The sequence below is a fragment of the Streptomyces sp. DSM 40868 genome (genome assembly GCF_011820545.1).
In the GTDB taxonomy this organism is placed as follows: domain Bacteria; phylum Actinomycetota; class Actinomycetes; order Streptomycetales; family Streptomycetaceae; genus Streptomyces; species Streptomyces eurythermus.
Map to the genome: position 1 here is coordinate 1 of NZ_CP050504.1, position 57,671 is coordinate 57,671.

47 protein-coding genes, 4 pseudogenes and 1 CRISPR repeat array (1 of these 52 running past the window's edge) are annotated in these 57,671 nt (G+C 69.3%); of the genes and pseudogenes, 23 read left to right on the forward strand and 28 right to left on the reverse strand.

The window, feature by feature from the left end:
• Positions 1 to 767 precede the first annotated feature (767 nt).
• The 3 genes from HB370_RS00005 to HB370_RS00015 all read left to right on the forward strand — a co-directional run bounded on the left by HB370_RS00005 (position 768) and on the right by HB370_RS00015 (position 4,248).
• Positions 768 to 3,299 carry a DEAD/DEAH box helicase gene (locus tag HB370_RS00005; RefSeq protein WP_078637798.1) on the forward strand — a complete coding sequence of 844 codons (2,532 nt, stop codon included), beginning with the start codon at positions 768 to 770 and terminating at the stop codon, positions 3,297 to 3,299.
• Complete coding sequence (locus tag HB370_RS00010) at positions 3,299 to 3,595, forward strand: hypothetical protein (protein WP_030793422.1); 297 nt, start codon at positions 3,299 to 3,301, stop codon at positions 3,593 to 3,595. The genes HB370_RS00005 and HB370_RS00010 overlap by 1 nt, the downstream gene beginning before the upstream one ends.
• A gap of 461 nt (positions 3,596 to 4,056) precedes the next feature.
• Positions 4,057 to 4,248: a hypothetical protein gene (locus tag HB370_RS00015; RefSeq protein WP_030793424.1), complete on the forward strand. Its 192-nt coding sequence runs from the start codon at positions 4,057 to 4,059 to the stop codon at positions 4,246 to 4,248.
• Between the two features lie 108 nt (positions 4,249 to 4,356).
• On the opposite strand, the gene HB370_RS00020 is transcribed toward HB370_RS00015, so the two are convergent.
• From HB370_RS00020 to HB370_RS00030, 3 genes are all read right to left on the reverse strand, one after another.
• Positions 4,357 to 5,424 (reverse strand): hypothetical protein, encoded by a 1,068-nt coding sequence (locus tag HB370_RS00020; RefSeq protein ID WP_063766464.1) that lies wholly within the window; start codon positions 5,422 to 5,424, stop codon positions 4,357 to 4,359.
• Between the two features lie 119 nt (positions 5,425 to 5,543).
• A complete protein-coding gene (locus HB370_RS00025; protein ID WP_030793427.1) occupies positions 5,544 to 5,792 on the reverse strand; it encodes a hypothetical protein in 249 nt (82 codons plus the stop codon).
• Positions 5,793 to 5,820: 28 nt separating this feature from the next.
• Positions 5,821 to 6,780 (reverse strand): hypothetical protein, encoded by a 960-nt coding sequence (locus HB370_RS00030; RefSeq protein WP_030793429.1) that lies wholly within the window; start codon positions 6,778 to 6,780, stop codon positions 5,821 to 5,823.
• A 51-nt stretch (positions 6,781 to 6,831) separates the two neighbouring features.
• Between HB370_RS00030 and HB370_RS00035 the strand changes: the two genes are divergently transcribed.
• Positions 6,832 to 6,999: a hypothetical protein gene (locus HB370_RS00035; protein WP_167512922.1), complete on the forward strand. Its 168-nt coding sequence runs from the start codon at positions 6,832 to 6,834 to the stop codon at positions 6,997 to 6,999.
• 180 nt (positions 7,000 to 7,179) lie between these two features.
• Here the strand turns inward: HB370_RS00035 and HB370_RS00040 are convergent, their stop codons facing one another.
• Positions 7,180 to 7,410 carry a hypothetical protein gene (locus HB370_RS00040; protein ID WP_051816165.1) on the reverse strand — a complete coding sequence of 77 codons (231 nt, stop codon included), beginning with the start codon at positions 7,408 to 7,410 and terminating at the stop codon, positions 7,180 to 7,182.
• 251 nt (positions 7,411 to 7,661) lie between these two features.
• Here HB370_RS00040 and HB370_RS00045 point away from each other — a divergent pair, with 251 nt between their 5' ends.
• Positions 7,662 to 8,057 carry a hypothetical protein gene (locus HB370_RS00045; RefSeq protein WP_157855660.1) on the forward strand — a complete coding sequence of 132 codons (396 nt, stop codon included), beginning with the start codon at positions 7,662 to 7,664 and terminating at the stop codon, positions 8,055 to 8,057.
• A 498-nt stretch (positions 8,058 to 8,555) separates the two neighbouring features.
• On the opposite strand, the gene HB370_RS00050 is transcribed toward HB370_RS00045, so the two are convergent.
• The 5 genes from HB370_RS00050 to HB370_RS00070 all read right to left on the reverse strand — a co-directional run bounded on the left by HB370_RS00050 (position 8,556) and on the right by HB370_RS00070 (position 13,646).
• A complete protein-coding gene (locus tag HB370_RS00050) occupies positions 8,556 to 9,776 on the reverse strand; it encodes a hypothetical protein (RefSeq protein ID WP_051816167.1) in 1,221 nt (406 codons plus the stop codon).
• Entirely contained in the window at positions 9,776 to 10,558 is a 783-nt protein-coding gene (locus HB370_RS00055; protein WP_051816168.1) for an ATP-binding protein, read from the reverse strand. The genes HB370_RS00050 and HB370_RS00055 overlap by 1 nt, the downstream gene beginning before the upstream one ends.
• Positions 10,559 to 10,563: 5 nt before the next feature.
• Positions 10,564 to 11,940, reverse strand: coding sequence for a transposase family protein (locus HB370_RS00060; RefSeq protein ID WP_244405288.1), 1,377 nt, complete (start codon positions 11,938 to 11,940; stop codon positions 10,564 to 10,566).
• 423 nt (positions 11,941 to 12,363) lie between these two features.
• Positions 12,364 to 13,206, reverse strand: a complete 843-nt coding sequence (locus HB370_RS00065) for a nucleotidyltransferase domain-containing protein (protein WP_030793437.1) — start codon at positions 13,204 to 13,206, stop codon at positions 12,364 to 12,366.
• A complete protein-coding gene (locus HB370_RS00070) occupies positions 13,203 to 13,646 on the reverse strand; it encodes a hypothetical protein (protein ID WP_030793440.1) in 444 nt (147 codons plus the stop codon). Before HB370_RS00070 ends, HB370_RS00065 begins: the two co-directional genes overlap by 4 nt.
• Positions 13,647 to 13,897: 251 nt before the next feature.
• Between HB370_RS00070 and HB370_RS00075 the strand changes: the two genes are divergently transcribed.
• The 5 genes from HB370_RS00075 (at position 13,898) to HB370_RS00095 (ending at position 20,389) form a co-directional block, all read left to right on the forward strand.
• Positions 13,898 to 14,524, forward strand: a complete 627-nt coding sequence (locus HB370_RS00075) for a hypothetical protein (RefSeq protein ID WP_063766465.1) — start codon at positions 13,898 to 13,900, stop codon at positions 14,522 to 14,524.
• A 38-nt stretch (positions 14,525 to 14,562) separates the two neighbouring features.
• The gene (locus tag HB370_RS00080) at positions 14,563 to 17,217 is read left to right on the forward strand and encodes a DEAD/DEAH box helicase (RefSeq protein ID WP_030793446.1); all 2,655 of its coding nucleotides are present in this window, start codon (positions 14,563 to 14,565) and stop codon (positions 17,215 to 17,217) included.
• 152 nt (positions 17,218 to 17,369) lie between these two features.
• A complete protein-coding gene (locus HB370_RS00085; RefSeq protein ID WP_157855661.1) occupies positions 17,370 to 18,656 on the forward strand; it encodes an AAA family ATPase in 1,287 nt (428 codons plus the stop codon).
• Positions 18,595 to 19,539, forward strand: coding sequence for an ATP-dependent endonuclease (locus tag HB370_RS41295; RefSeq protein WP_208974362.1), 945 nt, complete (start codon positions 18,595 to 18,597; stop codon positions 19,537 to 19,539). The genes HB370_RS00085 and HB370_RS41295 overlap by 62 nt, the downstream gene beginning before the upstream one ends.
• Before the next feature lie 340 nt (positions 19,540 to 19,879).
• Positions 19,880 to 20,389, forward strand: a complete 510-nt coding sequence (locus HB370_RS00095; protein ID WP_063766466.1) for a hypothetical protein — start codon at positions 19,880 to 19,882, stop codon at positions 20,387 to 20,389.
• A 245-nt stretch (positions 20,390 to 20,634) separates the two neighbouring features.
• Here the strand turns inward: HB370_RS00095 and HB370_RS00100 are convergent, their stop codons facing one another.
• From HB370_RS00100 to HB370_RS00160, 11 genes and pseudogenes are all read right to left on the reverse strand, one after another.
• Positions 20,635 to 21,150, reverse strand: a complete 516-nt coding sequence (locus HB370_RS00100) for a hypothetical protein (protein WP_051816171.1) — start codon at positions 21,148 to 21,150, stop codon at positions 20,635 to 20,637.
• An 11-nt stretch (positions 21,151 to 21,161) separates the two neighbouring features.
• Entirely contained in the window at positions 21,162 to 21,764 is a 603-nt protein-coding gene (locus HB370_RS00105; protein ID WP_157855662.1) for a peptidase inhibitor family I36 protein, read from the reverse strand.
• Positions 21,765 to 21,847: 83 nt separating this feature from the next.
• Positions 21,848 to 22,258 carry a hypothetical protein gene (locus HB370_RS00110; protein WP_157855663.1) on the reverse strand — a complete coding sequence of 137 codons (411 nt, stop codon included), beginning with the start codon at positions 22,256 to 22,258 and terminating at the stop codon, positions 21,848 to 21,850.
• A 456-nt stretch (positions 22,259 to 22,714) separates the two neighbouring features.
• Positions 22,715 to 23,440: a hypothetical protein gene (locus HB370_RS00115; RefSeq protein WP_030793465.1), complete on the reverse strand. Its 726-nt coding sequence runs from the start codon at positions 23,438 to 23,440 to the stop codon at positions 22,715 to 22,717.
• A 20-nt stretch (positions 23,441 to 23,460) separates the two neighbouring features.
• Positions 23,461 to 23,799, reverse strand: coding sequence for a hypothetical protein (locus tag HB370_RS00120; protein ID WP_030793469.1), 339 nt, complete (start codon positions 23,797 to 23,799; stop codon positions 23,461 to 23,463).
• An 8-nt stretch (positions 23,800 to 23,807) separates the two neighbouring features.
• A complete protein-coding gene (locus HB370_RS00125) occupies positions 23,808 to 26,063 on the reverse strand; it encodes a glycoside hydrolase domain-containing protein (protein WP_030793472.1) in 2,256 nt (751 codons plus the stop codon).
• A 502-nt stretch (positions 26,064 to 26,565) separates the two neighbouring features.
• Entirely contained in the window at positions 26,566 to 27,060 is a 495-nt protein-coding gene (locus tag HB370_RS41480) for a transposase family protein (RefSeq protein WP_244405290.1), read from the reverse strand.
• Positions 27,057 to 27,278, reverse strand: a complete 222-nt coding sequence (locus HB370_RS41485; RefSeq protein WP_106980808.1) for a hypothetical protein — start codon at positions 27,276 to 27,278, stop codon at positions 27,057 to 27,059. Before HB370_RS41485 ends, HB370_RS41480 begins: the two co-directional genes overlap by 4 nt.
• A gap of 198 nt (positions 27,279 to 27,476) precedes the next feature.
• A pseudogene (gene mobF, locus HB370_RS00135) lies at positions 27,477 to 29,153 on the reverse strand (MobF family relaxase).
• A gap of 551 nt (positions 29,154 to 29,704) precedes the next feature.
• Complete coding sequence (gene mobF / locus HB370_RS41490) at positions 29,705 to 32,239, reverse strand: MobF family relaxase (RefSeq protein WP_244405292.1); 2,535 nt, start codon at positions 32,237 to 32,239, stop codon at positions 29,705 to 29,707.
• 460 nt (positions 32,240 to 32,699) lie between these two features.
• The gene (locus tag HB370_RS00160) at positions 32,700 to 33,878 is read right to left on the reverse strand and encodes an ATP-dependent DNA ligase (RefSeq protein ID WP_342451001.1); all 1,179 of its coding nucleotides are present in this window, start codon (positions 33,876 to 33,878) and stop codon (positions 32,700 to 32,702) included.
• Between the two features lie 118 nt (positions 33,879 to 33,996).
• On the opposite strand from HB370_RS00160, the gene HB370_RS00165 reads away from it, so the two are divergent.
• A complete protein-coding gene (locus HB370_RS00165) occupies positions 33,997 to 34,239 on the forward strand; it encodes a hypothetical protein (protein ID WP_157855665.1) in 243 nt (80 codons plus the stop codon).
• A gap of 504 nt (positions 34,240 to 34,743) precedes the next feature.
• Here HB370_RS00165 and HB370_RS00170 read toward each other — a convergent pair.
• From HB370_RS00170 to HB370_RS41500, 3 genes and pseudogenes are all read right to left on the reverse strand, one after another.
• Positions 34,744 to 34,980, reverse strand: a complete 237-nt coding sequence (locus HB370_RS00170; protein ID WP_030793486.1) for a hypothetical protein — start codon at positions 34,978 to 34,980, stop codon at positions 34,744 to 34,746.
• 306 nt (positions 34,981 to 35,286) lie between these two features.
• Positions 35,287 to 36,398 (reverse strand): annotated as a pseudogene (locus HB370_RS00175) (RHS repeat-associated core domain-containing protein); the annotation flags it as partial.
• Between the two features lie 484 nt (positions 36,399 to 36,882).
• Entirely contained in the window at positions 36,883 to 37,353 is a 471-nt protein-coding gene (locus HB370_RS41500; RefSeq protein ID WP_051816175.1) for a hypothetical protein, read from the reverse strand.
• Positions 37,354 to 37,580: 227 nt separating this feature from the next.
• Here HB370_RS41500 and HB370_RS41300 point away from each other — a divergent pair, with 227 nt between their 5' ends.
• On the forward strand, positions 37,581 to 38,189 hold the full coding sequence (locus HB370_RS41300; protein WP_078637801.1) for a TetR/AcrR family transcriptional regulator: 609 nt from the start codon (positions 37,581 to 37,583) through the stop codon (positions 38,187 to 38,189).
• Positions 38,190 to 38,345: 156 nt separating this feature from the next.
• Positions 38,346 to 39,812: an MDR family MFS transporter gene (locus tag HB370_RS00190; protein WP_051816177.1), complete on the forward strand. Its 1,467-nt coding sequence runs from the start codon at positions 38,346 to 38,348 to the stop codon at positions 39,810 to 39,812.
• A gap of 214 nt (positions 39,813 to 40,026) precedes the next feature.
• On the opposite strand, the gene HB370_RS00195 is transcribed toward HB370_RS00190, so the two are convergent.
• Positions 40,027 to 40,824: an AfsR/SARP family transcriptional regulator gene (locus tag HB370_RS00195; protein ID WP_030793503.1), complete on the reverse strand. Its 798-nt coding sequence runs from the start codon at positions 40,822 to 40,824 to the stop codon at positions 40,027 to 40,029.
• A 1,254-nt stretch (positions 40,825 to 42,078) separates the two neighbouring features.
• Here HB370_RS00195 and HB370_RS00205 point away from each other — a divergent pair.
• Positions 42,079 to 43,437 (forward strand): lipase, encoded by a 1,359-nt coding sequence (locus tag HB370_RS00205; RefSeq protein WP_244405295.1) that lies wholly within the window; start codon positions 42,079 to 42,081, stop codon positions 43,435 to 43,437.
• Positions 43,438 to 43,446: 9 nt separating this feature from the next.
• Here HB370_RS00205 and HB370_RS41505 read toward each other — a convergent pair.
• A pseudogene (locus HB370_RS41505) lies at positions 43,447 to 43,617 on the reverse strand (IS5/IS1182 family transposase); the annotation flags it as partial.
• 653 nt (positions 43,618 to 44,270) lie between these two features.
• On the opposite strand from HB370_RS41505, the gene HB370_RS00210 reads away from it, so the two are divergent.
• The 3 genes from HB370_RS00210 to HB370_RS41510 all read left to right on the forward strand — a co-directional run bounded on the left by HB370_RS00210 (position 44,271) and on the right by HB370_RS41510 (position 47,632).
• Entirely contained in the window at positions 44,271 to 44,771 is a 501-nt protein-coding gene (locus tag HB370_RS00210; protein WP_030793509.1) for a GNAT family N-acetyltransferase, read from the forward strand.
• Between the two features lie 127 nt (positions 44,772 to 44,898).
• Positions 44,899 to 46,920 (forward strand): S9 family peptidase, encoded by a 2,022-nt coding sequence (locus HB370_RS00215; RefSeq protein ID WP_342451002.1) that lies wholly within the window; start codon positions 44,899 to 44,901, stop codon positions 46,918 to 46,920.
• Positions 46,921 to 47,455: 535 nt separating this feature from the next.
• Positions 47,456 to 47,632, forward strand: coding sequence for an ATP-dependent DNA ligase (locus tag HB370_RS41510; RefSeq protein WP_244405297.1), 177 nt, complete (start codon positions 47,456 to 47,458; stop codon positions 47,630 to 47,632).
• A gap of 5 nt (positions 47,633 to 47,637) precedes the next feature.
• On the opposite strand, the gene HB370_RS42415 is transcribed toward HB370_RS41510, so the two are convergent.
• Positions 47,638 to 47,733: a DUF6207 family protein gene (locus tag HB370_RS42415; RefSeq protein WP_280117718.1), complete on the reverse strand. Its 96-nt coding sequence runs from the start codon at positions 47,731 to 47,733 to the stop codon at positions 47,638 to 47,640.
• An 885-nt stretch (positions 47,734 to 48,618) separates the two neighbouring features.
• A complete protein-coding gene (locus tag HB370_RS00230) occupies positions 48,619 to 49,683 on the reverse strand; it encodes a hypothetical protein (protein ID WP_167512923.1) in 1,065 nt (354 codons plus the stop codon).
• A gap of 298 nt (positions 49,684 to 49,981) precedes the next feature.
• Between HB370_RS00230 and HB370_RS00235 the strand changes: the two genes are divergently transcribed.
• From HB370_RS00235 to istB, 6 genes and pseudogenes are all read left to right on the forward strand, one after another.
• Complete coding sequence (locus HB370_RS00235; protein ID WP_030793521.1) at positions 49,982 to 50,866, forward strand: CPBP family intramembrane glutamic endopeptidase; 885 nt, start codon at positions 49,982 to 49,984, stop codon at positions 50,864 to 50,866.
• Between the two features lie 35 nt (positions 50,867 to 50,901).
• A complete protein-coding gene (locus HB370_RS00240) occupies positions 50,902 to 52,131 on the forward strand; it encodes a histidine kinase (RefSeq protein ID WP_030793524.1) in 1,230 nt (409 codons plus the stop codon).
• A 4-nt stretch (positions 52,132 to 52,135) separates the two neighbouring features.
• Complete coding sequence (locus HB370_RS00245) at positions 52,136 to 52,828, forward strand: response regulator transcription factor (protein WP_030793526.1); 693 nt, start codon at positions 52,136 to 52,138, stop codon at positions 52,826 to 52,828.
• Positions 52,829 to 53,060: 232 nt separating this feature from the next.
• Complete coding sequence (locus tag HB370_RS41515) at positions 53,061 to 53,258, forward strand: transposase (protein ID WP_078637806.1); 198 nt, start codon at positions 53,061 to 53,063, stop codon at positions 53,256 to 53,258.
• A gap of 67 nt (positions 53,259 to 53,325) precedes the next feature.
• A pseudogene (gene istA / locus HB370_RS00255) lies at positions 53,326 to 54,963 on the forward strand (IS21 family transposase).
• Positions 54,960 to 55,757 (forward strand): IS21-like element helper ATPase IstB, encoded by a 798-nt coding sequence (gene istB / locus HB370_RS00260; RefSeq protein ID WP_030793529.1) that lies wholly within the window; start codon positions 54,960 to 54,962, stop codon positions 55,755 to 55,757. The pseudogene istA and the gene istB overlap by 4 nt, the downstream one beginning before the upstream one ends.
• A 91-nt stretch (positions 55,758 to 55,848) precedes the next feature.
• Here istB and HB370_RS00265 read toward each other — a convergent pair whose 3' ends face one another.
• Positions 55,849 to 56,664 carry a protein phosphatase 2C domain-containing protein gene (locus tag HB370_RS00265; RefSeq protein WP_030793531.1) on the reverse strand — a complete coding sequence of 272 codons (816 nt, stop codon included), beginning with the start codon at positions 56,662 to 56,664 and terminating at the stop codon, positions 55,849 to 55,851.
• An 835-nt stretch (positions 56,665 to 57,499) separates the two neighbouring features.
• Positions 57,500 to 57,671: a CRISPR direct-repeat array (repeat unit 29 nt; unit sequence GGGACCATCCCCGCGGGCGCGGGGAGCAG); it runs 1,502 nt beyond the window's last position.

Sequence of the window (57,671 nt, forward strand, 5' to 3'; positions counted from 1 at the left end):
CGGCACGCGCTCCGCGCGTCCCGCCAAACGCAGCGCATCCGGCCCGCGTTGCGGGCCGGGGCCGGCCTCCGGCCGCCCCGGTGGCCTCCGCTGCGCTCCAGCCACCTGACACAGCGCCAACTGGTCCCACGTCGCCCGCCATTGTCGGGGTGCGCCACGCTCCGCGCGGCCCGCCCACGGGCCTACGGCCCGAGCAGCAGCAAGGGGAGGGGGCGGTGAGTGAGTCACGCGGCTGCCTGTCCGTCACCGCACCAGAAACCAAACGGTCATCCCCACAAGCCACGCGATACTGATGACGCCTAAGGCAAGGACAAGGCAGCAACTTCGCCGCTCTCCCTTGTCTTTGTCGTACATGTTGCTGAACCTGACATCGTCGGGACTGGAACCAGGCCATCCGGACATGCTGCGCCTCCTGCGGTCGCCTTATGCAACGCCAGGATCCCCACCGGAGCGGTAGATATGCCACGCGCCGTCAGGCGGCTTCAACGTGAGCCCATGACGCTCTTACAGTTTGACTGAGCTTACGCGGACTATCTCTAAGCACCTGCGCTTCAATCTGAAGTATCAGATAGACTCTGGACTCAGATAGCAGCACCCTTGAGGCAGAAGGATCGGTATTCGATCACGCTCCTCTGTTATTGATCTTGAGGCGGTGACCGGGTGCCGGTGAGATTCACCGTAGCCGATTACACGTCTTCTACGTGAAGGTTTCCCGTTTCCTGCCGCGTGATGCAACAGGCGCGGCCCGCAGGATAAGGCAGATCGGAATGGCAGTGAAGGAACTCCGTCCCCACCAGCGAGAAGCTGTGGACGGGGTGCTGCGGGCCCTTGAATTGCCTGCAGGATCCACTGTGTCAGAGCGGGGGCTGCGGACGCAGGTGGTCATGGCGACCGGATCGGGTAAGACCCTCGTCGCCGCGCGCAGCGCGGAGGAACTCCGTGCAGGCCGCGTGCTGGTGCTCGTCCCTTCGCTGGATCTGCTCGCCCAGACCGAGGCCGCGTGGCGCGAAACAGGCCGCACCGGCCCGGTGATCGGGGTGTCGTCCCTACGGGGAGAGGAGGTGTCCTTCCCCAACACCACGGACGTGAACGAGCTGGTCGACTGGGTGCGTCCCTTCGACAAGGTCACCGTGTTCGCCACGTACGCCTCCCTCGGGCTCGGCACCCTGGAGCGCGCACACACCGCTGGCCTTCCGGGCTGGGACCTGATCGTGGTCGACGAGGCACACCGTACTTCGGGACGGATCGGCAAGCCGTGGGCGGTCGTCCACGACAACACCCGCATCCCCGCCCTGCGCCGCCTGTACATGACCGCCACACCCCGCCTGTGGCAGCTGGACGAGGACTCCGAGGGCGCGCCGGGCGAGCTGGTGGCGAGCATGGAAGACGACCCGGACAGTCCCTTCGGCAGCAGGGCGTACACGCTGACCTTGTCGGAGGCGATCGACCGGGGAATTTGTGCCCCCTACCAGGTGGTGTGTGTGGACATCACCGACACCCAGCTCCAGGCCGCGCAGCTCCTGGGCGCCGAAAGTCGTTCGGACGAGGTCCGCGGGGCCCGGCTCGCCGCGCTCCAGACCGCGCTCCTCAAGGCGTCGGCCGAGGAAGGCTTTAGGCGCACGCTCGTCTTCCACCACGTGGTGAAGGAGGCCGAGGCGTTCGCGGCCGGTCTCCCCGATGTCGCTGCGCAGCTGCACGCTGCGGACCCCGAGCTGTACCCGCGCACGATCTGGGCGGACTGGCTGTGTGGCGACCACAAGCCGGGCCATCGGCGCCGGGTGCTGGGCGAGTTCGCGTCCGGGATCGCCACGGACGGCACGGTGGTGGAGAAGAGCTTCCTCGGCTCGGTGAAGGTCCTCGGGGAGGGCGTCGACACCAAGAACTGCGACTCCGTCTACTGGGCCGACGTGCGCGGCTCGATGCCCGACCTCGTCCAGGCCGTCGGCCGCGCGCTGCGTATGCAGCCGGGCGAGGGCAAGGTCGCCTCGCTCGTGGTGCCGGTCCTGCTCGGGCCGGGCGAGACGGCGGACAACATGCTCACGTCGCGGGCGTTCGGGGGGCTGGCGAAGCTGCTGGAGGCGCTCCGGGCTCACGACGCCCGCGTGGTGGAGGCTCTGGCGCAGCAGCAGGCGCCAAGCCGTGTCAGGGGTGTTCAGAGCCGCAGGGAGGGCCAGGAAGGCGGTGGCGAGGGGGAAGGGTCCGGCCCGTCGATGTCCGCTCGGCAGCTGCTGAAGTTCTCCACGCCGCGTGACCCGGCGCAGCTGGCCGCGTTCATCAACCTGCGCGTCCTCAACCCGGAGCATGAGCACTGGCGGCGCGGCATCGAGGCGGCCGTCATCTACGTTCGCGAGCATGGCGACCTGAAGGTGCCGTTCACGTACCGGGTGCCCGGCTGCGACGACCAGGCGGCAGAGGCCGAAGGGTGGCCGGCCTCGCTCGCCGGGTTCCCCCTTGGGCAATGGATCGCCGACGCCAGGAGATTCTACACCCGCGGCGATATGGACGAGGACCGCGTCCAGCAGTTGGAGAAGTTGGGCATGGTCTGGAGCCACTTCGACGTCGCGTGGGAGGAGGGTCTGGCCGCCGCGCGTGGGTGGGCGGCCGAGGCGGGCCACCTCCTGGCGCCGCTGGACGCCACCTTCCAGGGTTACCGGGTGGGCATCTGGTTGAAGAACGCCAGGGCCGCGGCCCGGAAGGCTGCCGAGATCGAGCAGCGGCGGGCCGAAGGTCTGCCGGTGGAGTCGGCGGCCGGGGCGCTGTCTGAGGAGCGGCGCGAGCAGCTGGAGGAGATCGACCCGTCGTGGTGCCCGGCCTGGCCGGTGGAGTGGCAGCGCGCCTTCCATCTGGTCCGGCTGCACCTCAAGGCCGGCGGCACGCTGCCGATGGAGCCGGGCGAGGTCGTGCACCAGGGCGAGGACCTTGGCCGGTGGGTCCGGTCGGTCCGGCTCGGCTGGGACAAGCTCACCACCGTGCAGCAGTGGATGTGCGAGCACATCCTCGGGATCACACCCGCGAGCGAGGACGAGAAGCCCAGGCCGCGCCGTACGCAGGCCGAGAAGTGGGCGATGAACTACGAGGCTGCCAAGCAGTTCTACGAGCGCGAGGGACACCTGCAGGTCCCGAGGCAGCACGTCGAACGGATCGCCGTCGGCGGCGATGGGAAGGGCGGCAGCGGCGACGACCAGGAGGTTCGGGAGCTTCGGCTCGGAGCATGGATCGGGAATCAGCGCAGCCGAGCCGCGACGCTGTCCCCGGAGCGGGTGGAACTCCTGTCCGCAATCGGCATGCGATGGACTTGATGGACGTCGTCGTCACCGCGGCCGCCGCGCTCGCAGCCGGTGATCTGCTCGGACGGCTGCGTCCGTGGCGGCGCCCGGGCGACTGGCCGGCCGATCAGGCCCGCTTCACCGGGGCGTGGGCCCGGGGCGGCGCCGGGCGGCAGGCCATCGTCATCCTGGTCCACGCCGTCACCGCGCCGCACACCAGCTGGCACATCATGCGCACCCCAGCCACCCAGACGCTAGCGCCGAAGCCCGTACGCGATCCGGACCGGGTCGCCAACCCCACCCGGGCAGACAAGGAAGGCACCGCGTGAGCACCGAGCAGCACGACGCGACGCGTACGGCCAGGAGCTGGCCCGCATCAGCCACCACCAGCACGAGGCCACCGAGGCGCGGTTCACCGTGTTCCAGGCCCTGGCCGCCGTCGGAATCGGACACGAGCAGGCCGACGACATCGTGTCGAAGCTGGAGGCTGGGGCGGTGGCCGGCGCCCACACCTGGATCTCCGAGAGCAGCGCCCCGCACGGATCCGAGCAGCTCTTCCAGGACGGCTGGCACGCAGGAGTCCGCGATGTCGCCACCTACCTGCTGCGCATCGCCGACACCACCGCCGCCACCGGGCGCGGCCGCGCCGCCTCCAGCGCCACGTTGGTCGCCCGCCTCCAGCAGCCCGCCTCCCCCGCCCCGCAGAAGGCTTCGGTGGAGGACCCAGGCCCGGCTCTGACACTGGACGCGAAGGACGTCCTGGTGGCCGCGGAACGCTTCCCGTGGGCCCTTGGCCGCACCGGGCGAGCGGCACTGGCCGGACGGGGCGTTCCTGGACGTCGCGCTGAGCGCGGTGCGCACCGAGGAACGCCAGGGGTACATCGAGCGCCTGGAGGCTTTCGTGGAGCAGCACCGCGCACGCCTGGAGGAGCTGCTACACGCGTACGGGCCGGGCAACAGGCCCGCCTCGCACGGCCGGTAACGCGCTGAGACGACCTCGATCTCGCGTGGGGAGACCGCGCATCCGCCTCAGCCCGGACCCAGCAGAGGGGCCGGACAGGGTGATCCTGTCCGGCCCCTCTGTCGTCGGTCAGCCGAAGTCGAACGTCTCCTGGGAGAAGTCGGTCGGCGCCGGGGTGGGCGAGGGCGCCGGCGGGCCGTCCGGGCGGGCAGCCTTCCAGCGTTCGGCCAGCTCGTCCTTCCAGCCCTTCGGCGGAGGCCACGGCACGCCCCAAGCGGCGAGCTGGTCTCGCTTCCAACCGCCGGCAGGCGTGCGAGCGGCTTCGATCTCTTCGGGTGAGGGCAGGTACGTCATGGATGGTGAGCGTTCCGTGTTCAAGAGTTGTCCCGCAATGCGGTGACGAAAGACCGAGAGGTCAGATGCCTTGCTCAGAGGGAGCCACCCCTCGGGCATGGGAGAGCTCGCAAGCAAGGGAGGTTGAGCGCCGACGGGCGCGTAGTACATCTCGGCACGTTCTTCCCACACGGTCGACTTCAAGGCGACCTGCTCGTCGAACACTTCCTGTCGAAGTTTCAGCATCCCGGCTTCGTTCAGTGCCCGGACAAAATTAAGGAGTTCGATTGTGCCGACCATCGCCCAGGCCACCAGGGGCACAGCGGCGCGAAACCGATCGCGCAGTCCGAAGATGTCGCCTTCCTTGCGTCGCTGGGGATCGTGATGCACCACGTCTCCGTAGATCCAGGCCATGGCCAGCCCATGCGCATCGAGGTCACGCTCTTCGCCCGTGGACGTGTCAGCGACCATGACCCAATAGCCGGATTCGTCGCGCGTGGAGGGGCTTACCCGTGTCCGCCACTCAGCGCGTGCGGAACGTATCCACGCCGCATCTTGTGGCGCTGCTCGACAGGTGTAGCCCAGAGCTGAGAGCGCCTTCATGTGAAAGCAGTCCTCCTGCTCCAGCAGAATTGGCCTGATACGCGCTGCCGCAGACTCGACCACTTCCTCGGGCGGGAGCTCGTACGAGATCCGGACCTCGCTGCGGTCGACACGGACGTTGATGCTCATGCGGGTCAGCTCGACAAGGGCGTCCCAGTCGGCGGCCAGCGAGTGCTCCTCCACCCTGCGGGCCCTCAACACAAAGGCTTCCAGCAAGCGCTGGTGCTTCTCGTCAAGAGTCTCCGTCTGCCCGCGGCTCACGCTTCCCCCTCGCATCGATCGCTTCCAGCATGACGTGCCTTCTCCGTCGTATCCATCCAATTCGCCGGGCTGGTCCGTGCCAGGAGGAGAAGCGCTGCTGGTCGGGAGGCGTGCCCAGCTCAGCGGCGCAGGCGCGAGAGCCAGCCGGTGGCCTTCTGCTCCGGCACGGCCGGCTCCTGCTCCTCGCGCGTCGCGTCCGGCCAGGCTTCCTCCCAGTCGGTCCCGTGTCGCTGGTCGCAGTCCCCGCACAGGGTCGGACGGGCCTCCGGAGGGAGGGCGTCCCAGCCGGTGCACCCCACCGCTTGCCACCGCTCGTACGTGAACGCTGCCTTGCACTCGGTGCGGCGAGGTCGGCGGGCGTAGCGCATGAGGGCATGCTGTATGGATCTCCGGGCCTCAGCTCTTGCCGACCCCGCTCAAGAACAACTCTTCGAACCGCTGATACTCGCGGCGCAGGCTGCCCTCCCCTGTGTAGGCGGCGTGTGTTGCAAGGAAGAGACGCGGTCCCGCCCAAGCACCGTTCGACCACAATTGGATCAACCATGCCGGAGCTGTGCCGATGTCCTGGGACAGTTCAACCCACACCGCCGTGTCGGCAGCATGCTCGCCGTGAGCCATCGACGAGCCGCTCGTCCAGGCGTACCCCTCGATGCCGATACGGCGCTCAAGGTTCTCGCTGAGCCAGTCAATCGAAAGGGGTGTGATCTCGGAGGTGCGACGGCCCCTCTTCACAGGCCAGCCCCGGTCCTTGGCGTAAGCCAAGATGTCGCTGATGTCCTTCGCAGGATCGCGGTTGGTCCCGTGCGCGTCATCCACATCGGCGTCGTTCTCAACGAGCTGGTTGGCATCGGTATCGCCGCCTAGCATTTTCCTGAGACGGATACCTGCCGAGAGTCGTGCGAGGCGACGCGTCAGGGCACGTTGCAGGCGCTCGTCAGTGCTGATGGTCGGGTCGATTACCGCTGTGGCCCACAGACACGCCTCGAAGACGCCACGCGCGACCGAGACCGCGCCCATCAGCGATTTCTCTGCACGAAGCAGGACGGCGAAACCCCGAAGCTGATCGGCGGCGCTGAGGATGTTGACCGCTGATTCATACCGGAGAACCGTTGCGGCTGGTTCGGCGCGGTCACCGAGCATGACGTCCGGGACCTTCATGTCCTCTCGCGCCGGGCTCTTACGCTTCGATTTCCAAGGCTTGAGGCCCAGTTGCGTGAAACCGTCGGCTATTTCGTCGACCGCTGCCGCAAGCGCGTCGCGACGCGCATGTGCCTCCTGCCTGCCTTGGCGCAGCTGGACGAGGATATCCATCGCCCACGCCTCGCTGTCCTTGCTCGTATCGCCTTCGCTTGTCACACGCCACACCCTGCCAGACGGCTCCGACCAAGAAGTAGCGCTTTCCGTCCCGTGCTCCTTCGCGGCGACCGCTACAGGGTGGTGGACTCCTGGTTCAGCTACGACCACCACGGCGACTTCGATAACGGCCTGCACATCTTCCTCGAACCGGTCACTGAGGAAGACGACCGGCTCCGGCACCTCGCCCCCGACTACTTCCGGCAAGAGCCCGACGCCTGAGCACCGCAACCACAAGGCGCCCCTCCACCCGGCCCGGGGAGGGGCGCCTTATTAACGCCTCACGAAATCCTGGTCCGGCTGCGGGCCCGGGTGGCCGTGGTCGGCGCCATGGCAGCTACTCGTCCTTACGGTCCATCCGTTCGGCCTAGCGGCTGCCGCTGGCAGCCCGGTCCGGTTGCCTTACCTGCGGAAGCGGGAGAGCCAGGTGCCGCCGGCCTTCTGCTCGGGCACGGCCTGGTCGTGCTCCTGGTGCTCGGGCACGGCCTGCTCGGCTTGGCGTTCGGCGGTGATGGCGCGCTGCTTGCAGTCGTCGCACAGGTGCGGGTGAGTCTCGCATGGGGCGTCCCACCCGGCGGGCTCGATGGCCTTCCACCGTTCGTCGGTGAACCGGGTGCCGCAGCCGGCGCACACGGGACGGCGGGCCTCCCGCTCGGCCCTGTGCTGTGCGGCGATGCGGCGCAGCTCCTCCTGGTGCTCCCGCTGGCGGGCGGCGTACTCGGCCTGCTTGCGGGCGTCGTGGGCTTCGCGGCGCGGGTTGCCAATCGCCTCGAGGAGGGGCTGGTTGTACGGCCGGCGAAGCGCCGAAAGACCGCCCCGGCCGGGCCATGCTCCTTCAGCTGCTTCGTGCCGGTGACCACGATGGGCAGCTTGCCGTCGTACATGTGGAAGCCGTCGTAGGCGGTGCCCTGCCAGTGCCGCTGGGTCAGCTCGGCCAGCTGCGCGACGACGGTGTTGGGGTTGCGCGGGCCGACGCGGTTGAAGACGAGCAGCAGCGGCGGGTGCGGCTGATCGCCGTGGCGTCCGTCGGGCACCCACCATCGGGTGCGCCACATCGGCCGCTCACGGCCGTCGACGTCCTTCACCTTCCGCTGGCAGAACCGCATGTACTTGTCGACCTTCGCGGCAAGGACCTACGCCGACTCGAAGCAATTGTCGATCACCACAAACAGCAGCGGCACCCCGTCCTCGGGCACGGTGATGACGATGTCCGCCTGGGCGCCGCCCCTGCCCGGGTTGGACAGGTGCCGGTCGCGGGCAACGCCACCTCGGTCGCATAGGAGGCGATGGTGCCCAACCCAGCGGGCGCATCCACGGCAGCCTGCGCGGCGGAGAGGACGTCGGCCGGCTCGCTGGCGAGCTGGGGCAGGTCCGGCTTCGGGCGCAGCAGGGCGAGCACGGCCTCGTTGACCGTCATCGGGTGCAAGGCGCCGGTGCGGCCGCGCGGGCCGGGTCGCCCATCTCCCCCACCGGCCGCCCGAGCTGAAGGATCGGTGCACGACGATCGGCGCGCTACTCACGCCTTCCAGCGTGCCCCGATCCGGGCTGGTGGGCGAGTCGGCCCGGAACGGTTGGGGAGTGTCGCCGGTCCAGTCCCAGCGGTCCGGGTCCCCGGGGCGCGGGTCGTACAGAGCACGGCAGGAAAGAGGGCTTCTGCGGCCGTACCCGTACGCAATCCGGCCTGACTCGAACGCTGTGCGCGGTCAGCAACACACAGGGCCCGTTATACGCGGGGAGCCCGCGGCAGGTCACAGAGGGTTCGGGCGGTTCACCGCTTCTCAGCGCAGGCCCTGCAGTTCGCGCAGCCCGTAGTCGGGCGGCAGCCATCCCCGCTTTCTGCGGTCGATGGTCTTTTGGGTGTGCGGTGGAGGGTGGGGGCAGCCTTGCATCAGGTCCGGCATCTCGCTGGCCCAGGAGAGCCGGTAGTGCGCGGCGCACACGGGCCAGAGGGTGTTTGCGGGTTCCTTCGGGCGCGGGGCCGGGCCACGTTTGGTTCGGCGTCGCTTGGGGCGGGGCGGTTGGGGTGGGCGCAATTTGCAGCTCTCAGCGAAGTCTGTCAGGGATGGCAGTCCTGCACTGCCCAACGGATCGCTGAACAGAGGCCCGTCGGTGCCGGTCTCGATGCTCCAGGCGAGTGCGGCGGCCCTCAGCAGGGGGCGGGCCCAGTCGGGGACCGGGTGGGTCATGCAGCCCTGGCGGAGGCCGTGGTCGTGGAGCGTGATGGTCGAGGTGTCCGGGCCCAGGTCGCGGGCATGTGCGGTGTTGAGTTGGGTGGTGGAAGCCGCGGTGAACGTCGCTGTGGCGAGCTGGGCTGCTAGGTGGGGGTGGGCTGAGGCGCGGTGGAGGCGCCAGGCGACTTCCGCTTCGGTGACCGGCGGCATCACTGGTGGGAAGAAGTCCCGGTCCGTTGCCGTCGGTGCTGCGCAGTGGCACGGGCCGGTGGCCTCGTCGAAGGCTTTGAGGGTAGTCAGGGCGGGCAGGCTGATCCATCGGTTCGCCAGCGGCCGCGCTGCGGGGAGCGGGGACAGGGGGGCTGATTCGGTCTCGGGGAGCAGGGCGGATGCCTCGGCGATGTGGTGTTCCACCTGCCGTAGTTCGCGTTCCAGGAAGGGCCTCATCTTCCGGCGGTGGCAGACAAGGGTCAGGCGGATGCCGGTGCGCCGGCGCAGGGTGAGGAGGTCTTTGAAGCGGTGCGGGGTGAGGAGGTGGGCGCGCAGCAGGGTCAGGTGGGTGATGGAGGTGGCGAGGATCCAGGCGGCGGCGAGCGACCAGGCCGGGGCCGGATCGGCCGGTCGGTAGCCCGTCAGGGGGACGGGCTTGCCCAGGGCGGCGAGGATGTCGTAGGCGAGTGCGAGGGCGGCGTCCACGCCGGGAGTGGGGTGGACGGTGAGGCGCCCGTGATGTGGGGCGTGGGAGGCAAGGGCCGCCCGGGTGTGGACCACGTCGTCGTGTGGGTCGATGATCACCGTGACCGGTGGCGGGTTCGGGCAGTCCAGCATCAGGCCGCCCGGCGGTGGCTCAGCTTGCTGTAGGCCCAGCGCAGCAGTTCCTCATCCACGCAGGCCCGCCCGGTCTCTTTCATCCCCACGGTGAGGTGGTGGGTGATCTTCGCCCAGGCCCGGAAGTTCCCGTGGGCCGCTTCCCGGTCGCACAAGGCGACCAATTCAGGGTCCGCGTCCATCCAAGCAGGGTGGAAGGCCGGGACGACGGCCAGGACCTCGTCCAGCGGCATGCGGTCGATCTCCTGCCACGCGTAGACGCGGGACTCCAGCATCGGCTCGCTCTGCAGCATCTCGAAGCAGCCGTTCCCGCCGGTGAAGATGATGGTGAGGTCGGAGTCGGAGTCGTCCCACAGGTAGCGCAGGTACTCGAAGCAGAGTTTCGACAGCCACTGAGCTTCGTCGCAGACCAGGACATGCGGTTCTTGAAGGGCGCCGCGCAGCGTCCGGTCGAACTCGATCGGCTGCGCCGGCGGTCGGCCTTGCAGGCCGAGGGCGTGGAACAGTTCGTGACGGAGGTCGCGGGTGGAGGGCCGGGCCCGGAACTGGATCCGGCGTGTGAGCTTCGGGGCGAGCTCGCGCAGGCAGGCGTTGACCGCGAAGGACTTGCCGTTGCCGGCCTGGCCGTAGATGCAGATCATCGCCTTGGCGTCGATCGCGGCCCGGATGTTCTCCCGGGCGGTGAGCAGGGCGCGGGTGGAGACGACCTGGGCGCCTGGCAGGCGCATGTAGTGGTCTTCCCGTTCCGCGGGCAGGCGGCCTCTGCGGGGCGAGGTGGGCATGCTGGTCACTCCTTGCTGCCTGGTGCGGGCCTGGCGCCGGTGGGGTCTTCCGGCGGGGCGATGTCGGCTGGGTCTGTCACCGCCGGCGCGGTGGTGTCAGGGCGGGGACGGGGCCGGGCCCAGCCCGGCGGAGGATCGCGGGGTGGGATCAGGTCCGGCAGTGCACGGGCCGCGAGGTCCACCGCCCGGGCGCGGCTGATCTCCTCGTGGGCCTGCTGCTCGGTGACCGACCGCCGCGGATGGGGCGCGGCAGGGGTGGTCGTTGCGGTGTAGCGGGTCCGGCTCAGCTTCTCCGCTGCTTTGAGGTCCGCTTTGAGAGCGCGGGCCTTGCTCTCACGGACCTTGGACAGCGCGCGGCGCTGCGCGGGTGTCGCGGCCTCGGCAAGGTAGGCGCTGCCCAGGTGCCGAACAGGGGTGTCGGCGGTGAAGACCTCGATCGTTCCGTCGAAATGCGGCAGATAGCGCAGCCGTACCCTGGTGCCGACATTGCCGGCCATCCAGTCCGCGATGTAGGCGCGGCGCCGCCACGCGACCCCGTTCGTGGTGATCTTCCGGATACGGCCGTCGTCCTCCATCGCGAAGAACGCCAGTTGCTTCTCAGGCACGTCCTCGATCGGTGTCGGATCCGCCTCCCACGCTTCGCTCGGGGTCATCCCGTCCGGGACGCCGGCCGGGTGGTGCTCGGTGTTCCACCAGGCCACCCAGTCCAGCAGGACTTGGACGAAGTCCGGGTAGGACAGCAGTCCCTCCACGGGATCGGGCCGGTATGCCTGCGCGGGGCGGGCACGGCGGGTGTAGCCCGGGAGGGAGACCAGCAGCATCTGTTCCACCGCGCTGTTCAGGGCCTCCACGGTGCCCTTGCGGTAGGGCTTGTAGGCCGGCAGGTCGTGAACGGGGACCGCAAAGCCGCCCAGTGCCCTCGCAACCGCCCCCGAGAGGAAGTCCTTGCCTCGGTCCACCCGAACCCGGTCCGGCAGGCCACCGAACGGCCCGTACGGGGCGGACCGGCTGATCCCCGAACGCAGCGCGGCCAGGACGGCGTCCCGGGCCGGCTGGTGCGGTGTGACCGCTACCCCCACGATCACCTTCGACGCCACATCGATGAACCACGTCACCCACGGACACACCGCGGCCCCGTCCAGGGCGACACGGACCGGGATACGTTTGTGATCACCCTCCCAGCAGGCGTTGCGGTGCGTGGGCGGCCGTTTGCCGTAGACGTCGTAACGACGACGCGCTGCTTCACCGCCCTTCAGCCCGGCCCGCTCCCCCGCCGACAAGTCCCGGCGTACGGCGCGTTGCAGGGTCCGAAGAGAAGGCACCGAGCCCGGGTCACCGGCCGCGGCCGCTTCCGCGAGCAGTTCGCGGTGGACCGCTGACACGTTCCCACCCCACACCGCCAGACGGACACGCATATCTGGCGTCACACCGGCCCGTGACGGAGTCCGTGCGGACAGCCGCCCCTCCCGCCGGGCCACCGCCACCCAGTTCCACACCGTCCGCAGTGACACACCAAGAGACCCAGCGACCGCCCGTGCGTGCTCGGTGGCCAACTCGCCCCGGGAATCATGGGCCATCAAGCGCGCCACCGCGCCCTCACGCCCGCCGGCCGGCCAGCGCCGCGGCATGTCCTCGCCACCAGGAACCCGATCGGACACTCCTCACCCCCGGCTGCACCTCGTGCAGGTGGTGGCTGTCCGCCGTGGCCTCATCCATCCCGACACGCCGATCAGGCACACACGAACGGATGAAGCAGGCCCCCGATCCCCCATGGGGCACCGGGGCGCGGTTATGGGCGTTTCCGGTTACGTGCGAGGCGTCGGCTCGATGAGCAGTGCGTCCATGGGCTTGGTCCGATGAGGCCGCAGCACTTCCAGCCAGGTCACTCCGCTGTCCAGGAGACGCCCCATAGATCCGAAGCCGTTCCATCCCAGGTCGACGAAGCAGCGTTCAGCCTGCTGGTCCCGGCCGAACAGCCGCTGGCCGTGCAGCGTCACCGCGCTGAGGTCAACGCCTCGCTGCTCCAACGCGGCCAGGGCGCACGTCGCCGCCCGGCGCAACGGGCTCGTCTCCACCCAGCGTCGCCGTACATGCCGGACGGCTTCAGGGTCCTCGATGTCTCCGCCCAACAGCCTCAGCGGCGTGATGCTGATCTTGCCCTTCACGTGTCGGCCGAACAGCTCGATCCGCGCCGGGCGCGGCACCAGGCTCTCCAGCTCCTCGAACTCTGTCAGCATGTGGTCCCTGGGCGCCGGCCCGGCTTCCGGGTCCGCGGTCAAGGAGGCGAGGCGCTCACGGGCCAGGGAGAACGGCTCACCCTTCCGCCAGAGCAAGAACAGCTCGAAGCCCTCGTCCAGCAGGCTGCTGCGGCCACGGAACTGGAAGGAGATACCCCGGGTCCGGCCCCGCAGGGCCTGCCTCATCCCCACGTACGAGTCACGCCCGTTGATCGATGCATCCAGCGACTCGCCCAGCCAACGCCTGTCCGTGCCGTGCTCAATGACGACGTCGACATCGTTCGGCTCCAGCGCCCCACGCGCGTACGACCCGAAGACATACACCTCCTCAACCAGGCCCAGCGGCCAACCACCGTTCTCGAGCCGCGTGATCATGTCCGCCAGCAGCCGCGTCGCCCGCTCACGCTTCATCCGGCCACGCCCTCGGCATACGCGGCACGAAACTCCTGTGCCACCACGAAAACGGAACCCGGGACCGCACGCGGCTTACCGTCCTGCCACGTCCGCCCGATCACCTCCGCCGCGGCCCTCCCCCGCTGCAGCTCATACTCCTCAACCGCGGCGGCGAACTCTGCAGGAACCTCCCGCCGGTCCACCACACCCGCCACAGCAACCTGCGGGAAGGAACCCCCAAACGTCTGCAGCCTGGTCCATCCCAGGGACCGGCCGGCCTTACGCATCGCCGAGCGGATCAGAGCGACCCCGCCAAGCTCCTCCGCCTCATCAACACCGAGCCGGAGCTCGTACGACCCTCCGTACCCGCCAGCGCCCGGCGGACACGACCGACGCAGCAACGGCACCAGGACAGCAACAAGACGCTCATGACGCGGATCACCCACAAACGACGGCATCCACCGAGCGTAGCCAGACACGACACGGCCCCACCCGGCGTTTCGCCACACCCACCCACAGGAGCGACAAGCCCCCCACCCACCGAACGACACCAGCCTTCACCGGCAAAACGACACCATGGCACCGGCATCACCCCAGCCCAACACCAGTGAAAACCTATGACGCACACCCAATGCACATCACACGACGCCCATCACACAACGAATCTACCGGCCCCGATCCCGCGCTGAGCAGCCATTCTCTGCGCCGGGTGAGCCAGTATCAGACGGCAGGCGTCAACGCCCGGTTGAAGGTGTTCGCGCTCCTGGAGGCGCAGGGCGTTCCTGCGAGCGAGACGGACGACCTGGTGGCCGCGCTGGAGGCCGGGGCGGTCGCCGGGGCGCAGTGCCATGTGGTGGAGCTGGACGGCACGGCGCCGGCCTCTCGGGGCTCGCTGTTCGCGGACGGCTGGGATGACGGCGTCAGGGCCGTGAGCGAGGCACTGGTGGGCATCGCGGACCGGGAGTGGTCCCAGCGCGGCGGCCGGTCGGTCGGGGCAGCTGAACTGGCCGTACATATCGCGGACGTGCGGCAGCGTGAGCGGGCGGACCTGGTAAGGCTGGAGAAGTTCGTCCGGGAGAGCGTGCTGCCGGGCACCCATCCGCACACCACGGAGCGGCGCCGGGTGTTGGAGGCGCTGGGCGAGGCCGGTGGTCTGTGCACGGCCCGGACGCGGAACGCGGACGGGGACGTCATCGTCTGCACGCTCGATGCCGGGCACTACGACGTGGACGACAAGCCGCCCTTCAAGGGCGGAAAGCCGGGCGGCTGGCAGAAGGCGGATGCGTCGATCTGGAACGACCTTGGTGCGGCCTGCATTCCGCACGCGGCCATCTGAAAGACCACACGAATTCAGCGCTCGGGGAGGGCATAGAAATGTCAGCGATTCCGCTCAAGCAACACCAGGTAGATCAGCGCTCTGCGTTTCGCAGGTGGGTGGGATTCCCTGCAAGGTCATCTGTGCCCCCGCAAGGTGCCCGTGCCACGATCGTGTCAGCGACCGGCTCGGGTAAGACGATCATGGCCGCCGCGTGCGCGCTGGAGAGCTTCGCGGACGGCCGGATCCTCGTGACCGTGCCGACCCTGGACCTGCTCGTGCAGACCGCCCAGGCGTGGCGGGCGGTGGGGCACCGGGCGCCGATGGTCGCGGTGTGCTCGTTGGAGAACGACCTCGTGCTGAACGAACTGGGGGTGCGCACCACTACCAACCCGATCCAGCTCGCCCTGTGGGCCGGGTCCGGGCCCGTGGTCGTGTTCGCCACATACGCCTCTCTCGTGGACCGTGAGGACATCGATGCGCCCGTGGGCCAGCGGAAGGTTCGCGGGCCGCTGGAGGCCGCCCTGGCGGGCGGGGACCGGCTCTACGGCCAGCGGATGGACGGCTTCGACCTCGCGATCGTGGACGAGGCACACGGAACCGCCGGTGATCTCGGTCGTCCATGGGCGGCGATCCACGACAACGCCCGGATCCCGGCGGACTTCCGGCTCTACCTCACCGCGACCCCGCGCATCCTCGCCACCCCCCGGCCGCAGAAGGGCGCGGACGGCCAGGAGGCGGAGATCGCGACCATGGCCGACGACCCGAACGGGACGTACGGCGCGTGGTGGATCGCAGAACTCGGGCTCTCGGAGGCGATCGAGCGCGGGATCCTCGCCGGGTTCGAAATCGACGTCCTGGAGATCCGCGACCCCTCCCCCGTCCTCGGGGAGTCGGAGGAAGCGCGGCGTGGCCGGCGCCTGGCCCTGCTGCAGACCGCGCTCCTGGAGCACGCCGCCGCGCACAACCTGCGCACGGTCATGACGTTCCACCAGAAGGTGGAGGAGGCGGCCGCGTTCGCGGAGAAGCTCCCGCAGACTGCTGCCGAGCTGTACGTCAACGACGCCACCGACGAGGACCTGGCCGCCGTCGGCAAGCTGCCGAAGTCGTCCATCGACGCGGAGTTCTACGAGTTGGAGGCCGGCCGCCACGTCCCGCCGGACCGGGTGTGGTCGGCATGGCTGTGCGGCGACCACCTCGTGTCCGAGCGCCGGGAGGTGCTGCGCCAGTTCGCCAACGGCATCGACGCGAACAACCGGCGCGTACACCGAGCTTTCCTCGCATCCGTTCGCGTGCTCGGGGAAGGCGTCGACATCACCGGCGAACGGGGCGTGGAGGCGGTGTGCTTCGCGGACACCCGCGGCTCGCAGGTGGAGATCGTGCAGAACATCGGCCGGGCACTCCGCCTCAACAAGGACGGCAGCACGAAGATCGCGCGGATCATCGTGCCGGTGTTCCTGGAGCCGAACGAGGACCCGACCGACATGGTCGCCTCCGCGAGCTTCAAGCCGCTCGTGGCCGTGCTCCAGGGCCTGCGCTCGCACGACGAGCGCCTGGTCGAGCAGCTCGCCTCGCGCGCCCTCACCAGCGGGAAGCGCAAGGTGCACGTGAGGCGCGACGCGGACGGGCGGATCGTCGGGGCCGGCGGCGAAGGGGGCGGCGAGGACCAGGAGCAGGACGGTGCCGACGCTGCTGCCGAGTCCGCGTTGCTGCACTTCTCCAGCCCGCGCGACGCGGCGACCATCGCGGCGTTCCTGCGTACCCGGGTCTACCGGCCGGAGTCGCTGGTGTGGCTGGAGGGCTACCAGGCCCGGCTGCGCTGGCGTGCGGAGAATGGCATCACCGGCCCGTACGCCATCCCGTACGACACCGAAGTCGTCCTCGGTGTCACCGTCTTCCCTCTGGGCAGGTGGGAGTACCAGCAGCGGCGCGCGTACCGTGCCGACGAACTCGGTGAGCACCGCTACGAACTCCTGACGGAAACCGGGATGCTCTGGGAACCGGGCGAGGAGGCGTGGGAGGCCAAACTCGCCGTGTTCCGGTCCTACCGACGGGCAACTGGGCACCTCGCCCCCCGCCAGGACGCGGTGTGGACCAGTCCCGCCGACGGGAGTGAGGTGCCCATCGGGCAGCACATGGCCAACCTGCGCAGGAAGGATGGCCTCGGTAAGGACCCCGAACGGGCCGCCGTGCGGGCGGCGCAGCTAACGGCGATCGACCCGGACTGGAACTGCCCCTGGCCGCTCAGCTGGCAACGCCACTACCGCGTCCTCGCCGGCCTGGTCGACGCTGACGGCCGCCTGCCCTACATCGCGCCCGGCGTCACCTTCGACGGCGACGACATCGGCACATGGCGGTGGCGCCAGCAGGAACCAGGCACCTGGGCGCAGCTCCTGCCCGAGCAGCGGGAGCGGCTGGCCGCGCTGGGGATCACAGGTGCTGAGGCGCCGTCTCCCGCCCCGGCGGCCGCTCGTACGGCGAAGGGCAAGGCACAGGCGGCGTTCCAGCGGGGCCTGGCCGCCCTCACCCAGTGGGTAGAGCGAGAAGGCGCCGACCGGCCGGTGCCGCGCGGCCACATCGAGGAGATCGTGGTCGATGGCGAGACGGTCTTCGTGAAGCTGGGAGTGTGGGTGTCGAACACCAAGTCGAGGATCAACAAGCACACCCCCGAACAGCGAGAAGCACTGCGGGGACTGGGCGTGAAGTGGGCGTGACGCGCCCGCCGGCCGTTCGCACAGCTCGCACCAGTGCACACGGGGTCCAAGGCAATAGGCGAAACTTCGAGGGGCCGTGCCGCTGAACGTCAGCGTGCCGGTCACACTGGCCCCCTACGATGTTGCTCCGCTTGTCTTTCCTCTGGAGCACCATGCGCCTCGAACACATAAAGATCGACAACTTCCGTGGCCTCAACCAGGTCAACATGCCGTTCTCCCGGTTCGGTTGCCTGATCGGCGAAAACAACGCCGGCAAGTCGTCGGTGTTCCAGGCCCTCAACATGTTCCTGCGTTCGGGTACGGCCACGGAGACCGACTTCCTGACTCTCGCGCGACCGGTGCGTATCCAGCTCACCTTCACCGGCATCAACGATGCTGACCTACTTCGCCTTGAGGAAGGACACCGGACGCGTATAGAACCCGAGATCCATGACGGGCGGCTCTCCCTGGCCCGCATCTACCCGAGCCCCGGCAAGGGCGTGATGCGGTTGGTCAAGAAGGTGCCCAAGGATCTCCGTTACCAGCGGTCGGCGCTCGACGACCTCCTCAAGATCAAGAACGAGGAGGAACTCAGGGAGGGCCTCAGACTCACCTACCCGGACATTCATTCGACCCTGCCGCCCGGAAAGATCAACCGTACGGCCGTAAGGCGCGCGTGGGCCCAGCTCGTCACAGATCTCACTGACGAGGACATGACCGTTGGTGACGAGCCGCTGCCGACGGGATTGGACAAGTCGGTAGCGGCACTGTTGCCTGAGCCGATCTACATTCCGGCTGTCAAAGAACTAAACGAAGAAGTCAAGACCACTTCGACAGCGACGTTCGGGCGGCTGCTGTCCATCCTGTTCGAGGACATCGAGCATCAGCTTCCTGCGCTGGAGTCCTCCTTCGATCAACTGCGCACCCAGCTCAACGTGGTGACGAAGAAGGACGGCAAGGAGTCGGATGAGCGCCTGCCGGAGGTGCGTCAGATCGAGTCGTTGATCCAACGGAATTTGCAGGAATCCTTTCCCCGCGCACACGTTCGCCTGGAGATTCCTCCGCCTCGTCTGCGCAGCCTTCTGGAAGACGCACAGATCGCTGTCAACGATGGCATCAGCGGCCCGTTCAAGACCAAGGGTGACGGCCTACGCAGGTCAGTGGCGTTCGCGATCCTACGAGCTTACGTAGACCTGAAGGTCGCAAGGCCGGCCCGGGCGGACAGCGCACAGCAGCCCTGCCTGCTCCTGTTCGAAGAGCCTGAGGTCTTCCTGCATCCGCGCGCGCAGCGCAAGCTCTTCGAGGCGCTCACCGTCTTCTCGGAGTACAACGACGTGCTGGTTAGCACGCACTCCCCCGCCTTCTACGCCCCGGGGGGCGACAGGGACTTTCGTCAAGGTGCTCAAGGACCATGCACTGAACCCGCCGGCCAGCCGAACCTGTGTCGTCGACCTCTCTGACCTAGACGCCCGGGACCAGTTCGAGATCATCACGCACGAGAACAACGAGGCGGCGTTTTTCGTCAATTCCGTGCTCCTCGTCGAGGGTCCCAGCGACCACTTCCTCATTCCCCATCTCGCGCGCACCCTCAACCCTGAGTGGGACTTCGACAAGCATGGGGCGGCCATCGCCAAGGTCGAAGGCAAGGGCAGCATCACCCGGTACCGTAACTTCTTCCGTCGCTTCGAGATGAGAGTCGCGGTTCTCGCCGACTTGGACGCAGTGCTCGACGGGTTCGACAAGCTGGGTGCCAGCCGCGAGTGTCACGAGTTGCGTGACCGCGTTGTCGCCAGAGTCAACCTGCTGGCGGAAGACGAGGATGCCGATGTCTCGAGCAAGACCCTCAAGGGGCTGCGCACCAGCGGGGCCGCTCGTGAGCTGTGGCAGCAGGCTCAGCGTAAGCGTGAGGAGTACGCCCAGGGTTTGTGCGAGTGGGAGGAGCTCGATGCCGCAGTTGCGGCCTTCTTCGCCCGTTCCGCTTCCGGCACCGCACGCAGAGTCCTCGAAGAGGCCCAGGACCCGGAGCTGAAGAAGATGAAGACGGAGCTCCTGATGATGCTCCGTAAGGAGGACATCTACGTGTGGGAGCTGGGGGCGATCGAGGCCTACTATCCACCCTTGGATGCGAACGAGTCGAACAACAAGAACGAGCGGGCTCGTCGATTCTGCGAGCGCTATCTCACTGCGGACGACATCCGCGGCTTGCCCGTCTTCAAAGACACGAGCACTTGCGAGTTCGACCTCATCTTCGAAGCCTTCTTCAGGTCACCCGCCTTGCCGACCCAGAAAGCCGAGCTTCCCCTGCAGGCGACAGCCAGCGCGCTGGAGGAGGCAGCCGGATGACCACCATGCCATGCGTCATGAGATCGGCTTGATGATGACAAGTTGGCGGCCGGGCAGGTTGCGGCAAGCGGCGCCGTGCCAGACCGGCGCGGCCTAGTTCGTGCGCGCCGGACGGCCGGGACGCCGAGGTCGTCCTCACCATGCCCGGCATGCACCCCACCCGGTTCGCCGGCCCGGCCCGGCAACGCGTGAGCCCCGGCGCCACGTGTGAACGGCCAGTTAGCTGCGAGCGCGTCGGAGCCGCGAAGTGCCGTGGCGGCCTTCGGCTACACGTACTAGCCGGGCCCGGTCTTCCGTTCGTCGGAGGCCGGGCCCGTGCCGGATAGCGCCGCTCGCCGCGATGGCGCCGGACGCGGTGCTCAGCGCCTTCGGCTACCTCCGGGCCGTGGAGGCCGGCGACACCGAAGCGGCCGCCGATCTCGCCGACGCCGAACCGCGGATGCCGGCACTGCTCGTCGACGCGGCGGAGCGGATCATCGTCCCGGTCACCTCCCTGTGCGGCATCGACCGGGACCCGTGCGACCACTCCTTCGCCCTGGAGGCCGTCGGGCACGTCCTCGTAGCCACCCTGCGCGGCTGGGCCCAGGCCGGACCCGACGGAGTGGAGGGCATCGCCCGCGCGGTCATCACCTTCGTCCGGCAGGTCCTCACCCAGGAAGAGTGCGGTGAGACCGTCGCCGACGTCCTGCGCCAGATGGAGGCCGTCGGCTTCGGCCAGGCCCTCGAAGCGCACCCCGCACCGTCCGGTGCGCACCCGGGGCGCCGCGCGATGGCGGTGGCGCACCACGACCGCGCGGCGCGCCGCCGAGCCTCCGCCAACCTGAATTTGCAAGTTGGAGGGCTGGTGTGACGGTCCTTTGGAAAGCCCGTGCTGGTCGTGGCAGCAGTCTACGGAGTAGATCGTCCGTCAACGGTGGACTCGCCGCTTCCTGCTCAAGATGGCCGGGCGGCCTTCTATGATCCGATATATGGATCCCAAGCTGCTGGCACGGTTCACCGCGCGGCGCGCGGAACTGGTCGAACTGCCGCGGCAAGACGGCAACGGTCACGCGGCGGAGGAGCCAGGTGTTCGGTCCGGGCCCCTCCGCGTGTGGGTCAGCCGTGGACGAGGGGTGAACCCAGGAGTTCCTCGGTGACCGGCCCCTTGCCGTCACCCTCGATGTCGTAGACGACCGTGGAGTCCGATGACCACCACAAATCACCGTCATAGAGCGTCGATGGCACGGTGCACGTGTTGACCGGCTCGTCGAGGAACCACGTGTAGTTGTCGTTGACCAGCTTGGTTAGGTTACACGTCTTGGTCGCCTCGATCGCATCCGGGTTGTCCTTGCCCGGACGGGACTCGAGTCGCGTGGTGATTTTGAAGCTGGTGAACCGTTTGCTGAGGTCCACCACCTGGTCGTCGAGAATCTGCCAACTCACGTGGGACTTGGCGGAAATGTTGCCGGAGATCAGCTTGGCCTCGTTCGCCACATAGTATGTCGACGCTGGCCTCTTATCCGGGAAGGTGACGGTGAAGTCGCTGGTGTCCGTCGCAGCCGAAGTCGGCCCCGCGAGAGCGAGTGTGCCAGCCGCTGACAGGCATACCGCGGTGATGAGCGTCTTACGCACGGACGTTCCTCTCAGGCGCGATTGACTTCGAAGGTGTCGACTTTGTCGTTCCAGTTCCCCCCGCCCGGATAGGGCAGGTTCTGGAAGTTGGGCCATCCCTTGGGCGGCTCGAGCTGGCGCTGCCGGTCGTCCAGTGGCCAGGACCGGGAGTCCCAGATCGTGGCGTCCCCGTAGTTGAGGCTCCATTGACCGACCCAGTAGAAGACCGAGCTGAGCTTGTCGCGGAATCCGTAGTCGCCCAGATTCTTTTTGCCGTCGCTGGAGAACTGCAACTTCCTGCCCTTGTAGTTGGCGTCCTGATACAGGCACCAGTAGTCGGCGGCGCAGTTGTCGCGCGGGTCGGAAGCCTGAAGCGCGGATGCCTTGAGGGACTGCTCACGGACCTGTGCAGGAAGATCGGGGTCTGCCAGGGCTTCCTGATCGGTGTCGTAGCAGTGGACTTCCCCGTTGGGGAGCTCGGTGCAGATGTTTGCGCCTTCCCACGACTCGGCGAGGTTGATCTTGCGCCCGTCGTAGTCGGCGATCACCGGATTCACCGGGTTTGCCGTCGGGTCCGTCGGCTCTTCGGTTGGGTCTGGGGTGGCGGTGACCGACGGTTCCGCGGTGCGTTCCACCGCGTGCGTCAATGGACCAGTGCCTAAGAGGAGGGCGCCCGAGGAGGCGGCCGTCAGGAGGACGGAGGCAAGGGGTCTGCGTATCACGAGGTGTTCTCCATAGTGGTGTCGTAGTGGTGCAATCTGGACCCGTCAGGGCCGTACACGTTCAGCACATAGCCCTGATCAAGGCTGACGCCCGTCCCGATTAGGAAGGACGTCAACGTCCTGTCGAACTTGTCGAAGCCGCTCCCATAACCCGACTTCTTGCGGGTCCACACGGTCAGGGTCAGCACGCCGTTTCGGTTCTTCGCATGCTTGATGCCGTACACGTCCGGGTCTCCGCCGGCCCGGCGGTAGCGTGCCGCCAGGTCACCTTCGCTGTCGGACGGGGAGGCGCTGGTGGTCGGCGGGCCGCCGGCAGTGGTCGGATCGCTCTTCGACGAGGTCTCTGTGCTGCAACCCGACAGCAGGACGGCGGCGGTCAACAGGAATGCGGGAAGGGTTCTTTTCATTGCATCAGCGTGGCAAGAGGCTCGTGCTGGAGCAAAGTTGAGCCCAGCAAGTCCTTGGTGATGGGACCCTTCCCGTCCCCCTCGACGTCGTAGACGTACGCATAAATTGCTCCCTTCCCTGGTAGCGAGCGGCGTGACGATGCCCGGACTGCCCGGTCACGTTGGCGAGCCCCTGCCCTTTTGGCCTGGAATCTCCCTTCAGACGCGGAGCTAGTCGTAGCTAGATCTGCTGAACCATGGTGGGCATGGACATGTCGCTCTGGTTTGTCCGGTGGCTCCCGTCTTGCGACAGGGGCAGCGTTCGCGAGTTTCGTGCGGGCGCCGGGCGCCGGGCGGCGGAGCCTTCGTCGGCGGAGCGGAAGAAGCTGGGGCGTGGTCCGCACAGCGTCCTGAGAGGAGAAAGGCGGGGCCAGGACTGACAGCACGGGTCATCCGCCCGTAAACCACGAACGCAGGTCAGGCCTGAAGGCGTGCCAGTCGCTCCGCGGCCCGGCGCCTCTTCGGCGCGAACGGGTCGGTGGTCGACCCGGCACCCTCGCCCGGGGTCGCGGCCCATCCGCGGAGCTTGTCGGCGACCTTGACCAGGTGGCCGTTCCCCGGCTTGACGGTGATGTAGAACAGGGCTTCATCGGCCTTCTTGTCATCACCGCCCCACCGGACGACGCCTTCCAGATCGGCGAGGATGTCACGGACGATCACTAGCTGGTTCGGGAAGTACCCGCCCCGCTGTCCGGAAGGGTAGAAGCCTGGGCGGATCTGGATGGCCGTCCCCGATGCAAGGTTCGACTCCGCCAGCCCCTTGCGGATCTTTGCGGGGTGCTGCCAGCCGCCGACATCACCGGGACGGAGCGTGTCGATCTCGTAGTGGAACCGCTGGATGGTGTGGACGAGTACGGTTTCGACGTCCCCCATCCGGATCTGCACGCCGTCGAGCGGGGTGCCGAGAACGGGGCGGGTCCAGACGTTGCCGCCGTCGTCGGCGGACTTCTCCATCTCCCAGCCGTTCAGGGACGGCTCACCTGTCGTCACCCGGTCCCGGGCCGGACCGTCGGTCATGGGTGGTACGGCCGCCTGGGCTGAGGGGGCCAGCAGCGTGTTTCCAGCGAGCGAAGCCAGGGCCGCACCGCCGGCGACGGCGGCAGTGCGGGAGAGCAGGGTACGGCGCGATATGCCAGCACTCACGTGCGTCACTCCAGAGTTGGCTACAGGGCCGAGGAAACGGCCTGAAATATGAGGAAGGGGACGATGACGACTGGCATGGCCTTCAGCCACAGCCTCATAGGCCGGTCACGGTGCAACGGCACGAGAACGTACGCCACGGCCAGCAGCAGCACCACCAGCAGCCCGGATGTGGTCGCGGTCCACGCGGCCACGCCGGTCCGGTCGCAGTCGGCCCCGCACACTTCGACGATCGTGCTGGAGCGGCCGATGACAGATCCGCCCCATCGGCGTTCGGACAGCCACCACAGGCTGTACAGGGGCACCATGGCCGGGATTCCGACGAGGAGATTGACCAGCAGCGCCGGCCACGGTGGCCGCATGCCTTTCATCAGGCGTGTTCGCGCATCGGTGCGTAGTACTTCTCGAAGACCCGGTACAGGCCCATGCGCTTCCTCCCCTCCGTCGTCGCGTCCTCGGTGGTGCCCTGATAGCGGATCAGCACCTTCTCGGTGTCCGCTTCCGAGGAGTCGACGGTCGGCCCGGCAACACCGATCAGGGAGGCGTGGTACATGTGGACGAACGGCACGGTCGCGATGGTGAAGGAGTTGTTCGTCCGCAGCTTGGTCCAGATCTCGAACAGGTCGGCGTCGTCGTCCGGGTTGCGCCGGGACGTCGCGGACAGCAGCCCGCGGTCGACCGCCAGGTTCCTCGCATTGATCGCGGTGACTCCGAAGATCTGCGCCAGACCGGTAGAGGAGTCCCGCATCGACTCCGTGATCTTATCCGGCCACCAGTCGGGCAGCTTACCGGTGTGGTACTGGTACACGGCGGCGTCGGAGTAGCGGTCGTCGACCTTGAGGATATTGCTGACGTTGTAGTGGCGCATCTCCCACAGTACGGGAATCTGGATCAGTGCCTTGCGCATCCTGTACCGGCGGGCCAGGTCGGTGAACACGTTGTCCCAGCTGAGCACGAAGTCGATGGCTTCAGTGGTGGTCCACTTGGTGTACCAGTTCGACTCGGGTACGCCGACCGACTCCATGTAGGCCCGGATGTCCGCGCGCAGAGCGTCCCAGAAGGTGTTGTTGAACTCGACGTCGAGGCCGGAACCGCTGGACGGTGACGGATCGAAGGAGTTCTGTCCGATGTCCCTGCCCTGTGCGATGTTGATGTCGACGTTGATACTGCCGTCTCCGGAACCGACCGTCTTGGTGACGATCTGGTCGAAGGCCCAGTTGTTCGGCATAGGGTAGCCGAAGTTGCCGGAGAACGCGTACGACATGTCGGACACGAAACTGGCGTCGGCCAGCCTGAGTTCGGATACACGCGAGCAGACATTCCTAGGCCCGTAGACACCCACCAGGTACTTGCCGCCGGTTGACTCGATGCCGTCGTTGATGCCCTGGAAATGCGGGATGACGTTGCTGGTGACCTCGTCATCGACGGCGTCGAAGTCGACGGCGAAGTAGATACGGGTACCGGGCTTGAAGCCGTGCCGCTCGGCGTGCATGACGGCGGAGATGGCGTCCGCCGTGCCCTGCGGCGCGCTGAACGAGTCCTTGCCGCGCCCGTAGGTCTGGTAGATGGGGAAGCAGCGCAGTCCACTGCCGGCGATGGTCTCCAGCTCGCCGGGCTGGATCTCCTTCTCCTTGGTGCTGCCACTCGGAACGGCCGCCGGGTTGTACAAGTAGCGGCCCACGTACTTGACGCCCTCCGCCTTCAGCGCCGCCGCACGAGCCGGAGTGATCTTGGTGACGCAGTCGCAGGCCTCGCCCTTGCGGGACTGGTCTCCGAACGAGACCAGCAAAGAGGCCCACGTGGAGAAATCGCCCGCGCCGGTGACCGGCAGTTTCACGAACGACTGGAACTCGCGGACCGCGTCGGCCAAGCCGGCGGTGAAGGCCCCTTCGAAGGACACCCCATACCGCCTGTTGAAGATCATGGCGGCGGTGAACAGCAGGACCCAGGTGCCCTTCGCGCCGACCGCGACCGTGTGGTTCTTCAGCCCGTCCTGGGTGCCGGGGCCGAAGTTGCCGTTGGCGGTGCCGTCGGCCATGCCCATCTCGTACTGCACGGCGTAGATCATGGCCTTGGCGACGTCGCGCGAGTAGATTCCGTCGCAGGGGACGATGAAGAAGTCCTGTCGGTTAACGTAGCGCCCGTTGAGCCACTGCTGGATGCTCCGAATCGTGTCGGTCCCGTTACCCACGGTGACATAGGCGTCCATGTTCAGCAGCCCTTTGAACACCTTCGGCACCAGATCACTGCCCTTGTAGACCTGGTCGACGCCCATGCGCTGCTTGAGCAGGGCGATCGAGGAGGCGACCCTGTCGCTGAACTTGCCGTCGATGCCGCCACCGTCGTAGCCCTTGCAGTACAGGGCGGACTGGACGATGCGTATGAAGTCCGCCGAGGGTGCCGTGGAAGCATTGATCTTCGGGTGCTTCGACTGGAGGGCGGACAGCGTTCCGGGGCCGAAGCTGTTGGACACAGGGCTGATACCCAACTCCCACTGCAGGGCGCGAGTGAGGGCGTACATAGTGTTCCAACCGGTCTGCCCGTCCTCCTTGACGGTCATGCCGATCCGGCTGCCGTAAGTCGCGTTGACGAATTTCTGCGCCTGCAAAACCATCTGGTCGGCCATCAGCACCCCTCCCATTTGCGGCAGGAGGCAGCCATACGATGATGCAAGCGACTCCCCCGTTGCCGTGCCGATACGCCCCTTGTTCGAACGGGTGGTCAGCCGCGTTCGAGGCGAGTGGGACCACTGTAGGCGGGTGAGTACTTGGAGGCACAAGAGAAGATCGACGAAGTGGCGGGAAAGCGGTGCCCTGGTTGGGCAAGCCAACACCAAGTCCTGTGCAGTTACGGGAAAGTACTCGCTAAAAAACCGATGGCGGGCGGAGACATTGGCTCATGGGAAACTGGGCCGAAAAGTAGGTGCTCGCGTGCCCGGGCGGCGAGGCGTCGCGGCACTCCGATCGCCCGAGGTGTGCCGAGCCCGCCGGGTCCTGGCGGGTGCCTCGGTGAGCTTCCACTAACTTGCAGGTAAAAGGGCTGGTGCAACGGTCTTTCGGGCTGTTCGTGCCGGTCGTGGGCGGGAGTCGCGGAGTAGATCACCCGTCAGCGGTTGACTTCGAGGTTGGTCAGGACGAGCAGGACGCGCGTCGCGCGAGCGGGATCGGTACGGAGCTTGGTGAGGATCCGCCAGTTCTTGAGGTGGGCGAAGCCGTGTTCGAGCGGTGCGCGACCGTCGGCGAGGTCGCGGTTGGCGGTCTTCTGGCCGTGGGTGAGCTTGTGGGTGCGGCTGGCGGTGAATCCGGTGACATCACGGGGTTGAGTACGTCGTTGTCCGAGCCGCGGAAGCCGAGGTCCGCCAGCGCCCCGAGGCCGGCGGCACGCAGGTGGGCCAGGATGTGGTCGTGGCGGGCGGCGGTGTTGTCATGGGTGCGGCGGGGCCGGGCGGCAGATATCCAGATCAGCCGGCCTCTCTCGTCGGTCAAGGCGAGGAAGTGCAGGCCGTGATGGCGGTGTTTACCGGAGCAGTTCCGCCGGTCGGCCTTTCCGGTGCGGCGCTGGGTGGGGATGAGGGTGCCGTCGATCAGGACCACCTCCCCGCCCTGCCTGGCGACCTTCTTCAAGGCGCTGTCCAGGCGCGGTGCCTGGGCGGCGAGCAGGCGATCAGCTCGTCACGCCAGCGTCGGACGGTGGACTCGGACACGTTGTTGCCGCCGGCCAAGTCGGCCAGGCGCTGGTTGTGACGCAGGACAGCCAGGACGATCACAGCGATCTTCCCGGGCGGCAGGATCCGCCACCTGGACCGTATCGCCTTCAGGTGACGCCGCAGCAGATGCTCCACTCGGTGGAGCCCATCGAGTGGACTCCACCAGGTGGGCGGTGCCCAGCATCGTCGCTACAGCCAAGGGGCGGAGTGCCGCGCGCGGCACAGGGCGCGGGCATCGCGGCGCGCGGCCGCGCCCTGTTCCGGCTCTGGCGGGAGCGAGACCGGCGCGACTGCCCGGCGGCCGGCGCTCGGCTTCCTGGAGTCACGGGGTGCTCACCTGACTCCTCCTGTGCTTCGGCCCGGTGTGTGCTGCTGGGTGCCGGGCTGCTGGGTGTGCGGCAGCGGGGCCGCCACCGCAGGCTGCGGTCGGGAGCCAGGGGCGAGGAGGGCACGCTCCCGAGCGCCTTCCAGGACTCTGGCGAGAGCGGCTTCGGCGAGCATCCGACGGGTCTCATTCACCGTGTCGACGTCAGTCGTCTACTCCGGGGCACGGCCGGCCGGTCGGTCCGTGCCGCCCACGGCCTGGGCCCGTGCCCTGAGCGCGTCGGCGGCGAGGCGGGCCCGCTCGTACGGCGGCACGGTCCGCTTGCGGGTCAGCGGGCGCAGCACGGCCTGGTCCTCGGTGTCGCGGGGGTAGAGGGCGCGCAGGTCGGCGGTCATCATCCGGCCGCGCCCGACGGGGCGGGTGTAGTCGTCGACGACGGTCTGCACGACTTGTTCGTCCAGGCCGGGCTGGTGGGGCCGGCCGCGCTGGACGTAGGAGAGGTGGCGGCGGGCTTCGGCGAGCAGGTGGTGGCGTTTGAAGGCGCCGCGCATCACGTACACCACGGCGACGACGTCGACGGCCGCCAGCACGGTGTCGACCACCGGCCGCACCCGCGCCCATACCGCTGCAGCTGCCGCCCGCGCCCGCTCGGCGAGCCGGTCGATGACGTCGGCGCCGTAGGCCCGGATCGCCGAGTCCCGCCATCGCTTGCGCAGTTCGGTCAGCGACAGCTGCTCGGTGCGCTTGGGCGGGCGGGTCTGGTCGGCGGCCTGGCAGGCCAGCGCGTAGCCGGCCTTCTCCCCCGGCGCGTGCCCCTGCTGTTCCTCGTACCTGGCCGTCAGGACGGGCAGCGCGTCCTCGATCTGCTGGCGGCGGGTCGACTGCCAGCCGATGAGCCGCCGGTCGATACCCGCGATGGCCATGACGGGCCGGCGGCCCGGGGTCACCTCGCGCGGCTCCCACGCCCACCCGAGCCGGGCCGTCACCTCCTCCATGAAATGGAGGGAGTAGAGGGTGTCGGCGGCGACGATGTGGGCTATCAGCGAGTCCGCGGACAGGTTGCCCCACTTCCCGTCGTGCGGCCGCCGGGCCCGGATCGACACCACCGCGTGCGCGTGGAGCAGGGGCCTGGATTCCGTGGCTCTGGACTCGTAGTGCCTGAAGACCGCGACGATCAGCCCGTCCTTGACCCGGGCCCGCTGCTTGCCGCCGGCCTTCGAGCGGATCTGCGCGACCGACTCCTCCAGCCACGCCAGGGTCTTGTCGCGGGCGACGTCGTCGCACCGCTCCAGCACCAGGCGGTGCTCGTCGTCCATCAGGGCCCACGCGAGGTGGGCCGTCGGCGGGGGCCGGAAGACCAGGTCGAAGGCCAGCCAGGGGGTTCGTTCCTTGGCCTTGTCGGTCTTGGGTGAGCGGTTGTGCTCGATGGGCCTGCCGAGCACGGTCGCCCGCCGCGCCTGCGCCGGGCTCTTGCCCTGCGCCAGGAGCTCGCGCTCGATCCGGTCGGCGTCCGGGTGCCGGCCCTCCCCCAAGAGCAGCTCGGCCTGCCGCTCGGTCACCACATCCCCGGACCTGAGACCGAGCGCGGCCAAGCCCCGGCCCTTCCACACACCAGGCGGGACACCGGCCTCGTCCTGGGCGGCGCGCAGCGGCGTGCCCGCCCGGCGGTGGCCGTCACCGACCATCACGCCACGGAAGAGGTAGCGCACCCCGTGCCCCGGGCGCATACTCGACATGCTGATCATCGGCCCATGGAACCCGGGCGCTGACCTGCGCAGAAGCGTGATCCGGGGTGCTTCCCGCCGGGCGGGAGGGCATCACCAGATCTTTACCGCAGCGCCCGTCAGGCGGGCCGCCGGGCCAGCCCGAGACGGTAAGCCCCCGGTGTGTGCACAGTCCGCCGTATGAATAGCGAACTGCTCCACGGAGACCTGTGCCCGCTGTGCTGCCGGCCCCTCACGCTGCGCTTCTCAGCTGCTCTATGGCTGGCTTCGTCGTGCCGTACGCAACCAGTAGGTGGCAGCTCCCCATACCGCGAGGAGTAGTACGAGCAGTCCCCAACCGCCAGCGTTTCCCTTGACGATGAGAATGACGCCCAGTAGCACGCCGATCACTGTGAAGATCGTGCCGAATTGCCACCATTGTCTGATGCCGGCCTTCTGTTCACTGGTCCAACCGAGAGGCACAGTTGCTCCTATCTGGCATCCGGACACTGCTCTTCGTCTACCCGGCTGTCTTAACCCGATACGAGGTTCGAAGCAGCCTGACTCGCTCCCCACGCGCCGGCGAAGCACACTGCTTGTCCTCCAATAGCAGAGGCGCCCCCAGTTACTGGTGCCCCACCGAGCATCACCGACTCGCACAAGGACCCGACGGCTGCGCCCGCTACGAAGCCAGCCACGTCCCCCCACAGACCCTGTGTGTTTCCCTGGAACAGGTGGGCACCTGCCTGAATCACATCTCCTGCTGTGCCAAGCACGTCCCAGGCAGACAGCCCTGTGGGGTCTGTGCCATTCACGGGATCGCCCGCCGCATAGAGGTAGGGGTTCTGTTCTTGGCCGCTGGGGTCGGGTTGGGTGAAGCGGCCGAGGTCGGGGTCGTAGTAGCGGGCGCCCATCTTGTACAGACCCGTCGGGTCGAGATAGGCGCTGGTGTAGCGGAAGGGCTGCTGGGTGCCGGAGTTGGTGCGCGGCTCGCCGTAGGGCCCGTAGGTGTACGTCGCGGTGCGCTCACTCGGTGGGCTCCACTCGGTGGAATGGAGCCGGGCGTCACCCGGTGCGCACCACCGCACCGGCTGCGCGCCATCGGGTCCACTCAGTGGCCGGCCTCCGGGCCGCGGTGCGGTCCGGGCTGCTGTGGGCGGTGCGCCTGCTGGTCGTCCGGGCGCACCGCGTCGGCGTCGGCTGGTGCGGTGTGGCGGTTCGCGCGGGCGCGGGAGTCGTTGACCATCTTGGTGGCCGCCTCCTGGATGCGGCGCAGTCGGTCGGCGGTGAGATCGAGGGCTTCCATGTCCGTGCGGGATTCCCGCAGGGCGCAGCGCCGTCATGTCGATCGCCTCTGGGCGCCCGGCCTCTGGCTCCTGGTCGTCGTGCTCGGGGTCGGCCGGCTCGGGCGCGAGCAGCTGCTCGGGCATCGCCGCCTGCTGGTGGGTGACGACGTCGTACGCCCGGCCCCGCACGGCGGTGGCGGTGGTGGTGCGCAGCTTCTCGCGCAGCACCGCACCGGCGAGGGCGGCACGGTCGTGCTGGAGCGGGATGCGGGGTATTTCCCACTCCCCCGCGTCCTGGCCGGGTGGCCGGAGCGCAGCCGGCTCGCGGGGATCGGCCGGGGGTTGCCGGTCCGGGTCGGGCGCGGGTGTGGGTGGGCGGGGCCGGGCGGGGAGGTCGGCCAGGTCCCACCGGGCGGTGTAGAGGCGGTAGTCCGCCAGCAGGCCGATCGTGGTTGTCGGCTCGGTGATGTCCAGGCAGTGGGTGGAGATGGCGACGGCCACGATCTCCTCGTCCAGGCCGGGGTCGCGGCGGCGGCCGAGCAGGACCAGGGCGAGGTAGCGGCGGGCTTCGGCGAGCAGGTGCCGGCGGTGGAAGCGGCCGCCCTCGTTCATCACGAACACCGTCGCGGTGACGTCGACGGCCGCCAAGGCGACATCGACCGTGGCCGTGACGCGGGCCCGGATCGCGGCTGCGGCGCGGGCGTGCTCGAGGAGGGAGGTGATGACGTCGGCGGCGACCTTGGAGGTGAGGATCGCGCTCACCTTCCACCAGGCGCGCAGCTGCGCGAGCGGCTGGGTCTTCTGCTTGGGCGGGCGGGTCTTGCGGGCGGCGATCTGGTTCATCTTGGCGCGGGCCCGCTCGGAGACCACGGGCAGGAAGAGCGGCTCGCCGTCGTCGTCGACGGCGGTGACGTATTCGTGCTCCGGCTCGGCCAGGCAGGCGGCGATCTGGTCGCTGCGCCGGGAGGTCCAGCGGATCAGCTCGTGCGGCACCCCCGCAATCTCCATCACCGGCCGGCGCCCCGGGGTGACGATGCGCGGCTCGGTCGCCAGCCCCAGCGCCTCGCAGACCTCCGCGGCCACCAGCTCGTTGTAGAGCGCGGAGGCCGCGACCGTGTTCTCGTGCAGGGCCGTGGTGTGGATCGAGCCCCACTTCCCGTCCAGGCGCTGCCCCTTAACCGACAGCAGCAGATGGTCATGCAGCAAGGGGCGGCCGGAGCGCGCCTCGTAGTGGCGGAAGCGGGCGGCGACCAGACCGCCGGGCGGCCTCACCCGGTAGATGCCGTCCTTGCCGTACCGGATCACGGCGACCTCGTCCTCGATCCACTCCAGCACCCGCTCGATCGCCTGCTCGTGCGCGGCCTCGATCACCCGACGGGTCTCCTCATCCCCGAACGCCCATAGGAGGTAGATCGTCGGCTGCGGCCGGAACACGAAGTCGACACCGGTCACCGTCACGTGGCGTCCGAGGGCGCCGGCCTTGAACGCCTTCTTCGCCGATTCGCCCTTGGCGAGCCGGTCGGCCTCGATCCGGTCTGCGTACGGGTGCCGGCCCCGCTCGCCGAACAGGTTCCGCAGCTGCGCCTCGGTGACCTCCTCACCCGCCGTCAGTCCGAGCACGGCAAGTCCCCGGCCCATCCAACGGCCGACCGGGACACCGGCTTGCTCCTGGGCGGCGCGCAGCGGTGTGCGCGCCGGGCGACGGCCGTCGCCGACGACGGTCTCGCGCAGGTAGTAGCGGTACATCTGCCCGGCCCGGATCACCCTGATATCCACTGTCATGCAGACCACGCCACACGGTTGTGACCTGCAAGGAAAGGCCGATCGGCGGTACGTCCCGCCAGGCGGGAGCAGCGGCCGAACTTTCTTTGCCGCGTCCCGCCGGGCGGGACGCGGCCCCGGTCGGACGCGAATGTCATCGCTCTCCGGCAGCACGCACACCACGACCCGAACGGCACCAACAAGCACCACTGAGCATCATCCAGCGCCAAGGAACGACACCACCAACGAGCACCGCCTACAGCAGCCCCCGGCACCCGCCGGGGGCTTCGTCGTGCTGCCCGGAGGAGCCCACCGTGCCCACCTTCGAGGCCCTCCCCCGCTTCATCTCCGACCTGGACCGCCTCACCCCAGAACAGCGCCGCCGATTCCGCCGCACCGTGGCGGCCTTCGTCGAGGACCTGCGCACCGGCAGCTTCCGCGCCGGCCTCCGCGTGAAGCGCATCCAGCGAGCACCGGGCGTCTACGAACTGACCTGGTCCATGGGCACCGGCCCCGCAGGACGCGCGACGTGGGAGTACGGGCCCGCGTGCCGCCCCGGCACACCGCACATCATCTGGCGCCGCATTGGCACCCACGACATCCTCAACGGCCCCGGACCATGGGAGCGGTGGGCACGGCCGGTCACCCGCTGGCGGGCTCGACACCCGCGCCGAAGGGTGGGACGTCGGTGACGGCGATGTCCAGCCCGGATCCGGGCGAAGCGCACCGGGTGCCGCCACGCGCCGCGCTCCAGAGCCGTGTCCACCGTGATCTCGGCCACCAACACGGGTTCGACCAGCACGACGTCGAGCGGCGTGCGCGACCCCCAGGAGGTCGTGAACCGCACACCCTTCCAGGGGTGCCGAGGTCCTGCCGGTGTCAGCCGGTCGGCCAGGTCGCGTGCAGCGTCCGGCCGCAGCGGCGTACTGCGGCCGACCGGCCGGAGCGTCCCGGCCGCGTCAAGGCGGCCCAGCACGAGCGTCTGCGGCCGGCGCACGGTCCCGGTGATGGCGCCGACCACCGCCTCGGTGGAGTCCCGGCGGCGCACCTTGTAGAGCGCGCGGGCTCCCGGCAGATACCGCTGGCCGCTCCCCCGGATCACCAGCCCTTCGACGCCGGGCACCTGCGTCCAGGACGTCAGCCACTCCTGCGCCGTCGCCAGGTCGGTCGTCTCCGGGCAGAGCGTCCACGGGGCACTCAGCCGGTGGTCGGTGAACAGCCGCTCCAGCCGCGCGCGCCGCTCGCCGTACGGGACGTGCAGCAGCGCTTGGCCGTCGATCTGAAGGACGTCGAAGGCGATGAAGTGCGCCGGCGCCTCGGCAGCAAGACGGGCGGCGGTCCGGCCGCCGGAGACCGCGCGCCTCTGGAGCGCCTCGAACGACATCTTCTCCTCGGCCCACACGACCAGCTCACCGTCGAAGACCAGGCCGTCGGGCAGGCGCGCGGCAGCGGCCACGAGGTCCGGGAAGCGGCTCTGCAGGAGGCTGCCGCGGCGGGACTGCACCAGCAGCGGGCCGGGCGCCGGCCACGGCGTGAAGACGATCGCACGGTAGCCGTCGAACTTCGGCTGGAACCGAAGCTCCCCGGGCAGCGCGCCCAACGCGGGCACCGTGTCGCGGGCCTGGGCCAGCATCGGTTCCACCGGCGGCCGAAGCACCATGTGTCCGGTCTACGGGCAGCCCGGTGCCCCCGCGACCGGAGGCGGCCAACGGTGTCACGGGCGTCATCATGTGATCAGCGCGCATGACCATGCGCGGTCACATCTCGTTGGGCGGGACATGAAGCCGACTGGTGAGCCGGGCAAGGTGGGGGCGCTGGCGGAGGAGGCCGTCGTCGCGGCGTGCACGCTGGCCGACGCCGCCGATCCTTCACGGTGGAGTGCGGGCGCGGTGGAGGATGTGGCCGCCGCCCTCGAGGTCCTGGCCGGTGCGCTCGCCCAGCTCGTGTCCGCGCCGGCCATGGCGGGGCTGCTGGGCACCACGCGGAGGTTTGGGATGTATGCGAAGGCGTCGTCGTCGTAGCCGTCGCCGATCCGGTACCGGGCGGGCAGAGCAACCTCGTCGAGGATGGCGTTGCCATACAGCAAGTCCATCGCCGTCTTCTTGCCCTGAGGGCGGTCTCGTCGTAGCCGAGGACGAGCGCGCAGGACATGTTGCTGTCGAGGTCGAACGTCTCTCAGCGCCGCGCAGCGCTGCCGTCAGATCGCTGGGGTAGTCTTTTTGTCCGCTGACAACGGCTGACGCCCACCCGGATTGCTGGGCACTGGTGAACGGGCCCGCCACGGTGGGCTGTGCCCTGACCTTCGCGGATTTCTTCTTCCTACCCGGGATGGCGACGGGTGTTCATGGGCGGCTCTGGTGTCCACCACGGTGATCGCAGGCACGGGCAGCGGCGGCCCTGGCATACCTCCTACCGGTTGCGGCGCCGGTTGATCACGATCGGTATGACGACGCAGAGGATGGCCACGATGAACAGGAGGACACCGAGCGTTCCTCCGGGAGTCACCTCTGTACGTGCGAATTCCATCAGCTGCCCTCTCCCTTACCGCCGGGACGCTTGTTGCGGAATGACAGGTAGACCAGCAGGCAGACGGCATCGGCGACGGCAACCACGATCAGCAGTGGATACGCGGCACCGAGCCCTCCTTTCGCCCACAGGAGTACGGACAAGGCGTAGGCGACCAGGGAGGCGAGGGTGACGATCAGGGCGTTTCTGCGGATTGCCTGCCTGCTGCCGTACAGATTCTCGAAGGTTCGTCCCACTGTGTCTCCTTGGCGGACGGGCGGCCACCCGGTGGTGGCCGCCCGTCGTTCATGACTTCAAGACTGTGTTCGAGGTCCAGTCGCCCACGGCGGTGCTCGCGTAACCGCACCCTGCTTCGACGGCCACTGCTCCGGCGCCTGCGGTGGGTGCTCCGGCGACGCCGGCCACGAACTGGCAAGCGGACTCGACCACGCTGCCGGCCGCGATACCGGAAGCCTGGGCTACCAGAGCGTCCGTGTCGCCCTGTGCGGCGCTGGAGACGGCGTCGTAGACCTCCTCTTGCCGTCGTCGATGGCGTCGGCCAGGCTGTAGAGCCCGTTGGGGTCGATGCGGTTGACGGGGTCGCCTTCGGCGTAGAGGTAAGGGTTCTTCTCCTGGCCGGAGGGGTCGGGCTGGGTGAAGCGACCGATGTTGGGGTCGTAGTAGCGGGCCTTGAGGTGGTAGAGGCCGGTGGGGTCCTGGTAGTTGCCGGCGAACCGGTAGGGCTGGTCGACCGGCTCGCTGGACTGGGCCAGCAGACGGACGCCGCGGGGGCTGTAGGTGTAGGTGTCGACCTCGTTGCCGTCTACGTCCACCAGACCGATCACCGAGCCGATCGCGTCGGTGAGGTAGTGGTAGCTCTTGCCCCCGGTCGTCATGGAGTTCAATGTGCCCCCGGGCTCGCGGTTGAAGCCCATGTCGACCCGCCCGTCGACTTCGCCGACAGGCCGAGCGGGCCGTTGTGGAAGTACGTGTCACCGAGCCGGATGCGTTCGCTCTGGTCGGTGGAACCGTACTGGCCCGCGTAGGTCTTGTCGTTGACGGTGATGGACGACATCTGGGAGTGGTCGGTCCACGTCTCGCCGGTGCGCAGGTAGTCGTCGCTGGAGGCGCCGGCGGTCTCGTTGCCGACCGGGTCGTAGGACCAGGTGCCGCTGGTGCCGGACTTCGACGTGAGCTGCTGGGCGTCGTTGTAGGTGTAGGTGGTGGTGCGGGGGCAGCCTTGGTCAGTGCCCTGGGAGGTGAGGTTGCCGGCGAGGTCGTAGCAGTACTGCCAGGAGTCGACGACGCTTCCGGCCTTGACCTCACTGGCGTAGGAGAAGCGGCCCGCGCCGTCGTAGGTGTAGGTGCGCTTGCGGCCGGTGACGTTGTCCGTCATGGTGCGGATCTTGCTGCCGTCGGTGGCGTTGTTCGTGCCGTAGCCGTAGGTGTAGTCCAGGTCGACCAGGGTTCCCTGGTCGGAGGTCACCTTGATGTTCTTCGGCCGGCTGGAGTTGTCCGGGTCGACCTTCTGGACCGTGCCGCCGGGGTAGGTGGTCGTGGTACGCACGTCGTTTTTGTTGTACTGGTACGTCGTCACCCGGCCCTGCGGGTCCTTCAGCTCGGTGAGCTTGTTGACCTCGTTCCAGGTGTAGTCGGTCTTGCCCGCCGGGTCCTGGGGCACCCAGCACCCAGCACCCAGCACACCCTGGACGGCGCCGCCATGGCCAAGCCGCCCGATCACTCACCCTGACGCAGCGGTTCGTGCACTCAGGGGCCGGTCCCCCAGCCGGTGCGTGATCCGGGCTGCTGCAGGTGCAGCAGCCCGGCCGTAATCGAGGGCCTCCACGTCGGCGCGGGACTTCCGCAGGGCCCGCAGTCTGGCTACGAACTTGATCGCCCGGACAAGTCCTGGGTGATGCGGGCGACGAGGGCGGTGGCGTTGTCCGCGTACGGGCCGTGCAGTTCGTGCGCGCGCCGGACGGCGTCGTCGACCAGGCGCTCGGCGGCGGCGTGCGGAGTGCCGGTGAGGTATCCGGCCAGGTCGCGGCCGGCGCCCTCGTGGGGTTCACAGGCGCCGTCGGAGGCGAGCAGCAGCAGCCAGCCCGGCCGGGCCGGGCCGGGCCGCGCAGATACTCGATGGTCGGGTGGCCCCAGAGGCGTTAGGTCTCCTCGTCGCTGCGTGCTTCCCCGAGGCAGGCGGTGATCAGGTTGCGGTCCCCGCCGACGCACGCCCGGCGGGCGTTGTGGTCTTCGGTCAGCCGGCGCAGGTGTCCGTCGAGGAGGAGGTAGGCGCGGGCGTCGCCGGACCAGGCGACCGAAAGGAGGCGGCCGGGGACGTGGATCGCGACGACGGCCGCCGCGCAGGGCAGGTCGTGGCCGGCGGTGCGGGCGGGGTCGGCGGCGTAGTGGCCGTACTCGGCGCGCAGGCCGGCCTCGGCGTCCGCGTGTCCGGCGGCCGCGGGGGCCAGGCGCAGGGCGGCGGTGCGGGTCCAGGAGCGGACGGCCGGGGTGTTGCCGACGCCGTCGAGCAGGGCGTAGGGGCGGGTGCCGTCCGGCGCCGTGCACACAGCGGTCGCGTCGCACTGGAAGGCCCGGTCACCAGGCCGCTGGGCGGTGGCGTACGACGTCACGGCCAGGCCTCGCGGTGCGGCCGCGCAGTCCGTCCGCCTGCTCGGGCGCGCCGGCGGGTCCGGCCTCCCCGGCCCTTTGTATAGGTGCCATGCACCTCATCGTTGACACCGGGTCTTAAGCAGGGCTGATAACGGCCGGATGCGGCGTGTGCTGCCGACGCCCCCGCTCTGAGCGCCCCTCACCTGGATGCTTGCACCGCGGGCGGATCTCTGTAAGCATTTACTACATGACAGGAAGCAGGGCTCGACTGCTCGCGGCAGCCGCCGAGGAGTTCGCCCAGTACGGCCTGAGAGGCACACGCATCCAAGCGATCGTCGACCGGGCCGGCGTCAATGAGCGAATGATCTATCACCACTTCGGCAGCAAAGAGGGCCTCTACAAGGCCGCCCTCGAAGACCAGATGAAGGCACTGCACGACGCCTGGCATCCGGCCCTGCAGCGAGCCGTGACCCTGCCGCCCTACGAAGGCATGGCGATGGCGCTGACCGCCCTCGGCGACGCCCTGGCCAGCCTGCCCTCTCTGGTGGGCCTCTGGCTCCATGAATCCCTCAACGACTGGCAGACCCTGCCCATCCCGTCGACCGACGCCCTCCCCACCGAGCTGCGGAAGCTCTACGAGCGCGGACAGGAGGAAGGAGTGTTCCGCCAGGACTGCCCCTTCGAGATAGCTCACGGGGTCGCCATGAGCGCGCTCATCGGTAGCGCGATCCTGGGCCCGCGCGGGGACGCCCTGATCAGCCGTCAGACCGCCGGACTCGGCGTGGAGAAGATCCGTGAGCTGACGCTCGGACAGCTTCTGGACGGCATGACCGGCCCCTCGGCGGCAAGCGTCTAGCGCCCGCCGGACACCGCTGGGGTCGCGAGGCGACCGCGCCCCCAGCGATCACCGGCCGACCCCGTCACTTCACCCCACTGTCAGGACCATGCATCCTCGCACCCTCTATGCAGTAAACATTTACCGCACTTTAGCGGCGTGGAAGGAGATCGCGCGATGAGCGCTTCCACGCAAGTCAACGAGACAGCCGGCGATCGTCTTCCGCCCCGGCTGATCAGCCTCATGGTCACGGTGGCCCTCGGGTCGATCATGATGCAGATGGACGCCACGATGACCAACATCGCCTACAACACGTTGCTGAAGGAGTTCGACACCACCCTGCTCACCATCCAGTGGGTCACCACCGGCTACCTCCTGGCGATGGCCGCCGTCATGGCGATCTCCGGCTGGGCCATGGAGCGCTTCGGCGCCCGGACCATGTGGATCACCAGCATCACCCTCTTCCTCGTCGGGTCCGTGCTGTGCGGTGCCGCCTGGGACGCCCACAGCCTCATCGCGTTCCGGGTCATCCAGGGTCTCGGCGGCGGCATGGTGCTGCCGCTCGGCATGGCGGTCCTCGCGCAGGAGGCCGGGCCGGGCCGGCTGGGCCGGGTGATGGGCGTCCTGGGCATTCCCTCCGCCCTCGGGCCGGTGCTCGGCCCGGTGGTGGGCGGCGCCATCGTGGACGACTGGAACTGGCGGTGGATCTTCTTCATCAACGTGCCGGTGTGCGTCGCCGCCATCGTGATCGCCTGGCGGACCATGCCCTCGCGCAAGTCACCGACCGCCGGACGCCTGGACGTCCCGGGTCTGCTGCTGCTCTCCCCCGCCTGCGCCGTGGCGGTGTTCGGACTCACCCAGGCCAGCAAGTACGGGTCGTTCGCGGACCGTCATACGGTCATTCCGCTGGCCATCGGGCTCGCGCTGCTCGCCGCGTTCGCGGTGCACGCGCTGCGCACCGAGAATCCCATCCTGGACCTGCGGCTGCTCAAGGTCCGCAGCTTCCTGTCCTCGTCGGCCGTGCTGTTCTTCGCGAGCGTGGCGCTGTTCGGCGCGGTGGGTGTGCTGCCGCTCTACTTCCAGCAGGTGCGCCACCACAGCGCGCTGGAGGCCGGTCTGCTGCTCGCCCCGCAGGGCGTCGGCATGGCCGTGTCACTGCTCGTCGTCGGCAAGGTCGCGGACAAGACCTCGCCGCGGCTGCTCGTCATCGGCGGGCTCGCCCTCACCGCCGTCGGTGCGCTGGTGTGCACCCAGCTCGCCGCGGACACCCATGTCGTCCTCCTCGGCGCCGCGCTCGCGCTCAGCGGTGCCGGCACCGGCATGGTGATGGCACCCGCCATGGCCGGGGCGATCCGGGACATCCCGGGGCCGGTGATCCCCCGGGCCAGCGCGGCGAACCGGATCATCATGCAGATCGGCTCCTCGTTCGGCTCGGCCGTGCTGATCCTCGTGGCCCAGAACCGTATGGACCATCTGATCGAGACGAGGGACCTCACACCCGACAGCCTGGCCGGTGCCTACGGCATCACCTTCTGGTGGGTCATCGGGTTCGTGGTCGTGTCCGTCCTGCTCGCCCTGCTCATCCCGTCCCGCAAGCCGACACAGCACCAGCACGCCGGGGAAGCGTCGGTCCCCGTCCTCTGACCGGAAGGGAGGGGCGTGTCCACCCCCGTCGCGCCCCTCCCTTCCTCTCTCCTCCGCGCCGCTCCCCCGCGCGACCGGCTGTCGGACTCCGATGCCGGTGGGGGGACTCGGCGCTGCGAGGAGGAGCGAAGGAGCGAGGGCGGTCATGGGCCAAGGGGTCGAGGAGGTCGCGGTGCCGGAACGGACAGGGGCGGGACGGAGGGCGGTGGGGCGGTCAGCGGTCGGAGCGGGCTGCGGGCACCGTCATCAGACGGTTGTCCCCGGCGAGGATGGCGCGCCGCAGCTCCTGCAGCGCACGGCCGGGCTCCAGGCCCAGTTCGTCCTTGAGGGTCCGGCGCGCCGCCTGATAGACCTTCAGTGCGTCGGCCTGCCGTTCCGACCGGTACAGCGCCAGCATCAGCTGACGGTAGAAGGTCTCGCGCATCGGGTTCTCGGCGGTGAGCGCGTAGAGCGTGCCCACGGTCTCCCGGTGGCGCCCGACATGGAGCCGGCACTCGGCGAGCATCTCCTGGCATTCCAGGCGGGTTTCGGTGAGCCAGGTCGAGAATCCGTCGATGATCGGGCCGTTGGCGTCCCGGCCGTTGCCTCCGGGTCCCAGGAGCGGTCCTCGCCACAGGTCGAGGGCTCGCTCGAAGCACCGCGTGGCCTCTTCGTAGCGGCCCTGCCGGAGGAGGGTCCGTCCCTCCTCGACGCGTCGGGGGAAGACATGAGCGTCGATCTCGTCGTCGCCGATGTGCAGCACATAGCCCGGGGCGCGGGTCTCGACGGGGCTGGTGGAGCGGCCGGGCCGCTTGAGGAACTTGCGCAACTGCGAGATGTACACATGAAGTCCCGCGGTGGCCCGGCGGGGCAGGTCCTCGCCCCAGATCTCCCCCATCAACTGCTCCGAGGAGACGACCTGTTCGGCCCTGATGAGCAGGACCGAGAAGAGGATCTCCACTTTGCGGGCATTCACAGATGAACACCGGGTCCCGTCCGCGACGCGGAGCGGACCAAGCATTTCGTACCTCATCGTCCGTTGCCTCCAAGCGTTTCCATCGGGCGGGCCACCCGCTCCAGAGCCTGCGAGAGGGCGTCGGCCACGCCTTGCCGGTGGACGTCCAGGTAGAAGTGACCACCGTGCTTCAACGCCGATGCGGTCGTCGCCGTACGCCGGGCCGCACCCGAACTGCACACCGCGCTCACCCACGAGAAGACGCCGATCACGGGCAAGGAAGCGGCGCGGTACGGCACCTCGCTGAACGTCTCCCGATTCCTCGCCACCCCGAATGCGGTCCGCGACTGGCACACCGCCGGTCTGAAGGTCTACACCTGGGCCGCGAACTGGCCGCCGGCATGGGAGAAGGCGAAGGCCGCCGACGTGGACGCGGTGCTCACCGACCGCGTGGAGCCGTACAAGGAGTGGGCCCGCACCGCGTGCGGCCCGACGGCGACAGCGGCACCGTACCTCCGAACAGTCCGAAAACCCGCTGCCGTCAGCATTTTTCGGGGCTGGTGGGCTGCCAGGAGCAGAGTCTTCCGGCAGCCCACCTCTGTCCCCCCCCCTGCGCGCGGTGGCCACAGGCGCGGACCGGCGCTCGACCCCGCCCGGAGCGGCACACGCCCGTTGGCGGCAGACGGCTGGGGCCGGACACAGCAGTGCCTCCGGCCCCAGCCGGCCAGCCACAACCACCTGCCGGACGGCCTGCCTGACGGCGAGGAGCGACGTCTGGAGGCTTCCGCCGGCCGCGGGCCCACGAAGCCAACGAACGGCTGAGGGGCGTCAGGCTCGGCGCGACACCAAGAGACCCGCTCACCGTGCGGGCGACCGTCCACGGCGCCGACCGCCCCCGGTGATGCCTCCAGCACCCCCGCCCGGGGATCCGTTCCGGCCGGCATCGGGCCCAGCCCCGGGCATCACCGGGCCCAGCCCAGCACCCAAAAAAAGGGGGCAATGGGTTGCCCAGGGGCGGGACTCCCGCATGCTCGGAGCGCCGGCCTCGGTGTCGTGGCCGCGCAGGGTGACGAGCCGGACCGGCAGTGGGGGCATCCGCAGCGGTCCGGGGCCCCGGCCCGCGACGGCACCGGCCCGCCGGGGGCCGGCCGAGGGTGATGTGCGAGCCCCTCCGGCTGCCCGGCGGCATCCGCCAGAGGACTTCGTCGTGCTGCCCGGAGAACACCGTGCCCGCGCCGGCTGGGGATTTCATGCCTTCTAGGGCGGAGGGGCGCCGGATACTATCCGGCTGGCCCCATGGATCCGGGCGCACGGGGCGGCCAGGATCGCGTCATGCGATTCAGGGACGCCTTCGACTCCTCCAGCCCGTCTGATTCCTCGGCCATGTCCGTGACACGGCGGCGGCTGCTCGCCCGCGCGGGCGCCTTGGCCGTGGTGGGGGCAGCCCCGGCTCTGGGCCCGGCCGCCCGCGCGTCCGCCGCGCCGGCCGCCTCCACCGGGCCCGTACGGCTCGAACTCCCCCGCCCCACCGGGCCGCATCCGATCGGTGTCACCGAACTGCACCTGGTGGACCGCACACGTCGTGGCCCCTGGTGGGCGGGCGAGGCCGCGTCCGGGTTCAGGGAACTCATGGTGAGCCTGTGGTATCCCGCCGACCGCGCCACAGCCGAAGACGGACCCCGGGCGCCGTACATGCGTGCCGGCGCGGCCGCGGTCTTCGCGGCGGGCGCGGCGAAGATCCTCCAGGTGGAGCAGGGGGCGGTCGACTGGGCCGGCTTCGTCACCCACGCCCGCATGGGCGTGGCCGCACTGTCCCGGGGCGGGCGGCTGCCCGTGGTGCTGTACTCGCCGGGCATGTACAACGAGCGCACGCTGGACACCACCGCCGTGGAGGAGTTGGCGAGCCACGGCTATGCGGTGATCACCATCGATCCCGTCCACGAGGCACACGCGGTCGCATTCCCCGACGGCCGCGTCGTCCAGCCCGCGCCCGGGCTCGCTGCCATCGAGGGGGGCGCCGAGCGGTCCAGGGCCGCGCTCGAGGTCAGGGTCGCCGACATCCCGTTCGTCCTGGACCAGCTCGCCGTGCTCGCCCGCGGCGGCAACCCCGACGCCGGAAAGCGGCCACTGCCACGCGGCCTCGGGCAGGTGCTGGACCTCACGCGTACCGGGATGTTCGGGCATTCGCTCGGCGGGATGACGACCGCCGAAGCCATGCGCGTGGACGGCCGTGTCCGTGCCGGCGTCAACCTCGACGGCCCCCTCGGCTACGACTGGACCGACCCCGAACAGCTCCTGCCCATCGCCCGCACCGGGCTCAACCGGCCGTTCCTGCAGATGGGAGCATGGCTCCCGGTGCCCTCCGGCAGGCTGCCCCACACCCACGAACACTCCCCGTCCTGGCAGACGATGTGGCACAACTCCACCGGCTGGAAACGTGACCTGTGGACCGAGACGGCCGAACACAACTCCTTCACCGACTACCAGACCATCCTGCCCGCCCTCGCCGAACAGCTCACACTGCCACAAGGACTGCCGGCCCGGATGACCGGCACCGTCGACCCAGCCCGGTTCACCACCAGCCGCCGCGCCTACCTCACCGCCTTCTTCGACCAGCACCTACGCGGCCGCCACCAGCCACTACTGGACGGCCCCTCCCCCCTCCACCCGGACATACAGTTCATCGACTGACACGTCCTCTCATCCGGTGAGTCCGCGGCAGCAGATAAGGCTGCGGGCAAGGGCGGTGAAGACGAGGAAATGACCGGCCCTGCGTTCATAACGGCAGTGCAGGCCCCGGCAGCCACCCGGCCAGGACATCATGCGCTCGATCACCCAGCGACGCCCGCCCAGCCGGGCGGAGGACGCGATGGCACCACCCACACACCCGCCGACCAAACCGCCGACAACTCCCCCGGCCGCCTCGCCCAGCCACTTGAGGCCGGCGGACGACAGGGAAAGCCGGATGCGTAACTGTCGTGTATGTACCAGGACCGAGGACCGGCCAGCCCGATCCCGACCAGATCGTGCCGACGCGGGGAGCAGTGCTCCTGGTCGTACTCGGCGTCCTCTCAGGAGGACCATCCCCGCAGGCGCGCGGAGCAGATCCCCGACGCCGCCCGCGCGTTTCGCGCCGGCGATGTGCATGCTGTGCCGCAACGTGGTCGTTTTCCCTCCCACCTGCCACGCCTGGTGCTGCTGGCCGAACACATCGAGCAGATGCGCAACCGGCTCACCCCGCCCCCAGTGGCAGGCATTTTGGGGCCGCCAGGCCGCCGGACGCCCAGGCCCGCCGACAGGCCCGAGAACATCAGAACCACCTTGACGCGCCGGCCGCCGTGACCGCACACCTGTACGCGGAAAACCTCGCCCTGCGCAGGCGGCTCGGCCGACCGGCCATCGCGGCTCCACGTACGCCGGCCCCGTAGACGGACCCACTGGCAGGCCAGTCGGATACGGCCGCGGATGCCGGCCTCTCCGATGAGAAAGCCGCTGGGCAGCGGCGTCGTCGATAGAGTGTCCGCATGCCGTATGCGCCGATGCCGCTCCAACTCCACACCGACCGGCTGACGTTGCGTCCATGGACCGAGCCCGACATCGACGCCCATCGTGCGCTCGTCGCCGAACGGGGTGGCGGCATGCCGTCGATCGAGGACAACCGGCGGATGATCGAGGATCAGCGCGCTGCGTCGGCACGGACAGGGATTGCTCTGCTGCCCGTCATCCGCCGCGATGTAGGCGACTTCATCGGGTATTGCGGGCTCACTGTCGGTCGGGCTTCCGTTGACGAGCCGGAGATCGCCTACGAGCTGTTCCAGCGCGTGCACGGACAGGGCTATGCCACCGAGGCGGCGTCCGCGGTACTGGACGCGGCGATCGCGACTGGGCGGAAACGGCTCTGGTCGACGGTGCGTCCCTGGAACGCGCCATCGTTTCGCGTCCTCGAAAAGCTTGGGTTCCATCGCGACCACGTCTCGACCGAAGACAGTGGCGAACTGGTGTGGCTCACCCGTTCCCTGCCGTAGGAGACGCGCTGCGGTCAGTTCGATGTGGCTCCGCCGCATCGGAGGCGCCACCGCCGGGCCGGTTCTCCTCGGTTCCGGTCCCCTCGAATGGTTGGACCCCTGTCAAAGTTCGGGGGCGGCGGGCAGGATGATCGTCATGATCCGCGCCTTGGATGATGTCGCCTCGTTCCACGACCTGTTCGCCACACACCCTCGCCTGACGAACCTGGTCCTGGCGCCCGACGGAACGCGCTTGATCGCGTCCGTGCAGATCATCAACGACCAGGGAACCGGGCACGTTCGGCGGTTGTGGGAGGTGGACCCCTCGGGCGAGCGCGAGAGCCGCCCCGTGGCCCGGTCCGTGCCGGGTGACTTCGCTCCCGCTTTCGCTGCCGACGGCACACTGCTGTTCCTCTCCGGCCGCGAGAACACAGATTCCGCCGCTGAAAAGAGCGAGAGCCAGGGCGTGGGGCTGTGGGCACTGCCGGAGGGCGGCGAGGCCAGGCAGATCGCCCACCACCCGGGAGACATATCCTCCTTCGTCGCCGCCAAGGACGCCCGCACGGTCGCCTACACCGCTGATCTGCTGCCTGGCACGGTGAATGCCGCCGCATACGCCGAACTTCGCCGTGCGCGAGAGAGCGCCATGGTCAACGCGGTTCTGTACGAGGCGACCACACCGTGTGCCTTCGGCGCAGGCCACGGCCCTGACGAACCCCACACCTTCGTCCTGCACGCCGACGGGGAGCCGGTGAACGCCGGCAGTCAGGGTCTGGCCGGCATCGCAGACATGGCGCTCTCGCCGGACGGATCGCTGGTCGCCTACACGCGGGCCCCGACGGGCCGCGCTCCCGACACGAATGTCGTGACGGTTGCAGACGCGGCCACGGGCGTCGAGCGCCACACATTCTCCCGCCCCGGTCATCAGTACTACCGCCTGGCGTTCACGGCCGACGGCTCGGCGTTGGTCTGCCAGCGCCAGCGAGAGGAGACCTATGACACGCAGTGGCGAGTCACTCTGGTCGCGTTCGACCTGGCTTCGGGTGAAGAGACCGACCTCCTGCCGCAGTTCGACAACTGGCCGTGGCCGGGACGGGCGCTCCTCTCGCCGATCCGTGGGGACGCCACGCTGTGGTTCACCGGCGACGAGCGGGGCCACTGCCCGATCTTCCGCCGCGACGCGGACGGCACGATCACCCGCCTGACCGCCTCCGGCGCCTACGCCTCGCTCTGCGTGTCGCCCGATGGAACCACCCTCTATGCACTGCGCAGCACGATCGACAGCCCGCCTCGAGTGGTTCGGCTGGATGCCGTCACAGCCGATCAACACCCCGCCTTCCTCAGGGCACCCGGTGACCTCGACTCGCTTCCCGGCACGCTGGCCGAAGTGCACGTCGAGGCGGACGACGGTTTCCCGTTGCGCGCCTGGCTCGCGCTGCCCGAGGGCGCCTCGGCCGAGCGTCCAGCACCACTGATCATCGCCCCGCACGGTGGACCACAGATGTCCTGGAGTGCCTGGACGTGGTTGTGGAACCCATGGCCGTTCGCGGCGCGCGGCTACGCGGTGCTGTTACCGGATCCGGCACTGTCCACCGGCTACGGGCAACGCATGCAGGAGCGAGGCCGGGGCCAGTACGGGGGCCAGCCCTACCGTGATCTCATCGCGCTGACGGACGCGGCACTGGCCCGCGACGACCTCGACGCGACCCGGACCGGCCTCGTCGGCTGGTCCTACGGCGGCTACCTGGCCAACCGGGCCGCGACCCTCACCGACCGCTTCAAGGCGATCGTCACCCACGCCGGGATGTGGCACCTGGAAGCGTTCCAGATCGACACGGACATGCACGCATACTTCCGGAAGATCTTCGGCGACCCGCAGACGCAGCGCGAACGGTACGAAGCCAACTCACCACACCTCCACGCGGCGAAGGTGACTACACCGATACTGATCGTGCACGGCGGCAAGGACCACCGAGTCCCGATAGGCCAGGCACTGAGCCTGCACAGCGATCTGCAGCGGCTCGGTGCGCCCGTCAGCTTCTTGTACTTCCCGGAAGAGGGCCACGCCATCGGGGCGCCGAACCACATCCGCCTCATGTACGACACGGTGCTGAACTTCCTCGACCACCATGTCCTCGGACAGCAGTGGCAGCGCCCCCGCATGCTTTAACTGAACATCCTCACTGCTCCTGGCCGTCGTGCTCGAAGCCGGCCGCCTCGAACACGAGCAGCTGCCCGAACAGCGCCGCCTGCAGTACACCGGGCGACATCCGTACGCCCGCCCCCGCACGGCACTAGCCGTGGTGATGCGCAGCTCCTCCCGCACCACCGCACCGGCAAGGACGGCGCGTTCGCACTGGAGCAGTATGCGGGGTATCACCCACTCCCCCGCGTCCCGGCCCGGGGGCCGGGGCACAGCCGGCTGGAGGAGCCTACCGACCGACACGCTCCTGACGGAAGTACAAGGTGCGGGTCACGACCGCGGCCGTCATCACAGTCGTCACCGGCCCCCTCACCGCGCCCCGGACCATGCTGCTGGACCGCTAGAACGCAGCGGGCCGCCTTCAGTACACCAGGCGCACCACCACGCTGTCCCAGACCGCCGGCCACACCCTGACCGACGCACCGGCCCCACCGACAGGCGCGCACCCGTGGCAAGGGCGAACGTTCCCGGCGGGCCGGGAGGGCAGCGCACGCTCGATGAGGTGATGCTGGTCGAGCCCGAGGTGGTGATGAAGGTGGCCGTCGACATCGCCCGGGACAGCACCGGGAGACGGAGGCACCCCGTCCGCCCGCACCGCAACCGCACCAACGTCGACGTGACGCAGGTACCGCTGTCCGGCGAGGGATGGTACCTCGGTATGAACCGTCTCAGACCGTGACCGCCTCAACTACCGGCGGTGAGTTCCTGGCGCGGGTCGAGGTAGCAGCGCAGCCGGACGCCGGGCTGTCCGGGGTCCCGCGTGGTGCTCTCCGCTGTCACTGTCGCCCACCGGCCGGCGAGCATCCGCTGGAAAGCGAGGGCGGTTCATCGTCGGCGGCCGCGACGTCGACCACGACGAGCCCCGGCTCCCTGATGTGCATCTCGCTGACCGGGAGCACGTACAACACCACACCGCAACCCCCGCGAGGGTCCCGCCAACCCGATGGATTCACCCAGCCGGGTGCGGCTGGCGCCAGCCAGATCTCGTAGCCGGGGGGGACCATCCCCGCGGGCGCGGGGAGCAGTCGGCGCTGTCGACGATGATGCGCAGGCCGACGGGACCATCCCCGCGGGCGCGGGGAGCAGTTCGACTACTCCACCACATTCGGCCTCCCCTCGGGACCATCCCCGCGGGCGCGGGGAGCAGTTCACCACCGGCGTCGGCCCGGCCACCGGGGTGGGACCATTCCCGCGGGCGCGAGGAGCAGAAGCGGGCCGCGAGCGCCCAGACGTTGCCGAAGGGACCATCCCCGCAGGCGCGGGAAGCAGTTGAATAGCTCCCCACTGTAGGCCACGCTGAGGGGACCATCCCCGCAGGCGCAGGGAGCAGGACCCAGTGTTCGACGCCCAGGTCAGTGAGGCGGGACCATCCCCGCGGGCGCAGGGAGCAGTGCGGTCAAGATGTCGCCGTACACGTCGGCCCAAGACCATCCCCGCGGGCGCGGGGAGCAGTTGCCGTGCTCCAGGATCGCCACCCTGTGGGCGGGACCATCCCCGTGGACGCGGGGAGCAGGCGTCTAGCAGCGCGAAGGCGTTGCGCGGGCCGGGACCATCCCCGCGGGCGCGGGGAGCAGAGGCCGGCGGTGCAGCGGGCGTCGCGGATGCGGGGACTGGCTTTGGAACAGGGCTGCCCGGACGCCGGACGTACGGTACCGCAGGCGGGCGTCAACACCCCGGGCGTTCCCGCCTCGAGCAGCAGTTCCCCGCCGCGACGGCGTCGACGTACGGGACGACGGAGGCAGGGGTCGCGCAGCACGACGGCGCGGCCCGGGACTGGGGCGGCGACCGAGCCGGACGAGGAGACGGCCGAGCCGAGAGAGACAGCGCGGTGACCGACGGCGGGGTGAGCGGGGTCGGGGCCGTGACCGCGCACGACGACGAAAGGGACGACGGGGCGGCGGCCGGGCGGACGTGGAAGGGCGGCACCCGGAACAAGGCCCGGCGGCCGGTAGTCCAGGCCTCGCACTCGGTGGAGGAGCAACTCGGCCGTGCCACCGCTCCACGGGCCGACGGCGTGCAGCGGTGATATGACGCGGTACGAGAAGTGCATGGGGCTGGACAGGTCGTCGAGGCTGGCCGCGCGACCACGGGCCGGGTGTCGCGGATCCGGCCCGTGGTCAACGGCACGGCCGGGTCGTCAACGGCACGGCCGGGTCGTCGACGGCGTACTCTGCGGAGTCGGCCACGAAGGCGGTGCACCACGCCGAGCAGCAGGCCGGGGTTGCCTTCGGCGGCGGCCGTGATCTCGTCGCGCGCCCGGGGGTCGAGGGCGCCCGGCGCGGCGTCGTCCAGCAGGGCGGCGGTGTCCGCCGTCGACAGCGGGGCGAGGCGGAGCAGCGGCAGTCCGGCGAACTCCGGGTTCACCGGCCGGTGTCCGGCCACGGTGAGCACCAGGGAGACTCCGTCGCCCGGGGAGAGACGCGCGGCCAGCCGGCCGAGGGCGGTCCGGGAGGCGGCGTCCCACAGGTCGGCGTCGTCGGCGGGCACTCCGGCCGCCCGGCACGGCGCCCGGAGACAGGCCAGTGGCTGTCGGCAGCGCTCGGGAAGGGCGGGCACGACGACGGCGGGACCGGCGGCGCGGGCCACCCGGGCGAGGATGGTCGAGCCGCCGCCGCCGGGCTCACCGGTCAGGACGCACGCGCCGCTATCGCGCAGCCGCTCCCCCAGCGCCGCGACCGGGCCGGGCCGGTACCGCCCCGCGCCGGTCCCCGGAGTCGTCTGTCCGCTCATTCCCGAAACCTTACTGACGCGTAAGGACGGGCGGAAGCCGTACGTCCGCGCCCCTCGGGCCGGCCCTGTTCTCCCGGAGCTACGGCGAGGTGACGAGCAGCGCCGCCCGGCGGGCCCCGGCCCCGCTGTTCCGGACCCACACCAACTCCTTCTCGTACGGTTGCCCGATCCTCTTCCCGGGCGCATCCCCCGCGAGAGCTACCGGAGTTGTCCATGTGCGGGTGACTCGCGGACGGCGCCGGACTCCTAGCGTGGTTGTCAGGTCGCAGCCTGTGCGACCGCGGCAGGGGAGGCCACGATGAGTACAACGTCCACCGCACGGCAGGACGCCGGAGGCCCCGGCCCGGACACGGGCCCCGACGGTCCCGACGCTCGCGGCGGCCGTCTCGGCCGGATCGTCCGTTCTCCGCTCGGCTGGATGCTGACGGGTCTGATCGGCGTCGGCGTGGTCTCGGGCCTGACCGCCACGGGTCCCGGTCCGGTTCCGGTGCTCGGCGCGGTGGCGGCGGTGGCCGTGTACTGGCTGGTCATGCGCCATGTCGCGCGACGCTCGACGCCGGAGACGGCCCGGCGGGGAGCCGGCCGGGAGGCGCTGCTGGGCGGCGCGATCGGCCTCGGCTTCGTTCTGGTGTCCGTCTCGCTGATCACGGCGTTCGGAGGCTACTCGTTCTCCTGGGCGGGCCATGGCTTCATGGCGGTCGTCTGGTCCGCGGTCATGGTGCAGATCGGCACCGCGGTCACCGAGGAGCTGTTGTTCCGCGGTCTCGCGCTGCAGGCTCTGGAGCAGTTGTGGGGCAGCCGGGCCGCCATCGTGATCACCGGGCTGTTCTTCGGCATCGCCCATCTGGGCACTCCGGGCGCCAGTGCGTGGAGTGCGGTGGCGATCGCTTCGGAGGCGGGCGTGATGCTCGGCGCCGCGTTCCTGTGGCGGCGTAACATCTGGTTCGTCGCGGGTCTGCACTTCGCCTGGAACACCACCGAGCAACTGCTCGGCATCCCGGTCTCCGGGCACACCTCCGAGGGCCTGTTCACCGCCGACGTGCATGGCTCCGCTGTGCTGACCGGCGGTGGCTTCGGCCTGGAGGCGGCGCTGGTGCCCGTCGTCCTCGGTGTGCTGCTCGCCGTCCGCATGTTCGTCCTCGCCCGCCGCGGCGGGCGGCTGCTGCCCCGTCGATCCGCATGACACTTCAGGCCGACTGACCGGAGGAAACAGTAGTGATGTCCCCTCAGGCGCAGTGGAGCCGTGCGCGGCTCCGGGCGCCGCTCGACTGGTGGGAGGAGCGGGACGCCTTCCTCAAGGACGGCGTCCTCGCCCTGGTGCTGGCCTCGTTGGCCTTCGTGCCGACCCTGTCCAACATCGGAGCGCAGATCGGGGATCTGCCCGAGCGGCCGGCGAGCGCGCTGAGCGTCGGGCTGGTCCTGGCCCAGACCCTGCCGCTGGCGGCCCGCCGGCGCTGGCCCGCGGGCTGTCTGGCTGTCGCCGCGGGCGCGTTCGCCGCGTACCAGGCGCTGGGCTTCGCGACGACGTTCGGGAGCCTGGGGCTGTATCTGGCCCTGTACTCGGCCGGAGCCCACCAGGTCCGCTTCCGCCGTGGTCTGGCGGGCGTGGTCAGTGCGGGCTATGCCGTGCTGGCCCTCGTCCTGGACCGCCTCGGCTCACCGCAGGGCATCGCGGACTATCTCGCGTTCTATCTGGCCCTGGCCGCGTTCTGGACAGCAGGGAGCATCGTGCGCACACGGCGGGCGGAACAGACGCAGCGGCGGCGGCTGGCCGCCGAAGTGGCCACGGCCGCGGAGCGGGCACGCATCGCCAGGGAGCTGCACGACGTGGTCACCCATCATGTGACGGCCATGGTGGTCCAGGCGGACGCGGCGCAGTTCCTGCTCGCCTCCGCACCGGACAAGGCCGGCGAGGGGCTGTCGGCCGTCAGCGACACCGGCCGTCGGGCGCTGACAGAGCTGCGGTACCTGCTCGGCGTGCTGGAGGCGACCGGCGAGTCGGCGTCCGCGGACCCGGCGCGCGGGGACCGGGCACCCACCCTGGGACGGCTCGGGGACCTGGTCGAACAGGCCCGCAGGTCGGGGCAGCCGGTCGAGTTCAGCGAACAGGGCGAGCGGCGAGCGCAGTCCGTGGACGTGGAGCTGGCCGTGTACCGGGTGGTGCAAGAGGCGCTCACCAATGCGATGAAGTACGCCGCCGGGCAGACGACACGGGTCCTGGTCCGGCACGGCGAGGAGCGCGTCGAGATCAAGGTGACCACCGACGGACCCACCGCCTCCCCGGCGGCCGCGCCTGCCGTGCGCAAGCCGGACCCCGCGGGTGGGCGCGGACTGGCGGGGCTGCGCGCACGGGCGCGGTTGGTCGGTGGTGAACTGGAGGCCGGACCCCGGCCCGAAGGCGGGTTCGAGGTCCACGCCACCATTCCGTCCAAGCCTCTATCGGAGTGACCCCGTGAGAGATGCGCTGCCACCGATCCGTGTGCTCGTCTGCGACGACCAGGCACTGGTGCGCACCGGCTACGTCACCATCTTCTCGGCCCAGCCCGACATGGAGGTCGTCGGGGAGGCCGAGAACGGGCACGAGGCGGTCCGGGCCGCCGAGCGCCTGCGTCCCGACGTGGTGGTGATGGACATCCGGATGCCCCTGCTCGGCGGCATCGAGGCGACCCGGCAACTGGCCGGTCCCGACGCCGAGGCACCGCCGAAGGTGCTGGTCGTCACCACCTTCAACGTCGACGCGTATGTCTACGACGCGCTGCGTGCCGGGGCCAGCGGCTTCCTCCTCAAGGACGCGCCCCCGGCGGAGCTGGTCAACGGCATTCGGACGGTCGCCGGGGGCGAGGCCCTGCTGGCCCCCGCCGTCACCCGCCACCTCATCGGCCGCTTCGCCGAACACCTGCGCCCGGCCGATACGTCCCGGCCGGCCAGGGAGGACGTGGTACGTGCACTGACCCCGCGCGAGCTGGAGGTGCTCCGGCAGATCGCCGAGGGGCTGTCGAACGCGGAGATCGCCGCGAAGCTCTTCATCACCCCGGAGACGGTCAAGACCTACGTGTCGAGGATCCTGGCCAAACTCGGCCTGCGTGACCGGGTCCAGGCCGTCGTCCTCGCCTACCGGGTCGGGCTGGTGTCCTCCACCGGCTGAATCCGCGCTCGTTGGCCTGGACACCGAGGTGGGTACGACGCACGCCGACTGGCCGGGCTCTTGCGGCCGGCCGGCACGGCCGAACCGACCGGAGCCTCGCGCGGGCGGCGCGGGCCGCGCCGCCGGACGACACGACGGCCGCCCCACTCCGCCCGGCTCCGGGCCCACCTCCCACCGTTTCTGCTGCACCACACCAGCATGATCGGCTTGTCTTCCAAATCTCAACACCCACCTGGCCACCGGGCAGAAGCGGTACGAGGCCGACCACGACTGGCTCACCACTGTCCGTCTCCCGCCCTACGCACCTGACCTCAATCCCATCGAGGCCGTCTGGTCGCTGGTATGGCTTTATTCACGAGTAGTGCCGTCGGTTGTTCACGGGTTTGGGAGGCACCCAGATCCACGGTCGGGTGATGTTTACGAGTTTTGACAGCACTGGGGCACTTGCCAGGGCAGCATCGGGATGCTCCTGGTGAAAGGTCCTGGTCATGCCGCAGATGTCCAAGGTCGAGCTGTACGCGGCGATCCGGCGTGATCACCGTGCTGGCATGAAGATGCGCGAGCTTGAGCGCAAGTACAGCGTGTCGTGGCGGACCGTGAAGAAGGCCGTGGACTCGGTCTGGCCGGAGCCCCGGAAGAAGCTGCCGCCGCGGCCGACGGCGTTGGATCCGTACAAGCCGGTGATCGACGAGATGCTGCGGACGGACCTCGACGCGCCGCGCAAGCAGCGGCATACGATCACGCGGATCTTCCACCGGCTCGTCGAGGAGCACGGCGCTGATGTGTCCTACCAGATGGTCCGGCGCTACGTCTCCGACCGGTAGCCGGAGATCCTGGCGGCCTTGGGTAAGGCCCCGGTGGAAGCGTTCGTGTCGCAGACTCACCTGCCGGGTCACGAGGCGGAGGTCGATTTCGGCGAGGTGACCGTGCGCCTGGCCGGCGAGCTGGTGACCTGCTACCTGTTCTCGCTCCGCCCGTCCTACTCGGGCAAGGCCGTGCACCGGGTCTTCGCCTCCTGCGGCCAGGAAGCCTTCTTCGAAGGGCACGTGCACGCGCTTCGCACGCTGGGCGGTGTCCCGCGAAGCAAGATCCGCTACGACAACCTGAAGTCGGCCGTCGCCCAGGTGCTGGGACTGAACCGGGCCCGGGTGGGAACCGACCGGTGGATCGCCTTCCGCTCGCACTTCAACATCGAGAGCTTCTACTGCCGCCCCGGCGTCGAAGGCGTCCACGAGAAGGGCGGCGTCGAAGGAATGATCGGCTACTTCCGCCGCAACCACTTCACCCCGGTCCCGGAAGTCGACTGCCTCGCCGAGCTGAACGAGATGGTCGACCAGTGGGACCTGCACGACGGGCACCGCAGGATCGGTTCACGGCCGCGGACCGTCGACGAGTACTTCGCCGTCGAGCAGCCGCTGCTGATGCCGCTGCCGCGGGAACCCTTCGAGACCGGCCGGCTGTTCACGCCACGAGTCGACCGCTACAGCCAGATCGCCGTCCGCACCAACCGCTACTCGGTCCCGACCCGCCTCATCGGTAAGCGGGTACGCGTTGTCCTGCACGCCTCTCACCTGGTCGTTTAAGACAGGAACGTTGAGGTGGCCCGGCACGAGCGGCTGATCGCGAAGGGCAGCTGCCGCCTGGACTTGGACCACTACCTCGAAGCCCTCATCCGCAAGCCCGGCGCCTTCCCCGGTGCCACGGCCCTGGAACAGGCCGGTCCGAAGGCAAGTTCACCCCCGTCCACGACGCCTGGTGGGCCCAGGCCCGCAAGATCCACGGCGAGCGGGACGGCACCCGGGCACTGATCGAAGTCCTCCTACTGAACCGCCACCTCGCCCACGAGCATGTCGTCGCGGGCCTGGCCACCTGCACTGCGGGCCGGCGCCCTGACCGCCGACGCCGTTGCCCTGGAGGCCCGCAAAGCCGCCCAGACGGAGGACGAGCCAACCATCGGCTCATCCATCCCGGCGGCTCCGGGGCAGACGCCGGCGACCGTCACGTCGCTGCACGCGTGGCGCCTTACGCACCTCCCGCCGGACACCAGGCCGCTGCCGTCGGTGACCCCCTATGACCAACTGCTCCGACGCCGCCGCACCAGCGGCAGCGACCACCGTGAGGGAGAAGCACAGTGACCCTGCCCCGCCAGCGAGGCTTGACCGAGCAGGCCGCCGACGCCGCCATCGACACCGCCTGCCGCCTGCTGCGGCTGCCCTCGATCCGCAACGAGTTCAACGAGATCGCCGACCGGGCGATCAAGGACCAGATGACCTACCGCGGCTTCCTCGCCGAACTGCTAACGACGGAGTGCGACGACCGAGCACGACGCCGTTCAGAACGACGGATCAAGGCCGCAGGCTTCCCGCGGGAGAAGTCCCTGCGCGCCTTCGACTTCGACGCCAACCCGAACATCGGCGCAGCCACCGTCCACACCCTCGCCAGCTGCGAATGGCTCAAGAAGAGTCAGCCGCTCTGCCTGATCGGTGACTCCGGGACCGGCAAGACACACATGCTCATCGCCCTGGGCACCGAGGCGGCGATGAAGGGCTACCGCGTCCGATACACACTCGCCACGAAGCTGGTGAACGAGCTGGTCGAGGCCGCCGACGAGAAGCAGCTCAACAAGACCATCGCCCGCTACGGACGCGTCGACCTGCTCTGCATCGACGAACTCGGCTACATGGAACTCGACTGGCACGGCGCCGAACTCCTCTTCCAGGTCCTGACCGAACGCGAGGAGAAGAACAGCGTCGCGATAGCCTCCAACGAGTCCTTCGGCGGCTGGACCAAGACCTTCACCGACCCGCGTCTCTGCGCGGCCATCGTCGACCGCCTCACCTTCAACGGCACGATCATCGAGACCGGCACCGACTCCTACCGCCTCGCCAGCACCCGCGCACGAGCCGAAGAGCCAGTCAAAGCCAGCTGACCCCTGCATCTCCCACGCCGATGGACCGCCGCCTCGCTGGCGGCGGTTCCGCCTATGCTGGCGGCGCGCGAAACAGCAGCAACAGCACTGGTCAGACGCCTTCAGACCGACCAAGGGCCTCGTCGAGCTCGGTACAGTGTGCGATCGTCGCGTCGTCCGCCGCCACCGTGTGGCGTGCCTCCGCCTGCCGGACCCGATGGATGATTTCGACGGGTCCGCTCGACGCCAAGACGGCCATGACCCCTGGCCAGTCCGCGAGCTGGAACCGATCCACGATGCGGCTGGCTCCATTGCTGAGCAGGACGGCACCGGTCAGCTCGGAGACCGGACAGCTCCCGGTGATCGCCTCCTCTGCCGCCCACGGGTCGTCCTTGGCCACCCAGAAGCCGCCCGGCTGGTTTCGGTTGGCGCGCAAGTCCCGCAGGATTCGGTGGTACTCTTCGCTCCCTTCGGCGACGGGCTCGAGCGCGGCTTGGTACGACCGGCTGATGATCACCTCCCTGGGATCGGAGACGACAAGCGGCCCACCAGCTGCTTTGTCGAGCACGAGAACCGAGTCACCGAGGACCAGGTACTCGATGAGGCCGCCGGACAGCCGCAGGATGGCTACGGTTGCTGACGGACTGATAGGGTTGGCGACGTCGCAGGTACCCCGGTGAATGTCCGTCACCTGCTTGATGGCCTCGGCGAGGAGCGCCGCGAGGCTGTGGTCCCGCTCGCGTGACAGGAGGCTGAGTAGGCTGCCTCCCAGGTGGCTGGCGTACCAGGCCACGCCGTGCCGGCAGATCGATTCGGTGCCGGCGATGCCGGCGCCGTCGATTAGCACGACTCCCGTCGGTACAGCGCCGGTGAAGTCCTCGTTCGCGTGGCCAGTCCGTGCCGCAGCGCTCGTCATCGTCACCCGCATGCCCTGCCGCTGCCCTCCTGCTGATTGAGGCGTCGACCATACAACCGCCGATGCCTTGGGGCGCACACAGCACGTTCAGCCATATCGTTTGGGCACGTTGACCTGCACGCCGACACGCCAAGCCGCAGTGCCGTCATTTCTCGTGAACACCCACCGCGACGCCGAGCACCAACTGCTGCTGAAACAGATCGACAAACGCTGTCGCTGGAAGTGAACGAAGCCAGCGGCCACTCTGCTCGGATAGAGGCGCCATAAACGTCTGCGGGGAGCAGGACACACCGCGCAACGCGGCGGAGGCCAAGGGGGAACCATCCCCGCGCGCGGGAAGTCAGGGGCCACCCAGCGCGCCGGCGATCCAGGGCCAGGGACCATCCCCGCGGGCGCGGGGAGCAGCAGCCGGACACGGGCGGCCGGGCGCCGACCGCGGGACCATCCCCGCAGGCGCGGGGAGCAGGTCTCCGTCGACCTGGACGACGTTGACGTGGAGGGCCCCCCGGAGCGCGGGGAGCAGCCCGGGTACGACACTGGGGCCGCGGCCTTCGTGGGGCCATCCCCGCGGGCGCGGGGAGCAACAGGTACTCCACAGCCTTCTGCGTCCAGTCCGCGGGACCATCCCCGCGGACGCGGGGAGCACCAGTCCAGGAACACCGGCGGCTCATTGGGCACGGGACCATCCCCGCGGGCGCGGAGAGCAGCCCGTGCCGGGATTCCTCCCGACGAGCGAAACGGAGCCATCCCCGCGGGCGCGGGGAGCAGTACGCTCCCGACCGGGAGCTGGCCCGGCAACTGGGAGCGGGGAGCAGAAGGCGCACGCTTAGGGAGCGGGAGAGCGCAGGGGACCATCCCCGCGGGCGCGGGGAGCAGCCGCCGCGCCGCCGGGCCCGGAACTTCGGAGCGGGACCATCCCCGCGGACGCGAGCAGTTGTCCCTGCCCGGGAAGGCCGGCGGGGTCGGCGGACCATCCCCGCGGACGCGGGGAGCAGCGGTGCGCACAGCGGTACCCCCTC

Bases quoted from the DNA above. Each gene is read 5' to 3' on its own strand.
- HB370_RS00005 (WP_078637798.1), top strand. From the start codon at position 768: ATGGCAGTGAAGGAACTCCGTCCCCACCAGCGAGAAGCTGTGGACGGG.
- HB370_RS00010 (WP_030793422.1), top strand. From the start codon at position 3,299: ATGGACGTCGTCGTCACCGCGGCCGCCGCGCTCGCAGCCGGTGATCTG.
- HB370_RS00025 (WP_030793427.1), bottom strand. From the start codon at position 5,792: ATGCGCTACGCCCGCCGACCTCGCCGCACCGAGTGCAAGGCAGCGTTC.
- HB370_RS00050 (WP_051816167.1), bottom strand. From the start codon at position 9,776: ATGCTGGACTGCCCGAACCCGCCACCGGTCACGGTGATCATCGACCCA.
- HB370_RS00055 (WP_051816168.1), bottom strand. From the start codon at position 10,558: ATGCCCACCTCGCCCCGCAGAGGCCGCCTGCCCGCGGAACGGGAAGAC.
- HB370_RS00065 (WP_030793437.1), bottom strand. From the start codon at position 13,206: ATGAAGCGTGAGCGGGCGACGCGGCTGCTGGCGGACATGATCACGCGG.
- HB370_RS00070 (WP_030793440.1), bottom strand. From the start codon at position 13,646: ATGCCGTCGTTTGTGGGTGATCCGCGTCATGAGCGTCTTGTTGCTGTC.
- HB370_RS00080 (WP_030793446.1), top strand. From the start codon at position 14,563: ATGTCAGCGATTCCGCTCAAGCAACACCAGGTAGATCAGCGCTCTGCG.
- HB370_RS00085 (WP_157855661.1), top strand. From the start codon at position 17,370: ATGCGCCTCGAACACATAAAGATCGACAACTTCCGTGGCCTCAACCAG.
- HB370_RS00095 (WP_063766466.1), top strand. From the start codon at position 19,880: ATGGCGCCGGACGCGGTGCTCAGCGCCTTCGGCTACCTCCGGGCCGTG.
- HB370_RS00110 (WP_157855663.1), bottom strand. From the start codon at position 22,258: ATGAAAAGAACCCTTCCCGCATTCCTGTTGACCGCCGCCGTCCTGCTG.
- HB370_RS00120 (WP_030793469.1), bottom strand. From the start codon at position 23,799: ATGCGGCCACCGTGGCCGGCGCTGCTGGTCAATCTCCTCGTCGGAATC.
- HB370_RS00125 (WP_030793472.1), bottom strand. From the start codon at position 26,063: ATGGCCGACCAGATGGTTTTGCAGGCGCAGAAATTCGTCAACGCGACT.
- mobF (WP_244405292.1), bottom strand. From the start codon at position 32,239: ATGACAGTGGATATCAGGGTGATCCGGGCCGGGCAGATGTACCGCTAC.
- HB370_RS00160 (WP_342451001.1), bottom strand. From the start codon at position 33,878: ATGGTGCTTCGGCCGCCGGTGGAACCGATGCTGGCCCAGGCCCGCGAC.
- HB370_RS00165 (WP_157855665.1), top strand. From the start codon at position 33,997: ATGAAGCCGACTGGTGAGCCGGGCAAGGTGGGGGCGCTGGCGGAGGAG.
- HB370_RS41300 (WP_078637801.1), top strand. From the start codon at position 37,581: ATGACAGGAAGCAGGGCTCGACTGCTCGCGGCAGCCGCCGAGGAGTTC.
- HB370_RS00190 (WP_051816177.1), top strand. From the start codon at position 38,346: ATGAGCGCTTCCACGCAAGTCAACGAGACAGCCGGCGATCGTCTTCCG.
- HB370_RS00195 (WP_030793503.1), bottom strand. From the start codon at position 40,824: ATGAGGTACGAAATGCTTGGTCCGCTCCGCGTCGCGGACGGGACCCGG.
- HB370_RS00205 (WP_244405295.1), top strand. From the start codon at position 42,079: ATGCGATTCAGGGACGCCTTCGACTCCTCCAGCCCGTCTGATTCCTCG.
- HB370_RS00210 (WP_030793509.1), top strand. From the start codon at position 44,271: ATGCCGTATGCGCCGATGCCGCTCCAACTCCACACCGACCGGCTGACG.
- HB370_RS00215 (WP_342451002.1), top strand. From the start codon at position 44,899: ATGATCGTCATGATCCGCGCCTTGGATGATGTCGCCTCGTTCCACGAC.
- HB370_RS00230 (WP_167512923.1), bottom strand. From the start codon at position 49,683: ATGAGCGGACAGACGACTCCGGGGACCGGCGCGGGGCGGTACCGGCCC.
- HB370_RS00235 (WP_030793521.1), top strand. From the start codon at position 49,982: ATGAGTACAACGTCCACCGCACGGCAGGACGCCGGAGGCCCCGGCCCG.
- HB370_RS00240 (WP_030793524.1), top strand. From the start codon at position 50,902: ATGTCCCCTCAGGCGCAGTGGAGCCGTGCGCGGCTCCGGGCGCCGCTC.
- HB370_RS00265 (WP_030793531.1), bottom strand. From the start codon at position 56,664: ATGCGGGTGACGATGACGAGCGCTGCGGCACGGACTGGCCACGCGAAC.